At 62.0% G+C, this 57,671-nt stretch carries 48 protein-coding genes (2 of these 48 running past the window's edge); 14 read left to right on the forward strand and 34 right to left on the reverse strand.

The features are described from left to right. The 5 genes in view from RG540_RS24170 to RG540_RS24190 are tightly spaced (at most 38 nt apart) and all read right to left on the reverse strand, a layout consistent with a single transcriptional unit that may run on beyond the window. Window positions 1-628, reverse strand: partial view of an ABC transporter permease gene (locus RG540_RS24170; protein ID WP_041364260.1) — the 5' portion only. 314 nt of this gene lie to the left of the window's left edge; 628 of the gene's 942 nt are visible here — the first part of the coding sequence; it begins with the start codon at window positions 626-628; its stop codon lies beyond the left edge, outside the window. Window positions 629-631: 3 nt separating this feature from the next. Beyond that, window positions 632-1,750 carry an ABC transporter ATP-binding protein gene (locus RG540_RS24175; RefSeq protein ID WP_041364263.1) on the reverse strand — a complete coding sequence of 373 codons (1,119 nt, stop codon included), beginning with the start codon at window positions 1,748-1,750 and terminating at the stop codon, window positions 632-634. Further along, on the reverse strand, window positions 1,747-2,787 hold the full coding sequence (locus RG540_RS24180) for an ABC transporter ATP-binding protein (RefSeq protein WP_046599333.1): 1,041 nt from the start codon (window positions 2,785-2,787) through the stop codon (window positions 1,747-1,749). Before RG540_RS24180 ends, RG540_RS24175 begins: the two co-directional genes overlap by 4 nt. 18 nt (window positions 2,788-2,805) lie before the next feature. Continuing rightward, window positions 2,806-4,326, reverse strand: a complete 1,521-nt coding sequence (locus tag RG540_RS24185; protein ID WP_051909935.1) for an ABC transporter substrate-binding protein — start codon at window positions 4,324-4,326, stop codon at window positions 2,806-2,808. A gap of 38 nt (window positions 4,327-4,364) precedes the next feature. Then, on the reverse strand, window positions 4,365-6,197 hold the full coding sequence (locus RG540_RS24190) for a gamma-glutamyltransferase family protein (RefSeq protein WP_041366268.1): 1,833 nt from the start codon (window positions 6,195-6,197) through the stop codon (window positions 4,365-4,367). A gap of 261 nt (window positions 6,198-6,458) precedes the next feature. On the opposite strand from RG540_RS24190, the gene RG540_RS24195 reads away from it, so the two are divergent. Together RG540_RS24195 and RG540_RS24200 are read left to right on the forward strand one after the other, a co-directional pair. Next, window positions 6,459-7,163 (forward strand): GntR family transcriptional regulator, encoded by a 705-nt coding sequence (locus RG540_RS24195; RefSeq protein WP_051909725.1) that lies wholly within the window; start codon window positions 6,459-6,461, stop codon window positions 7,161-7,163. Window positions 7,164-7,171: 8 nt separating this feature from the next. Next, window positions 7,172-7,555: a YybH family protein gene (locus tag RG540_RS24200; RefSeq protein WP_244446751.1), complete on the forward strand. Its 384-nt coding sequence runs from the start codon at window positions 7,172-7,174 to the stop codon at window positions 7,553-7,555. A gap of 85 nt (window positions 7,556-7,640) precedes the next feature. On the opposite strand, the gene RG540_RS24205 is transcribed toward RG540_RS24200, so the two are convergent. Continuing rightward, window positions 7,641-8,396 carry an alpha/beta fold hydrolase gene (locus RG540_RS24205; RefSeq protein ID WP_041364270.1) on the reverse strand — a complete coding sequence of 252 codons (756 nt, stop codon included), beginning with the start codon at window positions 8,394-8,396 and terminating at the stop codon, window positions 7,641-7,643. 48 nt (window positions 8,397-8,444) lie between these two features. Further along, entirely contained in the window at window positions 8,445-10,217 is a 1,773-nt protein-coding gene (locus RG540_RS24210) for a cytochrome c biogenesis protein DipZ (protein ID WP_041366270.1), read from the reverse strand. A gap of 323 nt (window positions 10,218-10,540) precedes the next feature. On the opposite strand from RG540_RS24210, the gene RG540_RS24215 reads away from it, so the two are divergent. The 5 genes from RG540_RS24215 to RG540_RS33490 all read left to right on the forward strand — a co-directional run bounded on the left by RG540_RS24215 (window position 10,541) and on the right by RG540_RS33490 (window position 14,546). Continuing rightward, window positions 10,541-11,593, forward strand: coding sequence for an alpha/beta fold hydrolase (locus tag RG540_RS24215; RefSeq protein WP_041364272.1), 1,053 nt, complete (start codon window positions 10,541-10,543; stop codon window positions 11,591-11,593). 115 nt (window positions 11,594-11,708) lie between these two features. After that, entirely contained in the window at window positions 11,709-12,449 is a 741-nt protein-coding gene (locus RG540_RS24220; protein WP_041364275.1) for a response regulator, read from the forward strand. After that, window positions 12,446-13,765, forward strand: a complete 1,320-nt coding sequence (locus RG540_RS24225; RefSeq protein ID WP_041364277.1) for an ATP-binding protein — start codon at window positions 12,446-12,448, stop codon at window positions 13,763-13,765. Before RG540_RS24220 ends, RG540_RS24225 begins: the two co-directional genes overlap by 4 nt. A 176-nt stretch (window positions 13,766-13,941) precedes the next feature. After that, window positions 13,942-14,358 carry an organic hydroperoxide resistance protein gene (locus RG540_RS24230; protein ID WP_041364283.1) on the forward strand — a complete coding sequence of 139 codons (417 nt, stop codon included), beginning with the start codon at window positions 13,942-13,944 and terminating at the stop codon, window positions 14,356-14,358. A gap of 65 nt (window positions 14,359-14,423) precedes the next feature. Beyond that, window positions 14,424-14,546, forward strand: a complete 123-nt coding sequence (locus RG540_RS33490; protein ID WP_041366271.1) for a hypothetical protein — start codon at window positions 14,424-14,426, stop codon at window positions 14,544-14,546. Window positions 14,547-14,726: 180 nt separating this feature from the next. Here RG540_RS33490 and RG540_RS24240 read toward each other — a convergent pair whose 3' ends face one another. The 5 genes from RG540_RS24240 to hutI are packed head-to-tail and all read right to left on the reverse strand — an operon-like array spanning window position 14,727 to window position 20,608. After that, window positions 14,727-15,311: a HutD/Ves family protein gene (locus RG540_RS24240; protein ID WP_041364285.1), complete on the reverse strand. Its 585-nt coding sequence runs from the start codon at window positions 15,309-15,311 to the stop codon at window positions 14,727-14,729. 4 nt (window positions 15,312-15,315) lie between these two features. Beyond that, a complete protein-coding gene (gene hutU, locus RG540_RS24245; RefSeq protein ID WP_041364289.1) occupies window positions 15,316-16,989 on the reverse strand; it encodes a urocanate hydratase in 1,674 nt (557 codons plus the stop codon). 13 nt (window positions 16,990-17,002) lie between these two features. Further along, window positions 17,003-17,821: an N-formylglutamate deformylase gene (gene hutG / locus RG540_RS24250; protein WP_041364291.1), complete on the reverse strand. Its 819-nt coding sequence runs from the start codon at window positions 17,819-17,821 to the stop codon at window positions 17,003-17,005. Window position 17,822: 1 nt separating this feature from the next. Further along, window positions 17,823-19,358, reverse strand: a complete 1,536-nt coding sequence (gene hutH, locus RG540_RS24255; RefSeq protein ID WP_041364293.1) for a histidine ammonia-lyase — start codon at window positions 19,356-19,358, stop codon at window positions 17,823-17,825. Further along, window positions 19,355-20,608, reverse strand: coding sequence for an imidazolonepropionase (gene hutI / locus RG540_RS24260; RefSeq protein ID WP_041364296.1), 1,254 nt, complete (start codon window positions 20,606-20,608; stop codon window positions 19,355-19,357). Before hutI ends, hutH begins: the two co-directional genes overlap by 4 nt. A 98-nt stretch (window positions 20,609-20,706) precedes the next feature. On the opposite strand from hutI, the gene RG540_RS24265 reads away from it, so the two are divergent. Further along, window positions 20,707-22,053, forward strand: a complete 1,347-nt coding sequence (locus tag RG540_RS24265; protein ID WP_041364298.1) for a formimidoylglutamate deiminase — start codon at window positions 20,707-20,709, stop codon at window positions 22,051-22,053. Beyond that, window positions 22,050-22,778, forward strand: a complete 729-nt coding sequence (hutC, locus tag RG540_RS24270) for a histidine utilization repressor (protein ID WP_041364299.1) — start codon at window positions 22,050-22,052, stop codon at window positions 22,776-22,778. The genes RG540_RS24265 and hutC overlap by 4 nt, the downstream gene beginning before the upstream one ends. Window positions 22,779-22,839: 61 nt before the next feature. Here the strand turns inward: hutC and RG540_RS24275 are convergent, their stop codons facing one another. The 13 genes from RG540_RS24275 to RG540_RS24335 all read right to left on the reverse strand — a co-directional run bounded on the left by RG540_RS24275 (window position 22,840) and on the right by RG540_RS24335 (window position 39,292). Next, window positions 22,840-24,477, reverse strand: a complete 1,638-nt coding sequence (locus RG540_RS24275) for an FGGY-family carbohydrate kinase (RefSeq protein WP_041364302.1) — start codon at window positions 24,475-24,477, stop codon at window positions 22,840-22,842. Between the two features lie 2 nt (window positions 24,478-24,479). Beyond that, window positions 24,480-25,208, reverse strand: coding sequence for an SDR family oxidoreductase (locus RG540_RS24280; RefSeq protein WP_041364305.1), 729 nt, complete (start codon window positions 25,206-25,208; stop codon window positions 24,480-24,482). 86 nt (window positions 25,209-25,294) lie between these two features. Further along, window positions 25,295-26,356, reverse strand: a complete 1,062-nt coding sequence (locus RG540_RS24285) for an ABC transporter ATP-binding protein (RefSeq protein ID WP_041364307.1) — start codon at window positions 26,354-26,356, stop codon at window positions 25,295-25,297. A 137-nt stretch (window positions 26,357-26,493) separates the two neighbouring features. After that, window positions 26,494-27,927 carry an FAD-dependent oxidoreductase gene (locus tag RG540_RS24290; RefSeq protein ID WP_051909727.1) on the reverse strand — a complete coding sequence of 478 codons (1,434 nt, stop codon included), beginning with the start codon at window positions 27,925-27,927 and terminating at the stop codon, window positions 26,494-26,496. A 108-nt stretch (window positions 27,928-28,035) separates the two neighbouring features. Beyond that, window positions 28,036-29,331 carry an ABC transporter substrate-binding protein gene (locus tag RG540_RS24295; RefSeq protein ID WP_041364312.1) on the reverse strand — a complete coding sequence of 432 codons (1,296 nt, stop codon included), beginning with the start codon at window positions 29,329-29,331 and terminating at the stop codon, window positions 28,036-28,038. A gap of 39 nt (window positions 29,332-29,370) precedes the next feature. After that, the gene (locus tag RG540_RS24300; RefSeq protein WP_041364314.1) at window positions 29,371-30,204 is read right to left on the reverse strand and encodes a carbohydrate ABC transporter permease; all 834 of its coding nucleotides are present in this window, start codon (window positions 30,202-30,204) and stop codon (window positions 29,371-29,373) included. Beyond that, a complete protein-coding gene (locus RG540_RS24305; RefSeq protein ID WP_244446752.1) occupies window positions 30,194-31,063 on the reverse strand; it encodes a carbohydrate ABC transporter permease in 870 nt (289 codons plus the stop codon). Before RG540_RS24305 ends, RG540_RS24300 begins: the two co-directional genes overlap by 11 nt. A 56-nt stretch (window positions 31,064-31,119) precedes the next feature. Further along, window positions 31,120-32,220, reverse strand: a complete 1,101-nt coding sequence (locus tag RG540_RS24310) for a LacI family DNA-binding transcriptional regulator (protein ID WP_041364320.1) — start codon at window positions 32,218-32,220, stop codon at window positions 31,120-31,122. A gap of 95 nt (window positions 32,221-32,315) precedes the next feature. After that, a complete protein-coding gene (locus RG540_RS24315) occupies window positions 32,316-34,052 on the reverse strand; it encodes a M14 family zinc carboxypeptidase (protein ID WP_041364322.1) in 1,737 nt (578 codons plus the stop codon). Further along, window positions 34,049-34,891: an ABC transporter permease gene (locus RG540_RS24320; RefSeq protein ID WP_041364325.1), complete on the reverse strand. Its 843-nt coding sequence runs from the start codon at window positions 34,889-34,891 to the stop codon at window positions 34,049-34,051. Before RG540_RS24320 ends, RG540_RS24315 begins: the two co-directional genes overlap by 4 nt. 5 nt (window positions 34,892-34,896) lie before the next feature. Continuing rightward, window positions 34,897-35,820 carry an ABC transporter permease gene (locus RG540_RS24325; RefSeq protein ID WP_041364327.1) on the reverse strand — a complete coding sequence of 308 codons (924 nt, stop codon included), beginning with the start codon at window positions 35,818-35,820 and terminating at the stop codon, window positions 34,897-34,899. Window positions 35,821-35,886: 66 nt separating this feature from the next. Next, complete coding sequence (locus RG540_RS24330) at window positions 35,887-37,422, reverse strand: ABC transporter substrate-binding protein (RefSeq protein ID WP_041364330.1); 1,536 nt, start codon at window positions 37,420-37,422, stop codon at window positions 35,887-35,889. A gap of 37 nt (window positions 37,423-37,459) precedes the next feature. Then, window positions 37,460-39,292 (reverse strand): ABC transporter ATP-binding protein, encoded by a 1,833-nt coding sequence (locus RG540_RS24335; RefSeq protein ID WP_041364333.1) that lies wholly within the window; start codon window positions 39,290-39,292, stop codon window positions 37,460-37,462. A 349-nt stretch (window positions 39,293-39,641) separates the two neighbouring features. Between RG540_RS24335 and RG540_RS24340 the strand changes: the two genes are divergently transcribed. Together RG540_RS24340 and RG540_RS24345 are read left to right on the forward strand one after the other, a co-directional pair. Further along, entirely contained in the window at window positions 39,642-40,844 is a 1,203-nt protein-coding gene (locus RG540_RS24340; protein WP_041364335.1) for a mandelate racemase/muconate lactonizing enzyme family protein, read from the forward strand. Window positions 40,845-40,855: 11 nt separating this feature from the next. Continuing rightward, complete coding sequence (locus tag RG540_RS24345; RefSeq protein ID WP_244446753.1) at window positions 40,856-41,770, forward strand: DMT family transporter; 915 nt, start codon at window positions 40,856-40,858, stop codon at window positions 41,768-41,770. A 74-nt stretch (window positions 41,771-41,844) separates the two neighbouring features. Here the strand turns inward: RG540_RS24345 and RG540_RS24350 are convergent, their stop codons facing one another. From RG540_RS24350 to RG540_RS24370, 5 genes are all read right to left on the reverse strand, one after another. Continuing rightward, window positions 41,845-42,849, reverse strand: coding sequence for a TRAP transporter substrate-binding protein (locus tag RG540_RS24350; protein WP_041364338.1), 1,005 nt, complete (start codon window positions 42,847-42,849; stop codon window positions 41,845-41,847). A 32-nt stretch (window positions 42,850-42,881) separates the two neighbouring features. Beyond that, entirely contained in the window at window positions 42,882-44,159 is a 1,278-nt protein-coding gene (locus RG540_RS24355) for a TRAP transporter large permease (protein ID WP_041364341.1), read from the reverse strand. Continuing rightward, window positions 44,159-44,692 carry a TRAP transporter small permease gene (locus tag RG540_RS24360; RefSeq protein ID WP_041364343.1) on the reverse strand — a complete coding sequence of 178 codons (534 nt, stop codon included), beginning with the start codon at window positions 44,690-44,692 and terminating at the stop codon, window positions 44,159-44,161. Before RG540_RS24360 ends, RG540_RS24355 begins: the two co-directional genes overlap by 1 nt. 312 nt (window positions 44,693-45,004) lie before the next feature. After that, window positions 45,005-45,739 carry a FadR/GntR family transcriptional regulator gene (locus RG540_RS24365; RefSeq protein ID WP_041364345.1) on the reverse strand — a complete coding sequence of 245 codons (735 nt, stop codon included), beginning with the start codon at window positions 45,737-45,739 and terminating at the stop codon, window positions 45,005-45,007. A 34-nt stretch (window positions 45,740-45,773) separates the two neighbouring features. Then, a complete protein-coding gene (locus tag RG540_RS24370) occupies window positions 45,774-47,219 on the reverse strand; it encodes an FAD-binding oxidoreductase (protein WP_041364349.1) in 1,446 nt (481 codons plus the stop codon). A 179-nt stretch (window positions 47,220-47,398) separates the two neighbouring features. On the opposite strand from RG540_RS24370, the gene denD reads away from it, so the two are divergent. Beyond that, complete coding sequence (gene denD / locus RG540_RS24375) at window positions 47,399-48,382, forward strand: D-erythronate dehydrogenase (RefSeq protein ID WP_041364351.1); 984 nt, start codon at window positions 47,399-47,401, stop codon at window positions 48,380-48,382. 182 nt (window positions 48,383-48,564) lie between these two features. Here denD and RG540_RS24380 read toward each other — a convergent pair whose 3' ends face one another. Genes RG540_RS24380 through RG540_RS24395 form a run of 4 tightly spaced genes read right to left on the reverse strand, consistent with a single transcriptional unit; the run spans window position 48,565 to window position 53,610 of the window. Continuing rightward, window positions 48,565-50,358, reverse strand: a complete 1,794-nt coding sequence (locus RG540_RS24380) for an ABC transporter ATP-binding protein (protein WP_041364353.1) — start codon at window positions 50,356-50,358, stop codon at window positions 48,565-48,567. Continuing rightward, the gene (locus RG540_RS24385) at window positions 50,352-51,350 is read right to left on the reverse strand and encodes a glycosyltransferase family 2 protein (RefSeq protein ID WP_065814450.1); all 999 of its coding nucleotides are present in this window, start codon (window positions 51,348-51,350) and stop codon (window positions 50,352-50,354) included. The genes RG540_RS24380 and RG540_RS24385 overlap by 7 nt, the downstream gene beginning before the upstream one ends. Further along, window positions 51,350-52,453: a glycosyltransferase family 2 protein gene (locus tag RG540_RS24390; RefSeq protein ID WP_041364359.1), complete on the reverse strand. Its 1,104-nt coding sequence runs from the start codon at window positions 52,451-52,453 to the stop codon at window positions 51,350-51,352. The genes RG540_RS24385 and RG540_RS24390 overlap by 1 nt, the downstream gene beginning before the upstream one ends. Further along, window positions 52,438-53,610, reverse strand: coding sequence for an acyltransferase family protein (locus tag RG540_RS24395; RefSeq protein WP_080725061.1), 1,173 nt, complete (start codon window positions 53,608-53,610; stop codon window positions 52,438-52,440). Before RG540_RS24395 ends, RG540_RS24390 begins: the two co-directional genes overlap by 16 nt. Before the next feature lie 455 nt (window positions 53,611-54,065). On the opposite strand from RG540_RS24395, the gene RG540_RS24400 reads away from it, so the two are divergent. Continuing rightward, window positions 54,066-55,190, forward strand: a complete 1,125-nt coding sequence (locus RG540_RS24400) for an efflux RND transporter periplasmic adaptor subunit (RefSeq protein ID WP_041364362.1) — start codon at window positions 54,066-54,068, stop codon at window positions 55,188-55,190. Continuing rightward, window positions 55,187-57,671, forward strand: the 5' portion of a protein-coding gene (locus RG540_RS24405; RefSeq protein ID WP_041364364.1) for an efflux RND transporter permease subunit. 572 nt of this gene lie beyond the right edge of the window; the window shows 2,485 of its 3,057 coding nt (coding positions 1-2,485); the start codon lies at window positions 55,187-55,189; its stop codon lies beyond the right edge, outside the window. Before RG540_RS24400 ends, RG540_RS24405 begins: the two co-directional genes overlap by 4 nt.

Here is a 57,671-nt window from a genome sequence, read left to right on the forward strand (position 1 = left end):
TTTCCAGCGCCTGCAGCATGGCGCTGCGGGTATGGCGCATGATGACGCCGGCGATCGCCGATCCCAGCACGAAGGCCGGCATGATCGTCGTCGAGAGGTTCATCCTCCAGTCTTCCCAGGGACTGACGAAGCCGGATGCGGGCAGCCAGCCGAGATAGACCGAGAAGAACATGATCAGCATGATGCCGAGCCAGAAGTTCGGCACTGAAATGCCGGCGAGCGACACGACATTGGTCATGTAGTCGATGGGGGTGTTCTGGCGCAGCGCCGAGATGACGCCGCCGGCAATGCCCAGCACCAGCGCCACGACGATGCCCATGACCGCGAGCTGCAGGGTCACCGGCAGCTTGAGGAGGATGAGGTCGAGGACCGGCCGGTTATGGCGCATGGATTCGCCGAGATCGCCGGTCAGCACGCCTTTGACCCAGAAGATGTACTGGACGAAGACCGGTTGATCGAGATGGTACTGTTCCCGGATGGCGGCAAGCGTTGCCTCGTCCGGGTTGTCGCCGGCAAGCACCAGCGCCGGATCGCCCGGCAGGAGATGTTGGAGCGAAAAGATGATCAGCGACAGCAGGATGACCGTCGGGATAAGCTGCAGCAGGCGGCGGGCGAGAAGCGAGGACATGGCTTAGCTCTCCGTTGCCGTCAGTGCCGGACGTGCGGCCATCGCCTCGAAGGCCGCGAACAGCTTTTCAAGTTTCGGGTTGCGCGGCTCGCGGATATGGTCGGCATCCTGCGCCGGCAGCTCGCGCCAGAAGGCGCAGGCATTGGCGTGGCCGTTCGCCTCGATATCGAGCGCCATGCTGACTGTCTGGCATTCCGGACGCGCATGCGGACAGCGCGTGTGCAGCCGACAGCCTGGCGGCGGAGCGATCGGGCTTGGCAGGTCGCCGTGCAGGCGTGCTGCACGGGACCGGTGCTGGCTCGGCGGTGCGGCGACCGGAATGGCCGACAGCAGCGCGCGCGTATAGGGATGGCGGGGCGTCGAGAAGATCATCTCGGCGGTGCCGAGCTCGACCACCTTGCCGAGATACATGACAGCGACGCGGTCGGCGATGTGCTTCACCACGCCAAGGTCATGGCTGATGAACACAAAGGCGAGGCCAAGCCGCTTCTGCAAATCCTTCAGAAGGTTGAGGACCTGCGCCTGGATCGATACGTCGAGCGCGGACACTGCCTCGTCGCAGATGATCGCCTTCGGCTCGGAGGCAAGCGCACGCGCAATCACCACGCGCTGGCGCTGGCCGCCGGAAAATTCGTGCGGATAACGGTTCGCCTGTTCCGGACGCAGGCCCACCATTTCCAGGAGTTCGGCGACGCGCCTTGCGCGCTGGCCGGAAGGTACGATGTTATGCAGCATCAGCGGCTCGGCAATCGTCTGGGCGATCGTCATGCGCGGATTGAGCGAGGCATACGGATCCTGGAAGATCAGCTGCACATGCCGGCGCCGCTTGCGCATCACGGCATGGCTGACATTGGTGACGTTGTGACCGTCGATGAAGACTTCGCCGGAGGTCGGCTTGATCAGCCGGATCAGCATGCGGCCAAGCGTGGACTTGCCGCAGCCGGACTCGCCGACGACCGCAAGGGTTTCGCCGGGCATCAAGGAAAAGGTCACGTCGTCGACGGCGCCAACCTCAGCCAGCGGACGACCGAAGACGCTGCGCTTGACGACGAACTTCTTTCCAAGCCCCCGGACCTCGATGATCGGCGTTCCGGCGGAAGAGGAGGAAACCGGCTTGATCATGGGACGAGGTCCTCCATGGGCGCGCGCCAACAGCGGCTGAAATGCCCCGGAGACACTTCCATCAGGTCGGGCATTTCGGCGCATTTGTCGATGCGGAAGGGACAGCGGGCCTGGAAACGACAGCCCTTGGGCGGGTTGGCCATGTCTGGCACGGTGCCGGTGATCGCCACCAGGCTCTCTCGCTTTTCATCAAGACGCGGCAACGAGCCGAGCAGGCCGATCGTGTAGGGGTGCTCGGGAAATGTGAAGAGCTGTTCGACCGAACACTGTTCGACCACCTGGCCGGCATACATGACGATCACGTCGTCGCAGGCTTCGGCGACGACGCCGAGATCGTGGGTGATGAGGACGATGGCGGTTCCGGTCTTTTCCTGCAGCTCGCGCATCAGCTCGAGTACCTGCGCCTGGATGGTGACATCCAGCGCCGTGGTCGGCTCGTCGGCGATCAGCAGTTCCGGATCGCAGGCGAGCGCCATGGCGATCATCACGCGCTGGCGCATGCCGCCGGAAAGATTGTGCGGATATTGGTGATAGCGGGTCTCGGGCGAGGGAATGCGCACCAGCCGCAGCATGGCGATGGCGCGTTCGGTTGCCTCCTTCCTGGAGATCGGGCGGTGGCGCAGGATGACTTCGTTGATCTGCTCGCCGACCGTGTAGGACGGATTGAGCGAGGTCATCGGCTCCTGGAAGATCATCGCCAGCCGGTTGCCGCGCAAGGATCGCATCGCGCTCTTGGTCTCGTCGAGCAGCTGGCGCCCGTCGAAATTGACCTTGCCGGAAATCCGCGCCGAGTGTTCGGGCAGAAGCCGCATGACGGCAAGCGAGGTGACGCTCTTGCCGGAGCCGGACTCGCCGACGATCGCAAGGGTGCGGCCCTTCCGGACGGTGAAACTGACGCCGTCGACCGCGGTGACGGTCCGCGCGTCGCCTTCGAAGGCGACACGCAGGTCCGTCACTTCCAATACGGGTGTAACGGCATCGTCAGCCCGAACGGATCGGGCTGACGGGTTGCTGAGGATATCTTGAGACGTGCTCATCGAAGCTCGATTGCCAACTTATTTCTTACGGCTGACGCCGGTCAGACGGATGATGCCGTCTGGAGCAGGCTTCAGGCCGGTGATGTTGGAATTGTGCGCGAAGATCCACTGCGAGTGATAGAGATAGACGAGCGGCAGGTCCTTGAGAAGGATCGCGATCGCCTTGCTGTACTCGACCTTGCGGGCATTCATGTCGCCGATGGCGCGTGCCTTGGTCAGGATCGTGTCCAGCTCCTTGTTGCAGTAATGCGCGTCGTTGCCGGCAGCGCCGCAGGCAAGCATCGGCGTGATGTTGAGATCCGGGTCGACACGGCCGCTCCAGCCGACGAGATGGGACTCGAACTTGCCCTGGCGGGCAATGTCGAGCAGCGTCATCAGTTCGGTCGGCTTGATCGACACCTTGATGCCGATTTCGGCGACCATGGCCTGGATGAGCTGGGCGACTTGCTGGCGCTCGGCATCGGTCGGAACCAGAAGTTCCAGATCGACCGTCTTCACGCCGGCTTCGGCCATCTTCTTCTTGGCGGCGTCCAGATCACGAGCCGGAACCGGGAAATTCTTGTCGTAATAAGGGCTGGCCGGCGGGAAGGGCTGGTTGCCGGTGGTGAACTGGCCTTCGAACACGACGTTGTTGATCGCGTCGCGGTCGATCGCCAGGCTGAAGGCTTCGCGGATCGCGGCCTTCTTGCCGGCATCGAGGTCGGCGCCTTCGCCGGTGATGTCGAAGGTGATGCCATAATAGCCGAGACCGACGACCGGAGCGACGGCCAAGGCCTTGTCGGCCTTGACGGCTTCGACGTCGGTTGCCGCGAGACGTTCGATCAGGTCGAGCTGGCCCGAACGCAGGTTGAGAAAGCGGACGTTGGAGTCCGGCATGCCACGATAGACGAGCTGGTCGAAATGGTATTGGTCGGCATTGTAGTACTTGTCGAACTTGGCCAGCACGATACGGTCCTGGGTAACACGTTCGACGAACTTGTAGGGGCCGGAGCAGACCGGGGCGTCGGTGAATTTCTCGCCGAGCGCTTCAGCGGCCTTCGGGCTCACGATCATGCCGGCGCGGTCGCTGAGGGCGGCCAGAAGCGGAACCGACGGTTCCTTGAGGTTGATCTTGACTGTCAAGGGATCAACCACGTCGACGCTGCTGACGGCGCTGATTTCCGCCTTGCGGCGGGAGATTTTCATGGTCAGTTCGCGGTCAAGATTGTACTTGATCGCGGCGGCATCCATCTTGGTGCCGTCGTGGAAAACCACGTCGTTGCGCAGCTTGAGCGTCAGCGCGGTGCTGTCGGCGTTCCATTCCCAGCTGGTGGCCAGCATCGGGATGATCTTGCCCTCGGTGTCGATGTCGACGATCTTGTCGCAGAGCGACTGGAGAACGTGGCGGCCGACGAAGCTCCAGTTGGAAACCGGGTCGAGCGTATCGGGATCGTCCTGCAGGCCGATTTTCAGAACCGACTGGGCCGCAGCGGGGGCGGCGATCGCCGTCATGCCGCTCAGCGCCAGGCCGGCTGCGAGTGCGAGATAAAGTGGTTTCATCGTCATTCCCTCTCTTGTTTTAAACTCGAATTCGAAGATCAGCGTGCGACCGCGTATCCCTGCACGCCGCGCGGATTGGAACCGGCCTTCACCAGCTGCGTGTCGCCGTCCATCTCGCGGGCGACGGCGGCCAGCCGGCCTTCCGACCAGGCGTCGCTGATCGTGATCTTGTGGCCCCGCGCCGCCAGTTCTTCGCGCACCGCTTCCGGAAAGCGCGATTCGAGCGTCACCGCCCCAAAGCTGATTTCGCGCGGCCAGAAGGAGCTCGGCAAGTGGTCGGTATGGAAGGAGGGCGCATCGATCGCTTCCTGCAGGTTCATGCCCTTGTGGACGTGGCGCAGGAACATGATCAGCTGCCACTGATCCTGCTGGTCGCCGCCGGGCGTGCCGAAAGCCATGTAGGGCTTGCCGTTGCGGAAGGCCGTCGACGGTGTCAGTGTCGTGCGCGGGCGCACCGACGGCGTCATGGTTGAATTGAAACCCTCCTCGAGCCAGAACATCTGGCCGCGGGTCGTCAGGCTGAATCCCAAGCCCGGAATGACCGGGCTCGACTGGAACCAGCCGCCGGACGGCGTCGCCGAAACCATGTTGCCCCATTTGTCGACGGCGCTGACCTGCACGGTATCGCCGCGCTGGGCGCCTTCGCGGGTCAGCGTCGGCTCGCCTTCACGATCGTTCGGCAGTTTGTGTTCGCGCGCCACGGTTGGCTCGCCGCCGCCGAGACCCGGCTGCGCGATGGTACCGACGGCGCGAAGCGGTGGTACATTGGGATTGCGCCCATCGGGCGACCCGGGGCGGATCTCCATCGAGGCCGTGCCGCCGATCAGCGCGCGGCGGATATCGGCGTAACCGGAAGACAGGAGGGTCTTCATCGGTACGTCCGGATTGTCACCATACCAGCTATCGCGATCGGCCATGGCAAGCTTGGTCGTTTCGACGATGAGATGGATGAAATCCGGGCTCATCGGGTCGAGATCGGCGATGTCGGTGCCCTTCAGGATCTGCAGCATCTGCAGGAGCACCGGGCCTTGCGACCACGGTCCGCATTTGAAGACCTCGTAGTCGCCATAGGTGACGGAGACCGGCTTTTCGATCAGCGGCTTGTAGTCGGCCATGTCCTGGGCGGTGATCAGGCCCTTGTGGCGGCGGCCCGAAACGTCCCAGACGTTTTCGGTGGCGCAGAATTCCTCGATCCGCTCGGCGATCGGGCCGCGATACCAGAAATCGAGCGCCGCATCGATGCGCGCTTCGCGGTTCTTGGCAGACTTGGTCTGGTCGATGATGCGCTGATAGACGTCGGCGATCTGCGGATTGCGGAACAGCTTGCCGGATTGCGGTGCTACGCCGCCGGGCAGGTAGACTTCCGCCGAGCTCGGCCAATGGGTTTCGAAGAGTTCGCGCATGGAAGCGATGGTGTTGGCGATGCGTGGCACCAGCGGATGGCCAGTGCGGGCATAATAGATTGCCGGCGCCAGCACGTCTTCGAGTTCGGCCGTGCCGTAGTCGCGCAAGAGCGTCAGCCAGGCACCGAAGGCGCCGGGAATGCAGGCCGGCAGCAGGCCGGTGCCGGGAATAATGTCGAGGCCGAGATCCTTGAAATACTTGACCGTCGCCTTGGCCGGCGAGGGGCCTTGGCCGGAAATCACGGTCGGCGCCTTGGCGCCGGCCGGCGTGACGATGATCGGCACTTCGCCGGCGGGGCCGTTCAGATGCGGTTCGACGACCTGGAGGACGAAACCAGTGGCGACCGCCGCATCGAAAGCCGTGTGGCCCTTTTCGAGAATGGACATGCCGACGGCCGAGGCCAGCCAATGGGTGGACGACACGGCGCCAAATGTGCCTCTGAGTTCCGGTCGCGTCGTGAAGGTCATATCGATTCCCACTCTCTCATCCAGCACGACCTGCGCGCAGACCGCCTCAATGGTGGAGACTTGTCGACAAGTCAAAGTCACAGAGGCTGAATTATGTACATGCTAACGCTGCAGTCGGCCGCAGGCGCCAACATCTGGCCACTTCCTGTGGACATATTGTATATTCTCTGCCCACAATGCAAGCGCATTGTGTAACTTACTCATGCTCGCATAATTGAAAGGCGCCTGGCTCTAAGGGACGCTGCTTGGGAAAACAAAGAGATGCTGGACACACCTGCCCCGGGAAAGAAAATTCGCAGCGACGCGATTGCCGAACAGCTTGAAGAAGCGGTGATCAACGGCGAGATCACTGCCGGCTCGCGCCTCGACGAAACCTCCATCGCCGCTCAGTTCAATGTCTCGCGCACGCCGGTGCGGGAAGCGCTGCACATCCTGTGCGGGCGCGGCCTTGCCGAGCGCGAGCCTTACAAGGGCGTGATCGTGACGCAGATCTCGGCCGAGCGGATCGACGAGATGTTCGAGGCCATGGCCGAACTCGAAGCCACTTGCGGGCGCCTTGCCTCCCATCGGATGACCATGAGCGAGCGCGCCGAGCTCGAAAGCCTGCACCGGGAGATGAATGCGCTTGCCGAAGAGGGCGATCACGCCGGCTACAACGAGATCAATACCCGTTTCCACAGCCTTCTGTTCCAGGGCAGCCACAACAGCGACCTGATCGCCGCGGCCCAGACATTGCGGCTGAAGCTTGCGCCGTTCCGCAAATACCAGCTGAAAGACAAGGGACGCCTGAAGCGTTCCTGCAGCGAGCACCAGCAGATCGTCGACGCGATTCTCGACCAGGACGCCAAGGCGGCGGAAAACGCGCTTCGCCGGCATCTCGTCTCGGCGGCGCAGGAAGTTCTCGTCAAACGGCAGCGGCAGGAAGATGACGCCGTCGCCAAGATCAATCGTCTCGGAAAGGCATGAATTTCGAAATGTCCAATACTGATCAAGACGCCATCCGCACCGTCATTGCCGACATGCAGGCGGCGTGGAACCGGGCCGACTTCCACGGCTATATGGCCGGTTTTGCCAATCCCGACGTCATCTTCGTCTCGCGCGGTCGTATACAAAAGGACTGGCAGGCGACGCTCGAGCATTATATCGCCGATTACGGCGGGTCTCCGGGCTCGCAAGGCGAGCTCGCCTTCACCAACATCCGCATCGAAATGCTGGCGCCGGATGCGGCCCAGCTGATCAGCGACTACAAGCTGGTCCGGCCGGCCGGCAACCAGACCGGTGTCAACACCCGGCTGATGCGCAAGCGCGACGGCAAATGGGTGATCGCGCTCAACCACGTCTCGCAAATCGAGAGATAGGCCGGACCTGAGGTCCGATATCCCGGAGTTTGAGGCAGGCCCGGCGCGGGAGGTTTTTCTGCGCCGGGCTGTCGTCTCTCAGGACTTATTCGCCAGCCTGCTTGGCTGCCCGTTCGATGACGTCGGCGACCTTCTCTGGCTGGGAGGCGAAGACGGCGTGGCTTGCCTTGATCTCGGTGATGTCGCTGCCGGCCCGCCGTGCCATGTCCCTTTCCAGTGCCGGGTTGATGGAGCGGTCTTCGGTGGCGACGATCGACCAGCTCTTCTTGGCGTGCCAGGCCGGATCGCCGACCTTGGCCGAGAAAGCCTCCTTGGCGGCAAACACCTGGGATCTCGCAAGGAACCGTGCTTCGTCCTTCGGCAGGTCCGCGGCGAAATCGCCGGGGAATGCGGCGGGGTCGATATAGAGATATTTGCCGTCCTTCGTCTCGCGGATGTTCATGCCGCCGGCCGGCTTGGAGCTTGCGAGGCCGAGCAGGCTTTCGCCCTTGTCGGGCTGGAACGCCGCCACGTAGACGAGGCCTGCGACATGCGGGCTGTGGCCGGCTTCGGTGATCACCATGCCGCCATAGCTGTGGCCGACGAGCAGGGTCGGGCCGTCCTGCAGGTCCAGCACCCGGTTCGTCGCGGCGATATCGTCGGCAAGCGAGGTGATCGGCTGCTGGACGATCGTGACGTTGAAGCCGCGCTTTTCGAGGATTTCGGTCGCCTTGCGCCAGGTCGAGCCGTCAGCCAGCGCGCCGTGGACGATAACGATGTTCTTGACCTCGGCCGCCTGTGCGGCAAAGGCGATGACGCTGGTGGCGAGGGCAAGTGCGAAGGTGGAGATACGTCTTTTCATGAGCTTAATTCCTGTTGGTTGATATAGGATTGCGTTTGGGATGAGGTTTCAGCCGAAGGTGAAGGCGTAGGCTTCGACGCCGGGATCGAGGAAGCGGATCTCGAAATTGCGCGCCTCGACATCGCCGGCCTGACGAACGAGCTGGTAGAGCTTTGTCGCTGTCACCGTGCCGTTGCCGTCCGCGTCGATATCGGCGCCGTGGTTTATTCCCGGAGGCTTGCCGTCGATCGTCACCTGGAAGCGGACCGGCTTGCCGGCGGCGGGACCGAGGACGAGATGCAGATCGCGGGCGCTGAACCGGTAGGCGATGCCGCCGCCCGGCTGGCTAAGCGTTGCCTGTTCCGCGCCGACGGTCCAGGTGCCGGAGAGGCCCCATTCGTTGAGGCTGGGCTCCTCGACCGAATAGTCGCGGGCGGCGTCGGCGCGCAGGGTTTCCCGGGAGGCGAAGTTGGTCGCGCGCTTGTAGCCGAGATAGGTTTCGCCGGAACGGACATTGCGCAGGTCCGGGCTCGTCTCGGCGCCTTTGGCGTCCGGCACGACCGGTGCGGTGGCAGCCGTCTCGCTGCCGGCTTCGCGCAGCAGGTCCTGGATGGCCTGCTCGGACTGCCGGTAATTGCCTTCGCCGAAGTGATGGTAGCGGATCTGGCCCCTGGCATCGATCAGATATTGGGCGGGCCAATAGCTGTTTTCGAAGGCGCGCCAGATCTTGTAGTCGTTGTCGATTGCGATCGGGTAGCCGATCTTGAAGTCGCCGACGGCCTTTTTGACATTGTCGATCTTCTTCTCGAAGGCGAATTCCGGGGCATGCACGCCGATCACCACGAGGCCTTGATCCTTGTACTTTTCGGCCCAGGCGCGGACGTAAGGCACGGTGCGGATGCAGTTGATGCAGGAATAGGTCCAGAAATCGACGAGCACGACCTTGCCGCGGAGCTGTTCAGCCGTCAGCGCGGCAGAGTTCAGCCACTCGACCGCGCCGTCGAGCGAAGGCGCACGGCCTTCGACCGGCAGGTTGCTGCGGAACGGCCGGGCGGTATCGGCGGAGGCCACCATCATGCCATTGCTGGCGATTTCCGAAGGCGATCCGTTTGCGGGCTTGGCGTGGAGCTTGTCGAGCACGGCCTGTTCGAAGGAGGCGGTGCTCGCATAGGACAGACGGGCGAGCAGGCCGGTATCGAGGCCGAGCGCGATGGCCGCGACGCCGGCAAGGACGGCGGCACCCAAGACCTGGCGGATTCGTTCGCTGACACCGAGCGAACGCTTCATCCCGGCAAAGACCTTTCCGCCGACGATGAGCGCAACGGCGAGGGAAGTTGCCGCGCCGGCCGCATAGGCAGCGAGCAGGAATGTCGTTTCAAGGTTCGCGCCCTGCAGCGCGGCACCGGTCAGGACGAGGCCGAGAATGGGGCCGGCGCAAGGCGCCCAGAGCAGGCCGGTCGCCACGCCGAGGACGACTGAACTTGCTGCGGTCGGCACCGAACCGGGTTTGCCCGAGGCATTCATGAGCTTGTTGCCGAAATCGACGACCGGCCGGGTGACGAAGCTTGCGACGCGCGGCGAGAGGAGACTGACGCCGAAAATTGCAAGCAGGATGATGGCGGTGAGCCGGCCGTATTCGTTGGCGTGGACGGCCCAGCTGCCGCCGACGGCTGCAAGCGTGGCGACGAGCGCAAACGTGGCGGCCATGCCAATGAGCATCGGCAATGTGCTGCGGACGAACGGCTGTCCGGCGCGCGCAAAGACGAAGGGAAGAATAGGGAGAATACACGGGCTGAGGATCGTCAGCGCCCCTCCGAGATAGGCAATGATAAGAAGCGTCATCATCGTTTCCTTTGAAACCGGATGTTCGGGTTCTGGGCGGCGATGCGGCTCGACCAGCAACGGTGCCAATCTGGTCGGCGCGACGTATCCCGGATGTGTCCGGGTTCGTGGGGAAATGTACCGAAATGTAGAAATTCGCCCGGCGCGCTACAGAGCGACACAAATCGCCGGGCTCGGCGGGGTCGGCGGCGCCTGAATTGTATCAGAACGTATCCTGGCGATTGGATGCTACATCCGCATTCAAAACCCGCGGCTCGGGACACATCCGGGATACATGGGTGTCGCTCTCTTCCGATCGTGATCAACACGGAATGGAGAGATCGATGTCCGACCCAATCAACCAACAGCGCCGCCGCTTCTTCGGCGTGGCCGCCATGACCGTTGCAGCGGTCGAATTCGGAATGACCGGCAGCGCGGGCGCTCAGTCTCCGCAGGCTCCCGCAACGCCGCTGCCCGCCGTCAGGGCCGGCACCAATACGTCCTTCGAAACGCCGAAGCAGATCAAGGCTGGCGTGCTCGATGTGGGGTATGCGGAGACCGGTCCGGCAAACGGTCCGGTCGTCCTGCTGCTGCACGGCTGGCCCTACGATATCTACAGCTTCGTGGATGTCGCGCCGCTGCTCGCCTCGGCCGGTTATCGCGTCATCGTGCCCTATCTCAGGGGCTACGGCACGACCCGGTTTCTGTCGAAGGACACACCGCGCAACGGCCAGCAGTCGGCCGTTGCGGCCGATATGATCGCGCTCCTGGATGCGCTGCGGATCGACAAGGCGATTGTTGCCGCCTTCGATTGGGGCGCGAGAACCGCCAACATCATGGCGGCGCTCTGGCCGGAGCGTTGCAAGGCGATGGTATCGGTGAGCGGTTACCTGATCGGCAGCCCGGAAATCAACAAGAAGCCTTTGCCGCCGAAAGCCGAGCTTGCCTGGTGGTACCAGTTCTATTTCGCCAGCGAACGCGGCCGGCTGGGCTACGAACAGAACCGGCGCGACTTCAATAAGCTCATCTGGCAGACGGCCTCGCCCACCTGGAAATTCGAAGACGCGACCTTTGAAAGATCCGCCGCCGCATTCGACAATCCAGACCACGTCGAGATCGTCGTCCATAACTACCGCTGGCGGCTGGGCCTTGTCGACGGCGAGGCCCGGTTCGACGCCCTTGAAAAACAGCTCGCCACGGGGCCGACGATCTGGGTGCCGACCATCACCATGGAGGGCGATGCCAACGGCGCCCCGCATGCCGAGCCTTCGGCCTATGCGAGAAAGTTCTCCGGAAAATACCAGCATCGTACCATTACCGGCGGGATCGGCCACAACCTGCCGCAGGAGGCACCGAAGGCCTTTGCGCAGGCCGTTCTGGATGTCGACCGGTTCTAAACCTCTAACGGCTGCCGCGGAGATATTTCTCCGCTTCGCGGCGGCCATCCTCCGGTTTAAAGAAGGAAGAGCGGCGCGATACCGTTGCCATGGAAAAAGGATCTGAAGTCCGAAAATGGATCATGTCGACCATATCCTGATCGTCGATGACGACCGCGAGATCCGCGAGCTGGTGTCGAGCTATCTGAAAAAGAACGGCCTTCGCGCGACGGTGGCCGCCGATGGCCGCCAGATGCGCAGTTTCCTCGAAGCCAATTCGGTCGACCTGATCGTGCTCGACGTGATGATGCCGGGCGATGACGGGCTCGTGCTTTGCCGCGAACTCAGGGCCGGCAAGCACAAGGCGACGCCGGTCCTGATGCTGACCGCCCGCAGCGACGAGATGGACCGGATCATCGGGCTCGAAATGGGCGCCGACGATTATCTGCCGAAACCGTTTGCCGCACGCGAGCTGCTGGCGCGCATCAAGGCGGTCCTGCGCCGGACGCGGATGCTGCCGCCCAACCTGCAGATCAGCGAAGCCGGCCAGTTGCTGACCTTCGGCGACTGGCAGCTCGATACGGTCGGTCGCCATCTGCTCGACAAACAGGGCACGGAAATCGCCTTGAGCGGCGCCGAATACCGGCTGCTGCGCGTTTTCATCGACCATCCGCAGCGCGTGTTGAACCGCGACCAGATCCTCAACCTCACCCAGGGCCGCGATGCGGACCTCTTTGACCGCTCGATCGACTTGCTTGTGAGCCGGCTTCGCCAGCGGCTCGGCGACGACGCGCGCGAGCCGACCTATATCAAGACGGTGCGCAGCGAAGGTTACGTCTTCTCGGTTCCCGTCGAGATTTCGGAGCCGAAGCCGTGATCGCCAGCATCTCCCGTTCCAGCAAGTGGTGGCCGAGCACCCTGCGTGCCCGGCTTTTCCTCATCCTGTTTGCCGGGTTGGCCATCGCCTACGGGCTCTCCTTCAGTATCCTCTTCATCGAACGTTACATGTCGGCAAAGGCCGTCATGCTCGGCACGCTCGAAAAAGATCTTGCAACCTCGATCGCCATCCTCGACCGGCTGCCCGCCAACGAGCGGGCCGACTGGCTGGATCGCTTGAGCCGCGGCAATTACCGCCTTGCGCTTGGCCCGGGGCTTCCCGGCGTGCCGGACATGTCGGGCCGAGGTACGGAGATCACCGGCAAGATCGAGGAGGCGGTCGGGCATCGGTTCCCGCTGCGGGTGGAATCTATTCCCGGCGATGACAAAAGATTGCAGGGTCATCTGACGCTCTCCGACGGTTCGCCGCTCACCATCGACGTCACGCCGACGGGTGTCATGCCTATCGCCGATTGGCTGCCTTACGTGTTCGCCATCCAGATGGCGCTTCTGGTGGTCTGTACCTGGTTTGCGGTCCGGCAGGCGATCCGCCCGCTGGGGGACCTTGCGGCCGCCGCCGATGCGCTCGATCCCGACAGGAAAGGCCCGCCCTTGAGCGAGGCCGGCCCGAGCGAAGTCGCCCATGCCGCAAGAGCCTTCAATGCCATGCGCGACAGGATCGCCCATTATCTGGAGGAACGGGTACAGATTCTTGCGGCGGTCTCCCACGATCTCCAGACGCCGATCACCCGCATGCGGCTGCGCGCCGACATGGCGGACGATTCGCCCGAGCGGGACAAGCTGGTTCATGATCTCGGCGAGATCGAGCGGCTGGTGCAGGACGGCATAGCCTATGCACGCAGTGCGCATGGCAGTGGCGAGAAGATTTCCCGCATCGATCTTGCCTCGTTCATCGATAGCATTGCCTATGACTATCAGGACACCGGCAAGGCGGTGACGGTCCTGGGCGTGGTTCAGGGCACCGCGTCCACCAAGCCGCACGCCCTGCGCCGCATTCTGTCGAACTTCATCGATAATGCGGTGAAATTCGCCGGCGCGGCCGAGATCGGCGTCGAGCGAAGGAGCGAGGGCGATGTCGTCATCACCGTCCTCGATCGCGGTCCGGGAATTCCGGAGGACATGCTGGAGGCCGCCATGCAGCCGTTTTTCAGGCTGGAGCAATCCCGCAACCGCGAGACAGGCGGCACGGGGCTCGGCCTTGCCATCGCTCAGCAGCTTGCTGCAGCGCTCGGCGGTTCGGTCAGGCTCTACAATCGCGCCGGCGGCGGGCTGGCGGCTGAAATCGCAATCCCCTGATCTCAGAACTAGGCCGAAATTTTCGAAGCGTTTTGTATGAGAGAATGTCCGGCGAGGCCGGCATTACGCTTTGATACATTTTCGGCGATTTCGGAAACATGCCGGATACGTCAACCCGTCAAACCACTCCCCGTCAACGGATGTCGCAATCGGCGACACGAACAAAGGAGTGTTCCATGACCACGATCGACAAGGTTCTCTATACCGGCAAGACGCATACCACCGGCGGGCGCGATGGGTTCTCGCGCAGTGACGATGCGCAGCTCGACATCAAGCTCTCGCCTCCCGGCAGCGCCCATGCCGGCACCAATCCCGAACAACTCTTCGCAGCCGGATGGTCGGCCTGCTTCATCGGCGCCATGGGGATTGCCGCGGGCAAGCGGAAGATCAAGCTTCCCGCTGAGACGGCGGTCGATGCCGAGGTCGATCTCGGAACCACCGAGGGCGCATATTTCCTGCAGGCCCGCTTCAACATCAGCCTGCCGGGCATCGATCCGGATCTTGCCAGGGCGCTTGTCGAAGAAGCCCACCAGACCTGCCCCTACTCGAGGGCGACTCGCGGCAACATCAACGTCGAGCTGATCCTTGCCTGAGGATCGCAACGACAGGGATGGAATGCGCACTGGACGAGGCTGAGGCCTCGTCCTTGGAGAACCCAATGAAACTGATGATTATCTACCTCCTCGGAGCTGCCGTATTCGCGACACCCTGCATATACGACGTAACCTCACTGGAGCCTTCGGCCTTGGCCGGCCTTCTGGTCGCGGTCTCCTCATTCTGAAGCCTGCCCGTCCAGAAAGTGGCGACAACCAAAAGAGCCCGTGGTCGCCGTTCCTGTGGTCTGCCAGCGGGCGGTCAATGGCCGGGCCCGCGCTTGACGAGGCGAAGCATGGTCGTTCCCTTCGACTGTCGAGGCAAACGACATCGGCAGGACCGCGCCCGACAGCCCCAACTGGGAGTGTCAGCGTAAATTGTCCCCGCCGTCGGGATCCAGCTCTATCAGGAAAACACCTGTGCCCCCTGAGATAACGAGGTCGCTGGTCGCTTCGCCCTCTAAGGCCAGACAATCAAGTGGCCCGAGTTCAGCTGCCTCCGAACCGAAGGCGATCGTGTGGTTTCCGGTCGCAAGAACGAACCTCAAGGAGGCGGACGGCGACAGCAAGAAGGGAGCCGGCTGCCGGCTGACACGGTGTGAAAACCGGCTGCGCCGCGTCATGACGTTGAGGTCGGTTACGACCCCATTTACAAGCCTTGCCAAAACCGGCTTGTCGGACGGAAATGGGTAGGGCTCGGAATCGAGATCGAGGATCAGGGGCTCGCTGGTATCGATCGTCAGCTCGATGCCAGCGCCGGAGAGGATCGACAGGGTTCGGTCCACGCCGGGAAAGATCGAGAACGGTCCGTCGGAGGCGACAGTTGCCGTGCTGATGCGCCAGTCGAAATCCTCTATCGATGCGCCGGCGGGAAAGACGGCGATCTCCACCGTCTCACCGCCGCCGTTCTTCCACGGCATTCGCTTGTAGTCGGAGGCGCGCAGGATTTTCACGGGTTCAGTTGCCGAGAATGCCGGGCAGGCGAAGTCCGCTTTCCTTGGCGCAATCCACGGCGATCTCGTAGCCCGCGTCAGCGTGGCGCATGACGCCGGTGGCGGGGTCGTTCCACAGCACGCGTTCGATGCGGCGGTCGGCGTCCTCGCTGCCGTCGCAGCAGATCACCATGCCGGAATGCTGCGAATAACCCATGCCGACGCCGCCACCATGATGCAGAGACACCCAGGTGGCACCGGAGGCCGTGTTGAGGAGCGCGTTCAGCAGCGGCCAGTCGGACACCGCATCCGAGCCGTCCTTCATCGCTTCCGTCTCGCGGTTGGGAGAGGCGACCGATCCGGAGTCCAGATGGTCGCGGCCGATCACGATCGGCGCTTTCAGCTCGCCGTTGCGGACCATCTCGTTGAAGGCGAGGCCGAGCTTGTGGCGGACGCCGAGGCCCACCCAGCAGATGCGCGCCGGCAGGCCCTGGAAGGAAATCCGCTCGCGCGCCATGTCGAGCCAGTTGTGGAGATGCGCGTTGTCCGGCAGCAGTTCCTTCACCTTGGCATCGGTGCGGTAGATGTCTTCCGGATCGCCGGAAAGGGCTGCCCAGCGGAACGGCCCGATGCCGCGGCAGAACAGCGGGCGGATATAGGCCGGCACGAAACCCGGGAAGGCGAAGGCGTTTTCCAGCCCCGCGTCCTTGGCGACTTGGCGGATGTTGTTGCCGTAGTCGAGCGTCGGGATGCCGGCGTTCCAGAAGGCGATCATCGCCTCCACATGTTCGCGCATCGACGCGCGGGCGGCTTTTTCCACCGCCTTCGGATCGGTCTCGCGCCTGGCTTTCCATTCGGCGATCGTCCAGCCCTTCGGCAGGTAGCCGTTGATCGGGTCATGGGCGGAGGTCTGATCGGTGACCATGTCCGGACGAATGCCGCGACGGACCATCTCGGGGAGGATTTCCGCCGCATTGCCGAGCAGGCCGACGGATTTTGCCTCGCCGGCTGCCGTCCAGCGGGTGATCATCTCCATGGCCTCGTCGAGCGTTTCCGCTTTCGCGTCGACATAGCGGGTGCGCAGCCGAAAATCGATACTGTCGGGATTGCACTCGACGGCCAGGCAGCAGGCGCCGGCCATGACGGCGGCAAGCGGCTGGGCGCCACCCATGCCGCCGAGACCGCCGGTCAGGATCCATTTTCCCTTGAGGTTGCCGCCATAATGCTGGCGTCCGGCTTCCACGAACGTCTCGTAGGTGCCCTGCACGATGCCCTGGGTACCGATATAGATCCACGAACCGGCGGTCATCTGGCCGTACATGGCCAGCCCCTTCTTATCGAGTTCGTTGAAATGGTCCCAGGTCGCCCAGTGGGGCACGAGGTTCGAGTTGGCGATCAGCACGCGCGGCGCGTCCTTGTGAGTGCGAAACACGCCGACCGGCTTGCCTGACTGCACCAGCAGCGTTTCCTCCTCCGTGAGCGTCTTCAGCGTCGCAACGATCCGGTCGAAATCGTCCCAGGTGCGGGCGGCGCGTCCGATGCCGCCATAGACGACCAGTTCGTTGGGGTTTTCCGCCACGTCCGGATCGAGATTGTTCATCAGCATCCGCAGGGGCGCTTCCGTCATCCAGCTTTTGGCGTTGAGCTGGTTGCCGCGCGGGGCGCGGATTTCGCGAATATTGTGGCGGGGATTGGTCATCGGAACGTTCCCTTTATCGGTTGTTGTTTTTCTGCGACGCGAGGCCGAGGGCGATCCGCTCGATCCGCGTCAGGATACCTTTCAGATGGACGCGCAGCCGCTCTGCCTTGGCCGGATCATAGGCAAAGGGCAGGGCCTCTGCCGCGAGATGGGTGGACTGGGCAAGTTCCATCTGGATGGCGTGGACGCCGGTTTCCGGCCTGCCGTAAAACCGTGTCGTCCAGCCGCCCTTGAAGCGGCCGTTCAAGATGCTCGTGTAGCCCGAAGCTGCAGTTGTCACATCGAGCGCCGCCTGTTCGATTGCCGGGGCGCAGGTTTGGCCCATGTCCGTGCCTATGTTGAAGTCAGGCAGGGTGCCCTCGAACAGGAACGGGATGTGCGAGCGGATCGAGTGACAATCGTAGAGCACGGCAATGCCGTGAATGGATTTGACCCGTTCGATCTCGGCCGCAAGTGCGGCATGATAGGGCGCATGGAAATCCCGCAGTCGCTCGGCGATGTCGGCCTCGGTCGGCGCGGCGCCAGACTTCCAGATGCTTCTGCCGTCGAAATCCGTCTCCGGAACGAGGCCGGTCGTGTTCTGGCCAGGATAGAGGCTCGCACCCTGCGGATCGCGATTGGCGTCGATCACGTAGCGGTGGAACGTGGCGCGCACCGTCGTTGCATCCGCCAGAAGGCCATCATAGAGTTCATGGATGTGCCAGTCCGTATCGGCAAGCAGGCGACCGTTGTCGTTCAGCCGGTCCCAGATCACTGGGGGCACATCGGTTCCCGTATGCGGAAAGCCGAGAATGACGGGGGAGGTGCCTTGTCTCACTTCAAGAACAGCCATTTCACGCCTCCAGGACCGGCAGGATATCCGCTGAAACGGATGCGGCGAGCGCGCCCGAAGCGACGAGATCTGTCGCCGCCTTGAGATCGTTTGCCATGTAGCGGTCTTCTTCCAGGCTCGGAACGACGGAGCGGATGGTAGCGATCACCTTCTGGAGTTCAGGACTGGTCGTCAGCGGCTTGCGCAGTTCCACGCCCTGCGCTGCCGTCAGCGCCTCGATGCCGATGATGGTCGCGAGATTGTCGGTCATCTGCAGAAGCCGGCGTGCCCCGTGGCAGGCCATCGAAACATGGTCTTCCTGGTTGGCGGAGGTCGGCGTCGAATCGACCGAGGCCGGATGCGACATCTGCTTGTTTTCCGACATCAGGGCGGCGGATGTGACTTCCGCGATCATCAGCCCGGAATTGAGCCCCGGCTTCTTCGCGAGAAACGCCGGCAGACCGTAGGAGAGGGCCGGGTCCACGAGCAGCGCAATGCGGCGCTGGGCGATCGCGCCGATTTCGCAGACGGCAAGCGCGATCTGGTCGGCCGCAAAGGCCACCGGTTCGGCGTGGAAATTACCGCCCGAAACGACGCTATAATCTGACAGCACCAGCGGATTGTCGGTCACTGCATTGGCTTCGATCTCGAGCGTGCGGGCGACGGAGCGCAGCAGATCGAGGCAGGCGCCATCCACCTGCGGCTGGCAGCGGATGCAATAGGGGTCCTGCACCCGTTCGTCGCCCTGCAGATGGCTTTCGCGGATGACCGAGCCCGACAATAACGCGCGCAGAGCCGCGGCCGCATCGATCTGGCCCTTGTGGCCGCGAAGCGTGTGGATATCCGGATGGAACGGCGCGGAGGAGCCCATGGCGGCGTCCGTCGACATCGCGCCGGTCACCAGTGCTGTCTGGGCGGCTCGATGGGCGCGGAACAGGCCGGCCAATGCCAGGGCAGTCGAGGTCTGGGTGCCGTTGATCAGGGCAAGGCCTTCCTTGGCGGCCAGCACGACCGGTTTCAGTCCGGCCTTCGCCAAGGCCTCGGCAGCCGGCAGCAGTGTGCCTCGATAAAAGGCCTCGCCTTCGCCCATCATCACGGCTGCCATATGCGCAAGCGGCGCGAGATCGCCCGAGGCGCCGACGGAGCCTTTTTCCGGAATGAGCGGGATCACGCCTTTTCCCAGCATCGCCTCGATCAGGCGCACCAGTTCGAGCCGGACGCCGGAGGCGCCGCGGCCGAGCGAAATGAGTTTCAGCGCCATGATCAGGCGGACGATATTCTCGGCAAGCGGCGCGCCGACGCCGCAGCAATGCGAGAGGATCAGATTGCGCTGGAGCGTCGCGACATCGGCACTGTCGATCTTGATCGACGCCAGTTTTCCAAAGCCGGTATTGATGCCGTAGACCGGCTCGTTGCCTGCGGCGATCTGGGCGATCCGCGCCGCAGCCTTCTCTATCCCCGCGTCGAACAAAGGATCGATCCGAACCGGCGTGCCGTTCCAGTAGATGTCCTGAAGCTCGCGAAGGCTCACCGAGCCGGGTGTCAGAACGATGCTCATGCGGAAACCCTCTTGCCCTTGAAGATGCGCGCTGCCAGCGGATTGAAGCCGATGCGATAGACGAGCTCCGCCGGCCGCTCGATATCCCAGATCGCGAAGTCGGCGGATTTGCCGACTTCGAGCGTGCCGGTTTCGGCCTGAAGGCCGAGTGCGCGTGCCGCCTCCCGCGTGACGCCGGCAAGGCATTCCTCGACCGTCAGGCCGAACAATGTCGCGCCCATGTTCATGATCATGAGCAGCGAGGTCAGCGGCGAGGTGCCGGGATTGCTGTCGGTCGCCAGCGCGATACGGGTGCCGGCGTCGCGCAGTGCCTGGACAGGTGGCGCCTGCTTTTCGCGAAGCGTATAGAAGGCGCCCGGCAGCAGCACCGCGACTGTGCCTGCCTGCGCCATCGCCCTGGCATCCGCCGCGGAAAGATACTCCAGATGGTCGGCCGACAGCGCGCCATAGGAGGAAGCAAGGCGCGCGCCGCCAAGATCGGAGAGTTGTTCCGCATGCAGCTTGACAGGAAGGCCCAGCGCTTTCGCCTTGTCGAAAACCCGGGCGATTTCGGCGGGCGAGAAGGCAATGCCCTCGCAAAAACCATCGACCGCATCGACGAGCCCTTGCGAATACGCCGCCTCGAGACCCGGCAGGACCACGTCGGTAATATAATCGCCGTTGCGGCCCTTGTAATCCGGCGGTGTCGCATGGGCGGCAAGCCAGCTGGTGACGATCCGCACCGGCCTGACTTCACCGAGCCTGCGGGCAACCCGCAGCATTTTCAGCTCGCCCTCGATGTTCAGCGCATAGCCGGATTTAATCTCGACCGTGCTGATACCCTCGGCCAGAAGCGTGTCCAGCCTGCGAAGCGCCTGGTTGAGGAGCTCGTCTTCCGAGAGTGCATTGGTTGCCTTTACCGACGAGATGATGCCGCCGCCGGCTCGTGCGATCTCCTCGTAGGTCGATCCGGCCAGGCGCATTTCGAATTCCATCGCGCGGTCGCCGCCGAATACCAGATGGGTATGGCAGTCGATCAGGGCCGGGGTGATCCAGCGCCCGCCGCAATCGGTTTTGTTTTCGGATTTCTCAAATTCGGCAGGCAGGTCGGTCAGTGCGCCGACGAAAGCTATCCGCCCGTCGCGCACGGCGATCGCGCCGGCTTCGATAATGCCGAGACCGGATGCCGAGGGAGCAAACGTGGCGATCCGCGCATTGTGCCAAAGCGATGCGGAGCCTGCTGCAGATTTTGAAGAATCTTCCCCATCCATAAGCTTTTCGCCTTTCCTTATGGGCGAACATGTATATACATAATAATCCGAGTGACAAGAAGAATTTTGGTCTCCGCGAGGAAAAGGGAAGGGCGTCCATGGCCACACTTCATGCTGAATTGGCTCTTCTGCCCGAAGGCTGGCAGCAGAATGTAAGGTTGACGATCGAAGCAGACCGGCTCACCGGGGTGGAGATCGACATCCAGGCGGAGGGTAAAGACGAGCGTCACAAGGTTCTTGTGCCTGCGATGCCGAACCTGCACAGCCACGCTTTCCAGCGCGCCATGGCGGGCCTCACGGAAGTCCGAGGCCCCGGTGACGACAGCTTTTGGAGCTGGCGGACGCTGATGTACAAGTTCGCGCTGTCGATCACGCCGGAACAGGTCGAGGCTGTCGCTTCGCAGCTCTATATGGAAATGCTGGAGGCCGGCTTTTCGCGGGTCGGCGAATTCCACTATCTCCACCACGACAGGAATGGCGGCCACTACGCCAATATCGCCGAAATGGCCGAACGCATTGGGGCGGCGAGTGCGGAGGCGGGAATTGGCCTGACGCTGCTACCGGTCTTTTATGCGCATTCCGGCTTCGGCGGTGCGGCGCCGATCGAAGGCCAGCGCCGTTTCATCCACTCGGTCGACGATTTCGCCAACACTATGGAAGGTTGCCGTCGCCTGACTGCGGCGATGCCCGGCGCGGAACTCGGCGTCGCGCCCCACAGCCTGCGAGCCGTAACCCCGCAGGAGCTCAGGCAGGTCGTGTGGATGGCAGGTGATGGCCCCGTGCATATCCATATCGCCGAACAGGTGAAGGAGGTCGAGGAATGCCTTGCCTGGTCAGGCGCCCGGCCCGTCGACTGGCTGTTCGCAAACATGCCGGTGACCGAACGCTGGTGCCTCATCCACGCAACGCATATGACCGAGGAGGAAACCCGCCGCATGGCGGACAGCGGCGCCATCGCCGGGCTTTGCCCGATCACCGAAGCCAATCTCGGCGACGGCATCTTTCCTGGCGATCTCTTCCTCGGCCAGAACGGCCGCTTCGGCATCGGTTCGGATTCGAACATACTGATTTCCGTGGCGCAGGAGCTGCGTCAGCTCGAATATTCCCAGCGCCTCGGCCTGAAGAGGCGTAACGTCCTGGCAAAGCCGGAAGGCCCGACGGGGCGGGGGCTGTTCGAGACGGCGCTTTCGGGCGGCGGAACGGCGCTCAACGCCGCCGCCGGCTTGGCCCAGGGCAATTACGCCGATATCGTTTCGCTCGATGTCGAGCACGTTCCCTACCTTGCCACCGATCAGATTCTCGACCATTGGATCTTTGCGGGCGGCATTGCCGTGGATTGTGTCTGGGCGTTTGGCCGCAAGCAGGTCGAGGGCGGGCGGCATGTCCGGCGGGATGCGATCGGCCGGCGATTCAGGACGGTAATGCAGGAATTGCTGACACTATGACCAATGGCGGCAAGGAAGCCACCCTCCACCATCGCATTTTGAGCGACATAGAGGGGCGGATCGTCTCCGGCGAATGGCCTCCCGGGTATCGCCTGCCTTTCGAGGTCGACCTTGCCGTACAATACGGCTGCTCGCGGATGACCGCCAACAAGGTGCTGACGCATCTGGCCAGAGCCGGGCTGATCGAGCGGCGCAAGAAGTCCGGCAGCTTCGTTTCGCAACCGGTGACCCAGGCCGCAGTGCTTGAAATCCATAGTATCGAGGCGGAGGTCCGCTCCCTCAAGCTTGCCTATTCCTACCGGCTGGAAAATCGGGTTCTGCGCGAGGCGAGCCCCGTCGACCGGCAGCATCTGGAGCTTTCGGAAACGGCTCCGGTCCTCGATCTCGTCTGCCTTCACCATGCCGGCGAGCGGCCGTTCTGCCTTGAGGAGCGGTTGATCAATCTGACGACCGTGCCTGAAGCGGAAGGCGAGGATTTTTTGGAGTTGGCGCCGGGGACCTGGCTCATCAGCCAGATCCCGTGGAGCACTGCGGAACATCGGATCTATGCCCAGTCGGCCAGCGCGGAGGTCGCAAGGACGCTCGACATTTCCAGGAACGCTGCCTGTCTGGTCATCGAACGCCGGACCTGGGGCAGCACCGGTCCGGTAACATTCGTGCGTTTCACCTATCCGGGCGACCGGCACGCACTGGTCGCCCGCTTCACGCCAGGCGGAGAGAACTAGGCGGCGCGACCGTACTACCCATCTCATGGAGGGCGGGAAGCGAGCCCTCAGTCCAAATCTCTCAAGACGATAGAGTTCTGCGATCTGACCGTATCTGCCTTTCCATCTCCTGAAGCCGACCAAAAGCGCGGTATCGGTGATCGTGCATTTGACGGACCGTGCCGCCGGCGGGGCTGTAGAGCGTCGAGAGACGCGACATAGCCTTCATGGCTTCCCGCAGCGACCCATATCGGCCCGCGGCGGCCGCTCCAAGCATAGCACTGCCGAGCAGAACCGGTTCCTGCGTATCGGCGACAGCCACCGGCAGATTTGTGGTGTCCGCCAGGATCTGCCGCACGAGGTGACTTTGCGCGGCACCACCGCTGGCGATGATCAGGTCGAAGGCCATGCCGTTCTGCGACAGCTTGTCCAGCAACTGCCTGAGGCCATAACCGATGCCGCAGAGCCCGGCGACAAACAGCGAGATCAGGCTGGGAATATCGGTTTCCAGCCCGAGCCCCGCGATGACGGCTCGCGCATCAGGGTCCGCATGCGGCGATCGGTTGCCCATGAATTCGGGCAGGACGTGGACCGTGCTTGCAAGTTCAACGGCCTGGGCGAGATTTGGATGCAGTCTCGTCGCTTCGCGGTCGAGCCAGGTTACGAGCGAGATCCCATCGGTTTCGGCCCTGGAGCGCGCTTCGACGGATGCCGGGTGCATCGTGACTAGGTGATCGATGGCAGCGCCGGCTGCCGACTGACCGCCTTCGGTCAGCCACAGTCCGGGGACCATCGACGAATAATAGGGTCCCCATACACCATCGATAAACACGGGATTGTCGCTGGAGGCCATGGAACAGGCGGATGTCCCGAAAATATAGGCGAGCCTGTTGCGGACTTCCGCCTGGCCCTCGGAATCCTGACCGCCGAGCGTGCCGATGCCGCCCGCATGGGCGTCGATCAGGCCGGCGCCGACAGGGGTTCCCGACATCAGGCCGAGATCGGCAGCGGCCTGTTCCGTCAGGCCGTTTGCCAGCGGCGTTCCTGGATCGACGATGTCGGTCCCGATCCGCTTGAAACCTTCGTCGGCGAGTTCTCCAAGGCCAATCGCCTTGAAGTACTGGCCGTCCCAGCGATTCTCTTGGGCGAGATAGGTCCATTTGCAGGTGACCGTGCAGGCCGAACGGCTGAGCGATCCTGTCGCGCGCCACGTCAAATAGTCGGCGAGATCGAAGAAATGTCCGGCATCGGAAAACGATCGTGGCAGGTTGCGCTTCAGCCAGAGAAGCTTTGGTGTTTCCATCTCCGGCGAGATTTTGCCCCCCACATAACGCAGGACTTCGTGCTCTCCGCCGTTGATCTCGGCCGCCTCGCCGGCGGCGCGGTGATCCATCCAGACGATGACATTGCGGCCGGCCTCTACCGAGGGGCTGACCGAGACCGGCTTCCCGTCGGGCGTGACGACGACCAGCGAACAGGTCGCGTCGACACCTATTCCTGCAACCGCCGACAGCGGGATACGGGCAGAACCGACGGCTTCCCGGACGCTCTCGCAGACCGCCCGCCATATCTGTTCGCTGGATTGCTCGACGATATTGCCGGGCTCGTGCCAGATGGTGATCGGGCGCTTGGCGGATGCCAGCAGGGCGCCGGCTTCATCGAACACGCCGGCCCGCGCACTGCCTGTTCCCACATCGATGCCGACAAAGAAGCGGGTCATGGTCAGAGATCCGTGCTGAGAGGCAAAATGACGAGATCGCGGATGGTGATGTTGCGGGGTCTCGAGAGCATGAACATGACCGCTTCGGCGACCTCTGTCGCTTCCATCAGGCCTCCTGCCGCGATCGCCTCATCGAGTTTCGCCTGGGGCCAATCGCTGATCAACGCCGTGATGACAGGCCCCGGTGCGACCGCGCCGACGCGGATGCCGTGTTTGGCGACCTGGCGCCGCACGGTGTGAACGAAGGCCTGCACCGCATGTTTCGAGGCGGTGTAGATCGGTTCCCAGACGACCGGCACCAGGCCGGCAATCGAGCTGGTCATGATAATATCGCCGGTCTTGCGCTCGACCATATGCGGCAGCACGGCCTGGACGGAGCGGAAGGCGGCGTTGATGTTGAGATTGAGCATGCGATCCCAGGCATCCGGGTCGCCCTCGACCACGTCTCCGCCGACATAGGCGCCGGCATTGGCGTGGAAGATATCGAGCTTGCCGAACCGGTCGAGGATGCGCGGCATCATCGTTGCGACGCTGGCTGGATCGGTCAGATCGATCGCCAGCGGAAAAGCGTACGGCCCCAGTTCCGAGCACAGCTTGTCGAGCGTATCGCCGGCCCTGTCGACAAGAGCGACGCTGACGCCTTCGGCCAACAGGGCTCGGGCGCATTCGAGGCCGATGCCCGACGCCGCACCGGTCACTGCGGCCACCTTTCCGGAAAGATCCTGTCTCATGTCGTTCCTTGCTTCAATATTATAACAATCAGTATGGGAGCCGCGTTGGAGCCGATTGCAGTGGCCCGGCTCGGCTAGGGCCCCGATCAATGAAACAGATGCGCAGCCTGGGGGTTGAACTGAAACTCGGCGGCATCCCCGAACGCCAGTTCCACATCCACCGGGATTGCGGCGACCACTCTCTCGTTTTCGGCGGTATCGACCGCGATGATCGTCTCGGTTCCCAGACGTTCGACCAGCGCGATACGCCCGCGAAGAGCTCCTTCGCCGGCTGTCGGCGGGCCTGGTTTCAGGAATTGCGGCCTGATCCCAAGCCATGCCTGATCGCCGGTCGAAAAGCCTCTTCCCTTCACCGGGATCGGCGACATCGTATCGGAGGCGACCATCGCAGTATCGCCGGCGATGGACTGCACCTTCACGGGCAGGAAATTCATCTTCGGCGCGCCGATAAAGCCTGCGACGAACTTGTTTGCGGGGTTCTTGTAGAGTTCCATCGGCGAGCCGACCTGCTGGACCAGGCCGCCATCGAGGACGACGATCTTGTCGGCAAGCGTCATCGCCTCGATCTGGTCGTGGGTGACGTAGATCATCGTCGCCCCCAGATCGCGGTGCAGCTTGGCAAGCTCCATCCGCATGTCAACGCGAAGTGCTGCGTCGAGGTTGGAAAGCGGTTCGTCGAACAGGAAGACGCCGGGCTTGCGCACGATCGCCCGACCGATGGCGACGCGCTGGCGCTGGCCACCGGAGAGCTGGCTCGGCTTGCGCTCCAGCAGATGCTCCATCTTCAGGATACGGGCCGCTTCGCGTACCCGCGCATCGAGCTCGGGTTTCGGCGTCTTGTTCAGGGAAAGCCCGAAGCCCATGTTTTCGTAGACGGTCATATGCGGATAAAGCGCATAGGACTGGAACACCATGGCGATCCCGCGCTCGCGCGGCTGTACCGCGTTGCAAAGCCGGTCGCCGATATAAAGCTCGCCGCTTGATATGTCTTCGAGCCCCGCGATCATCCGCAGCAGCGTGGACTTGCCGCAGCCGGAAGGCCCCACAAACACCACGAATTCGCCGTCCTTGATCTCAAGGTCGACGCCCTTGATGATATCCACCGCACCAAAACTCTTCTTGAGCCCGGCCAGACGCAAACTTGCCATGCTTCCTCACTTTCCTTGAAATCTTCGGGCGCGGCACCGTCGGACAAGCCGCCGGACCGCACCCGTCGCCCACGGTCCGCCTGTGGGCAAACAAACGTTCCAAACTATCCCATCCCCGCGGGCTGGCCGGTTCGCGATCAGGCGTCTTCCAGTTCCCGTGCGCGCTTAGTGCTGTCCTTGACGCGCAGATAGGCGCCTCTGGCGATCAGCTGGCGGCGGAGTTCCTTGACGTCGATATCGGCGGGCGGGCGGTTACTGCGCACCGAGATCTTTGCCGCCCGTCCTGCCGCTTCGCCCATCGCCATGCAGGTGGCCATGACGCGGATCGCGCCCATCGCCTCATGGGTGGTGGAAATCGCCCGGCCGGCAACGATCAGGTTGCTGACCTTGGTCGGGATCAGCGAGCGATAGGGGATGTCGTAGCAGTCGCCGCACCAGATCAGCGTGCAGCCGTCATCGGCGGGGCGGTGGATGTCGATCGGGTAGCTCGCCACCGCGATCGAGTCGTCGAAATGGCGGCAGCCGAGCACGTCCTCCTGGTTCATCACATATTCGCCGATGATCCGGCGTGTCTCGCGGATGCCGAGGAAAGGCGCCGTCTTGGTGAAATAAGCCTTCTCGAAACCGGGGACGTAGTTGATCAGATAGGTGACAATGTCGTCGATCTGGCCGCGGGCTTCGATTTCGCCCATCGTGAGGCTGGACGCATCCGTCCCATCGACGCCCTTGACGCGGGTCATGTTGATCCAGACTTCGCCGGCCTTCAGGCCGGTGATGATGATCGTGCGTTCATTGGCGATCTTCAGGCCCATCTCGGCCTCCGCCTTGATGATCAGCTCGCGCAGGCCAACCACGATGAACTGGTTGTTCTGACCGAAATATTCCGCCGGGATGAAGTCGGTGAGATAGGTGCGTGCCTGTGGCGGCTGGTTGGCGATGCTGAGGCGCAGCTTTTCGGTATCGACGCCGGCGATGCAGAACATCAGCGTCGGCGGCTGCATGCCGCCATTCTCGTTGCCCTTCTCGCAGGGGACACCGGCACGATAGGCGACATCCGCATCACCCGTGCAGTCGATGACGACCTTGCCGAGGATTGCGCCGCGGCCGCTCTTGCTCTCGGTGATGACGCCGCGGATCATGTCGCCGTCCATCACGACGCCGGCGCAGAAAGTGTAAAACAGCACCTCGACGCCCGCTTCCGTCAGCATTTCGAGCGCCACGGTCTTCACTGCTTCCGGTTCGACGAGCGTGATGCCCATATGGAGCGGGCAGGGCCGGTGTTCGCTGGCGCCGTCGCGCGCCTTGAGGCGGTCGATGAATTTTTGTGGCAGGCCTTCGATGATCTGGTTGCCCTTCTGGCCGAGGAAGCCGAGGACCGGAAGGCCGATCGTCATGTTGCCGCCGACGAAGCTGCGGCTTTCGACAAGGCCCACCCGAAGCCCGTCTTCCGCGGCGGCGAGCGCCGAGGTCAGGCCGGCTGGTCCGCCGCCGATAACGAGCACGTCATATTCCGCCATGATAGGGGTCGCCCGGGCGGGCTCCTGGATCGATCGGCTGGTGGTGTTCAACATTGTCCTTGTCTCTTTCGTGGATGGACCTTCAGGGTCCCGCATCATTCATGCCGGTTTTGGCGATATCCGACGTCCGGGCGCTGGCGCCCGGACGGTCTTCACAAATGTTCAGGCCTGAAGCAGGGGCTTCACGCGCGTGGCGATCGAGGCAACGGCTTCCTTGACCTCTTTGCGGCCGAGGACGGCAAGCTGGACCTCCTCGAGGAAGATCGATTGGGCGCGTGCCGCTTCGGGGAAGGGCGGGAAGGCGCCGCGAGCGTTCTTCAGCACCGCGGCCTCGACGGCGGCGACCGGGCTGCTCGCCGCGAAGGACTGGTCCGCATAGGTGGAGACGCGAACCGGGCCATTGCCGTTCTTAGCCATGCCGAGCGTGGCGCGCTTGCTGGAGACTTCCTTGATGAACTTCCAGGACAGGTCCTTGTCCTTGGAGTTCGCGGGGATGACCATGCCCCAGGCTTCGACGATCGACGACATCGGCATCTTGCCCTTGAGGCCTGCCGAGATCGGGAATTCGATCGCCTTGATCTTGCCGGGGAACTTGCTCTGTTCCTTGTTGTTGAGCTGCGCGAACCGGGCAAAGGGCAAAACTGTGAAGGCGGCTCGGCCCTGCTGCAGCCAGGTCACCTGGTCGTCGTTCTTGGTGGTCGCATAGCTGCGCGGCAGGGCGCCGCCCTCGAACATCTTGCGAAGGACCGTCAGGCCCTTTTCCATCGCCTCGGGGTTCTGCAGCAGCTCGAACTTGGCGTTGATGAAATCGCCGCCGAAGGCGCGGGCGAACATGACCGGGAAGACGGCGAGGTCGCTTGCCAGCACCATGCCGGCGACCGGCGTGCCGGCCTTGGAGGTGAAGGTAAGCTTCTGGGCCTGCTCCACCAGTTCTTCGAGTGTCGTCGGCGGCGCGGTAATGCCCTGCTCTTCGAGGAGCGCCTCGTTGTAGAAAAGGCCCTGGGTCGCGTGGCGGACCGGAATGCCGATCAGCTTGCCGTCGACGGTCATGCCCTGCACGAGGCCCGGTGCGATATCGCCGAAGTCCTCGATGGCATCCTTCTTGAGATAGGCGTCGAGCGGCTCGAACATCGCGGCGATCTGCTTGGTCGGGCGGTTGTCGACGATGTAACCGACGTTGAAATCGGTGGCGCTGAGGCTCGCCTCGCGGAACAGGCGATCCTGGAGCGGATTGGAATCGAACGTCGTCCAGACGACGTCGGCATCGTTTGCCGCGCGCCAGTCCTTGAGCAGGTCACCGTCGCCGGTGCCGAGCACCGTCTGGTGCACCTTGTGGCTCAGGACGTTGAGCGTCTTGCCCGCCGCAAATGACGGGCCGGCGGCGAGCATCGCCGCTCCTCCCATCGCGGTTCCTAAGAAGCCGCGCCGTGTGATGTTGGTAAGCGATTTGTCTGACATGATTTCCCTCCCTTGCAGACAGTTGAATAAGCCGGGTGACTAACCCTTGGTCGCGCCGGCGGTGAGGCCGGCGACGAGATAGCGGTTCATGAAGATGACGAAGAGCAGAACCGGTATGAGCTGGACGGTGGACGCCGCAAACAACACGCCCCAGTCGACGCCGTCGATCGATCCGATCATTTCGGAGATCACCAGCGGTGCGGTCTTGGCCTTGGTCGCGGTGAAGATGAAGGCGAACAGGAACTCGTTCCAGGCAAAGACGACGACGAAGACGGCGACCGCGAGAATGCCGGGTGCCGCGAGCGGCACGATGATGCGCCTGAGAATGGTGAGCCGCTTCGCGCCATCGATCTGGGCCGCTTCGTCGAGTTCGCGCGGGATCTGGTCGATGAAGGTGCGCATCAGCACCGTGCCGAGCGACACGAAGAAGGTCGCGTAAAGCACCATCAGCACGATATGTGTATCGTTGAGGCCGATCGCGTTGATGATCGGAAACAGCGGCAGCGTCACGACGATCGGCGGGATGAGGCGCACGATGATCAGGAACATCACGCTCGCGTCCAGCATCCGGCTGCTGTAGCGCGAATAGACGTAACCGGCCGCCGTGCTGGTGGTGATCGCGATGATGGTCGCCCCGGCGGTGATGATCGTGCTGTTCAGGAGCCCGGTGAAGAATACGCCCCAGCCGTTCCAGAGCTCGACATAGTGCTGCACGGTCGGCGAGAAGACGAATTTCGGCGGCACCGCGAAAATGTCCTGGCCCGGCTCGAGCGAAGACATGACGAGGAAGGCGATCGGAAACAGCGACCAGACGAGGATGACCGCGACCGCGACTGTTTTTCCAAGGCCGATGGCGAGCTTGTCAGTGCGCATTGCCGGCCACCTGCTTGCGAAGGAGGAAGACATAACCGGTCGCCAGAAGCACCGACGCGAGCACCATGATCCAGGCGGTAGCGGCCGCCGTGCCGAAGGCGTTGAAGCTGAACGCCTCCTGATAGAGATAGACCGCGACGACTTCCGTCGAACGGGCCGGCCCGCCCTGGGTCATTAGCCAGACTTCCGAGAAGATGCGGAAGGCGAAGATATAGCGGAACAGCAGCGCCACCACGATCGCCGGCCCGAGCAGCGGCATTGTTACGCGCCTGAAGGCATCGAAAGGTTTGGCGCCGTCGATGCGGGCCGCCTCGTAGAGATCCTTCGGGATCGCCAGGCGCGCCGCATAAAGAATGATGAAGGTGAAGGGCAGGTGCAGCCAGATGGTCAGCAGGCCGATCATGATCAGCGCGTGAGACGGTTCGAAGGACCAGTCGAGCATCGGCAGGCCAAGCCATGTGAGCATGGCGGTGACCGGGCCGACATCCGGATCGAACAGGAAACGCCACATGGCGACCGCGATGACTTCGCTGACGGCATAGGGCGCCAGGACCGCAACGAGGAGAACGCGCCGGCACGGCAGGCCGCTTGCAAACAGCAGCGCCATTCCAAGCCCGAGCGCCAGTTCCAGATGCACGGCGAAGATGACGATAAGGACGGTGTTGCCGAGCGCCAGCAGGAAGGCCGGATCGGTCAGCACCTTGATATAGTTCTGAAGGCCCACAAAAGTCGCGGACTGCCCGAAACTGGAGGCATGCAGGCTGAGCCACACGACATAAAACGACGGTATGACGATGACACTGAGGATCAGTATCTGTACCGGCGCCAGGAATGGCACGACCTCGGTGATCTTGTTCAAACGCAAATGCTCCTCCCATGCGAGCGTAGTCTTTGGCTGGCGTTCTTGCCCGACGCCTAGTGGATGCGGTTCGGTCGCTCCTTGACCTTGTCCGGCGTATCAGCCGCCTGTTCCTCCACAACTTTCAGAAGCCCCTCCACGGGCGGTGACACGAGGCGGCGGGTCGAATCCCGGACCTGAAGGCTGGTGTTGAGAATGCTCGGCGACGGCGCCGAGGCATCGCCCCGCATGCGCTTCTGCAGCCGTTCCCAGGCAAGGTGAGCGATCTCGTCGACCGGCTGGCGGATCGCGGTGAGCGCCGTTTTGCGGGCGCTCATCCAGGTGTAGTCGTCGAAGCCGATGATCGAGACCTGGTCGGGAATGTCGATCCGCTGCCTTGCGAGCGCGGTGAGTACGGCAAGCGTGGTGACGTTGGTCAGGGCAAAGACCGCCGATGGCAGCGGATGGCGCTCGAGCCAGTGCGCAAAGATTTCCGCACCCCGTTCGGCATTGGAGCCCAGCGCGATTGCCACGGGCTCCCGGCCGATCATCTCGCGCACGATCGACGTCGCGCCGCGGACACGCTCGCGGATCGGCGCGATATCGAGATGCGACGCGGCAAGCACGATATCGGAATGGCCCATCTCGACGAGATAACGGCCGGCGATTTCTCCCGCCTCGAAATTGTCGATCGTCACCGTATCGGCGGCGGCCGATTGCGGGATCACACGGTCGACGAGCACGGTCGGCAGATGCCCGACTTCGCGGGCAAGTGCTGCCGGTATCGTATCTGAGCAGGGCACCGCGATAATGCCCGAAGGCCGCCAGCCGAGCAGCGTCTGCAGTCTGGATTCCTCCAGTTGCCGGTCGTCTCGCGAGCTCGCGACGATGACGTCGTAACCGTCCTTCAGCGCCATCACTTCGATGCGCGAGATAAGCGAGGTGAAGAACGTGTCGTCCAGATCCGGCACCAGGACGCCGACCACCCGGGCCTTGCCGGATTTCAGCTGCGAAGCGGCGCGGTCGATCTGGAAGGAAAGGTCCTTCGCAGCCTGCTCGACCTTCTCCCGCAGGTCGTCGTTCACTGGCTTCCGGCCGCTGAAGACGTTCGACACGGTGGCGATCGAAACGCCTGCGCGTTCGGCGACTTCCTTGAGCGTTGCACGTTTGCGGGACACCGCAGCCTCACTGTTAAACGTTTTACCGTTAAACGTTTAACAGGTCCCCTTGCATAAGCAAGCGGAAATGTCTGCCGAGTGCTTGCCGGAAATAATTATGCCGAAGGTTGCAAGCTCGCGGCCGGCTCGTCGATCGTCTGGATCGCATCATAGGCGGCAAGCACCGTCTCCATCTGCGCCGTGTGCCCCTGGATGAATGCCGGTCCGTAGATGGTCTCATCCGGATATTCGGTGATCAGCGTCAGCGGAACCGTGTGCCGGTCATCGATCGAGATCAGGCAGGGGAAGCCGTTGATGATGCGGAAACCGGTCTCACCGGCATGGGTTTCGAAAAGCCTGATCTGCGCGGCGTTGTAGGCGACGAGGCCAGGGATGGCGGCGAGGTGGCGGCTGACGCGGTCAATCAGGATTTCCGCCTGCGCTGTCCATTCGGCGTGATGGCGCATGATCAGGAAAAAGCCCTTCGGCACCGTCCACATCGCAAACGTGCGCGGCACGTAGCCCGAAAGCGGCCGCGTCCACTCATGGGAGGGATAACCGTGCAGGTTGACGTGCAGCTTGGCGCCGCTCAGCCTTTCCGCCTCGACGCGGATCGCCTTTTCGAACAGGTCCTTGCCGGAGCGGTATTCGAGATCGTCGCCAAGAGCGGTGTAGCGTGCCGCATGGTGCATGTGCAGGGGGTTGTCAGTGCGCAGCCGCCAATGGACCTGGTAACCATCGGGATTTTCGAGCGGCGAGATGACGAAATGCGAATTTGGCCGTGAGTGAAGCGTCTGCGCGGCACGCAACGCCCCGACGATGCCGGTCGTCTCGTTTGCATGCTGGCCACCGCTGATGATGACTGGCTTGTCAGCGCCTGAGTGATACCGAGCTTCGACGGCGCGGCCGGTCCGCGAGCGGGCTTCGAAGGGGACGCCATCGATCGCGGCAAGCTCACGGCGGATCTGCGAAACCGAGACGGGCGACACGGCTGAAGCGAGACGCTGCGGCTCAGTGACCGCCTCGGATGTCCACAACGGCCGCGTTTCGACGCGGACGGAGAGGGTCTGTCCGTCGCGGATTTCCGGGATGATTTGGCCGGGCTGCAGGCCGCGGTCGCCGATCGGCCGGCCGGCCTTTTTCTGGAAGACTTCGAGAAGCGAGAAATAGAAATCCTCGTGCAGCGCCTCGCGCAGGCTGACGACCTCTTCGCCCACGGCCAAACGCCGGTCTTCGGCGGGCAGGGTGACGGCGATGTTGAGCTCGTCGAAATAAGGCTCCATCGCCCCCCAATCATGGGCCGCGACGGCTTCGACGGCTGAGGAGAACAGCAGTTCATAGTCGGTCTCCAGCCGTTCGCCGGGCCCGCCGTCGAGGCATAGCCAGCCGGTCGGCGACAGCAGCGTTTCGCCGATGAAATCCGTATGGAGCCGGTTCGGCGCGAAAACTTTATGGGTTTCGATGCTGCCGTCCTTTGCGGTCAGCGTCAGAGCGTAAAAGGCATCTTCAGCCCCCGCTTCGAAGGTCAGCTGCGCTTCGTTTACAAGACCGGCCAGAGGATAGGCTTCTAGCAGGAAACGGTTTTTCGGGCAGGCCGGGTGAACGAGGTAAACGATGTGCAGGGCCGAGAGGTTGTCGAGATCGACCTCTTCAAGGAGGAAATGCAGCAAGGGCTTGTAGGCGCTGCGGAACTTTGCCTCGACGCCGGTGTCGGCAAGTTTCGCTTCGGCCTGCCTGCGGCTCTTCTCGTCGTCGAAAACCCAGGCTTCGATCTTCGTGCCTCGGGCGCCGGAAAAACGCGTGACGAGGGTATCGAGCGTGCGCTCGACCTGCTGTTCGTGGATCAGTGTCATGCGGAGGTTCTGCCTGTGGGATCGAGACTGTCGCGCAGCCAGTCGCCGAGGAGGTTGAGGCCAAGGACGGTGAGAAGGATGGCAAGGCCCGGGAAGACGCTGACCCACCAAGCGGTCTGCAGATAGGTGCGGCCTTCGGCGAGCATGCCGCCCCAGCTCGGGATAGTCGGGTCGATGCCGAGACCGAGGAAGGTGAGGCTCGATTCGAGCAGGATGTTGGTGGCGACGTTGAGCGTCATCAGCACGATGACCGGGCCGATCAGGTTGGGCAGCAGATGCTGGACGATGATGCGCCAGTCCTTGACCCCGATCGCGCGGGCCGAAAGGATGAATTCGCGCTCGCGCAGCGTCAGCACAGAGCCGCGCACCAGGCGGGCATATTGCACCCATTGCGAGACGATCAGCAGGATGATGGTGTTCGCCAGCCCGCCGCCGACGATGGCGATGAAGGTAATGGCGAGCAGGATGAAGGGGAGCGCCAACTGGATATCGGCAAACCGCATCACCAGCATGTCCCAGATGCCACGGTAATAACCGGCGATCAGGCCCATGAAGACACCTATCGTGACGCCGCCGGCGACGGAGACGAAGCCGACCAGAAGCGAGATCTTGCCGCCGGCCATGACGCGCGCAAGCACGTCGCGCCCGAGCGGGTCGGTGCCGAAGACATGTGCCGGCCTGACGAAGGGTGGCACGAGGCGCGACATCAGGTCGATCTTTTCAGCACCGGGAAGGATCACGCCGGAGAAGATGACGGCGATGCCGATGACGCCGACGAGGAAAGCGCCGAGGATGAATTCGAGCTTCAGGAAATTCGAGGAAGCAGTGCGCGAGGCCATGGCTCTCACTCCGTCCGGATGCGGGGATCGACAAGGCCGTAGGCGATGTCGACCAGAAGGTTGATGCCGATGATCATCAGCGACAGGACGGTGATGACCGCCTGCAGCACCGGATAGTCGCGGGCGCCGACGGCGTCGAAGGCGAGCGTGCCGAGGCCCGGCCAGTTGAAGACGCGCTCGACGACGACGATGCCGCCCAGCAGGCCGCCGAACTGCAGGCCGAAATAGGTGATCAGCGGAATGGCGCAGTTGCGGAGCGCGTGCTTGTAGAGCACCGCGTTTTCGCTCAAGCCCTTGGCGCGGGCGACCATGATATATTGCGAGCGCAGCGTCTCCAGCATGGTGGTGCGCACCAGGCGGACATTGGTCGCCGTCAGGATGATGCCCATGGTAACGGCCGGCAGGATAAAGCTTTCAAATCCGTCCATGCCGCTTGGCGGCAGCAGCGGCAGAGCGATGGCAAAAAGCAGGACGAGCATCGTCGCCAGCCAGAAATTCGGGAAGGACAGGCCGACGAGCGACAGGATGCGGATCAGCTGGTCGGCCCATTTGCCGCGCGCGGTGGCTGCCTTGATGCCGAGCGGAATGGAGATCACGATTGAGACGATCAGCGAGGTGAAGGCGAGCGCCAGCGTCGCCGGCAGCGCCTTGCCGATCAGCAGCGACACCGGCGTGCCGCCGAGGAAGCTCTTGCCGAAATCGAGCGTGAAGATGCCCTTCAGGAAATTCAGGTATTGAACGAAGAACGGTTCGTTGAGCCCCAGCCCCTCCCGGATACGCACGAGATCGGCCTCGGTGACGCTGCCGGCGCCTTGCGTCAGCATCAGCGCCGGGTCGCCCGTGAGGCGGATCGCGAAAGCGACCGTCAGCGTCACGGCAATCACGACGAAAATCGCCTGAGCCAGGCGTTTTAACAGGAATGCGGCCAAAACTTTCGTTCCCTTGTTCTTATTCGAGCCGCCGCCTCCGATTGGAAGGCGGCGGCTCGCGAAGTCTTAGTCGACGGTGACGTCGGTGAACTTCAGACGGCTGTCCGGCACCGGGGTAAAGTTCTTCACGCGCTTGTTGATGCCGAAGATGGCGTTCAAGTTGTAGAGCGGCATTTCCAGCGCCCGGTCGGCGGCGTAGTGGGCGATTTCCTGCAGAACCTTCTCACGCTCGGCGACATTGGTGATGGTGCGCTGCTTGGCAAGCAGGTCGTCCATCTTCGGGTCGCTGTCGTAAGGGTTCCACTTTTCGCCGGTGTGGTACATGGCGACGGCGGTGTTGTCGTAGTCGAGCGTCCAGCCGCCCCAGGACTGCTGGAACATCGCGCCGGTCTTGCCGCCGGGGATGATGTCGTTCAAGAGAACGTTGGTCTCATAGGGCTTGATCGTTGCGGTGATGCCGATCGTCTGCAGGTAGGCGGAGATCGCCTGGGCGACTTCGATGAAGGTCGCCTCGTTGCCGCGAAGGTCGATCTGCAGGGATGCGCCCGGCGCGACGCCGGCTTCCTTGAGGAGCGCCTGTGCCTTGACCGGATCGTAGGGCAGCGGCTTCATGGCCTTGTCGAAGCCGAAGGACAGCGGTCCCTGGAAGCTTGCGATCGGCTGCGCCTGGCCGCCGAGGATCGACTTGATGATCGCGTCGCGATCGACGCCCATGATCAGCGCCTGGCGCACCTTCGGATCCTTGGTGATGCCGTCGCGGGTGTTGAAGCGCAGGGCGTAGACCGTCGGGCCCGGCGAGGTGACCACGGCGAGCTTGGCATTGCCCTGGATGGTCGGGATCATGCCGATCGGAATGGTCGGCGGGATGACGAGATCGACACGGCCGGCCTGCAGTTCGGCAACCGCTGTCGCCGGCTCGGAAATGAACTTGTATTCCAGATCCGAAATTTTCGGCGCGCCGCCGAAATAGTCCGGGTTGGCGGAAAGCACGATGTTCACCTTCGGCTCGTAGGAGACGAACTTGAAGGCACCGGTGCCGACTGGATGGGCGTTGAAATAGGCATCGCCCTTTTCGGCGATGTATTTCGGCGGCACGATCATCGCGCCGTAACCGGCGAGCTTCGTCAGGATAACCGGATCGGCCACCTTCAGCTTCATGTCGATCGTGGTGGCATCGATAACGTCGACGCTGCCGATCGAATTGTAGTTGGATTGCTGCGGCCCCTTGGCGCCTTCGGCTCCGAGCAGGCGGTCGAAGGTGAATTTCACCGCTTCGGCATCGAAGGCTTCGCCGTTGTGGAATTTCACGCCTTCACGCAGCTTGAAGCGGATGCGCATGCCGTTGTCGAGCACTTCCCAGGAGGTCGCGAGGCCCGGGACGAGCTTCAGGTCAGGACCGCGATAGGTAAGGCCGTCGAAGATGTTGGTCGCGACCGAGGCCCAGTTGACCAGGAACGTGTCGATCGGATCCCAGCTGCCCGGATCCTGCGGCGAAGACACCGTCAGCTTGCCGGCGGCGAGAGCCGAGACCGGCGCGAATGCGACGCCTGCGAGCGCCATCGCCACAAATGCCGTCCGCAAACCCCTCTGTATTTTTATCATCGTTTTTGCTCCTGTTGAAAAACCGAATGTCAAATCGTCATGCACCGCGCGCCACGTAATGGCCTGGCGCGATTTCCTCCCGGGCGAGAAGCACCGGTTCGTTCCCAACAGCCCGGATCGGGCTCGGAATGTCGCCCTCGATCATCGCCAGCGGCTTGCGCCGGCGCGGATCGGCGACCGGCACCGCCGAAAGAAGCCGCCGCGTATAGTCATGCGTCGGCGTTTCGAAGATCTGGCGGCGATTGCCGAATTCCATGATCTGGCCAAGATAGAGCACCGCCACCCGGTGGCTCATCTTCTCGACCACCGCCATGTCGTGGCTGATGAAGAGATAGGCCAGGCCGCGCTCTTCCTGCAGGTCCATGAACAGGTTGATGATCTGCGCCTGGATCGAGACGTCGAGCGCCGAAAGCGCCTCGTCGGCGATGATCAGCTTCGGCTTGGAGGCGAGCGCCCGGGCGATGCAGACGCGCTGGCGTTGGCCGCCGGAGAACTCGTGCGGATAACGGCGGGCATGCGCGGAGGTGAGGCCGACCCGTTCGAGCAGCGCATCGACGGTTTTTGCGATCTCCTTCTCGCTGTCGAGAAGGCCGTGGGTGCGGATCGGCTCGGCGATCGAGAACCTGACCGTCTTGCGCGGATCGAGCGAGGCGAACGGATCTTGGAAGATATATTGTACGTCCCGGCGCAGGTTGTGCCGTTCCGCCATGGTCATTGCCGAGAGCGGCTTGCCCGAAAAGGTAATATTGCCGGCTGTTGCCTTCTGAAGCTGCTGGATGGTGCGGCCGATCGTCGACTTGCCCGATCCGGATTCGCCGACCAGCGCCAACGTCTCGCCCGGATGGATGTCGAACGAGACTTTTTCCACCGCGTGGACGCGGTGGGTGACCTTGCCGAGCAGGCCCTTCTTGATGTCGAAGCGGACCACGAGATCGCGCACCGACAGCAGCGGATCGGCATCGTAGCGGGCGGTATCCTGGATGCGTTCGATGCCCGAAAGCGTCGGTTCACCGTTTTCGAGCACGGTCAACGGCAGGCGCTTGGGGAATTCCTCGCCGGTCATGCTGCCGAGCTTCGGCACGGCTGCCAGAAGTGTGCGGGTATAGGCATTGGTGGGCTTCTCGAAAATGTCGAGCGCCTTGCCCTTTTCCACCGCCTTGCCCTTCCACATCACCACCACGTCGTCGGCCATCTCGGCGACGACGCCCATGTCATGGGTGATGAAGATGACGGCGGCACCGAGTTCCTTCTGCAGGTCGCGCAGGATATTGAGGATCTGCGCCTGGATCGTCACGTCGAGCGCTGTGGTCGGCTCGTCGGCGATCAGCAGCCTTGGCCGGCAGGCAAGTGCCATGGCGATCATCACGCGCTGACGCATGCCGCCGGAAAGCTGGTGCGGATAACGGGTCAGCAGTTCCGCCGCATCCGGCAGGCGGACCATGTCGAGAAGCCGTTTCGCCTCGGCAAGTGCTGCGCTGTTCGACTTGCCTTCATGCAGTTTCAGGATTTCGGCCACCTGGTCGCCGATCGTGAAGACCGGGTTGAGCGAGGTCATCGGCTCCTGGAAGATCATCGAGATCTCCTTGCCGCGAATGCTGCGCATCTTCTTCTGGTCGAGTTTCAGGAGATCGATCTCGCCGCCTGATGTCTGGAACAGGATGCGTCCGGTCGGGTAATTGGCGCCGAGCATATCGGCAAGCCGCATGATCGAGAGCGAGGTCACCGACTTGCCCGAACCGGATTCGCCGACGATCGCGACAGTCTGGCCGGCCGAAACGGAAAAGCTCAGGTTCTCGATGACGCGGGAGGCGCCGAACTCGACCGAAAGGTCATCCACGGCCAGAAGCGGGGTGGGGGCGGTTGGCGTCACTCGGGGAACTCCTACCGGATAATGGCGGCGCAGGCCGCCCGAATGAGTGCGTCGACAGCGGGATCCATAAGATGCTCATGACGTTCGGCACGGCAGCTGTTGGCAGCCACGCTCACCGTCATCTGCCTGTTCTCCCACGTATGGCGGCCCCGAATTTCTTTCGGTTTTTCCGTCACCTGCCTCACCCTTGCTTTGATAAGAATATGTCATCACTTTGTCGACATTTTGTCAACGGCGCAATAGGCTGATTTTGGCTGGTCTAGGTGGCGGTATTCAAGGAGCGGGAAAATACGACATCCCGCCTTACCAAAGACCGTGGCCTGTGGTTGAATTCGCAAAGGGAGGAAACATGAAAATCACCAAGCTTGAAACTGTGCGCGTCGCGGAGCGTGCGAACCTGTTGTGGGTCCTTGTCCACACCGACGAGGGTATTATCGGCCTCGGCGAGACCTTTTTCGGCGCCGAGACCGTGGAGAGCTACATCCACGAATATGTCGCACCGCGGGTGATCGGCCGTGATCCGCTGCAGATCGACCTTCTGGCGCAGGAGCTGGTCGGTTATATCGGGTTTCGTTCCTCAGGCGCGGAGGTGCGGGGCAATTCGGCGTTCGATATCGCCCTCTGGGACATTTTTGGCAAGGTCGCCAACCAGCCGATCGCCCAGCTGCTGGGAGGCTTCAGCCGCCGGGAAATCCGCACCTACAATACCTGCGCCGGCACGGAATATATCAAGAAGGCAACCGGCCAGGCCACCGCCAACTACGGTCTGACCGGTGGCGCCGCTTACGACGACCTCAACGGTTTTCTGCATCGTGCCGACGAACTGGCCTTGTCGCTGCTCGAAGAGGGCATCACGGCGATGAAGATCTGGCCGTTCGACGCGGCTGCGGAGAGGACGAAGGGCCAGTATATCTCGATGCCGGACCTGAAACTTGCGCTTCAGCCTTTCGAGAAGATCCGCAAGGCCGTCGGCGATCGGATGGATATCATGGTGGAGTTCCACTCCATGTGGCAACTCCTGCCGGCCATGCAGATTGCCAAGGCGCTGACCCCGTACCAGACCTTCTGGCATGAAGATCCGATCAAGATGGATAGCCTGTCGAGCCTCAAGCGTTATGCGGACGTATCGCCGGCGCCGATCTCGGCTTCGGAGACGCTCGCGACCCGCTGGGGTTTTCGCGACTATCTGGAAACCGGCGTCGCCGGTATCGTCATGCTCGACATTTCCTGGTGCGGCGGCCTTTCGGAAGCCCGCAAGATCGCGTCCATGGCGGAAGCCTGGCATCTGCCGGTCGCGCCGCATGACTGCACCGGCCCGGTCGTGCTCTGCGCATCGACCCATCTGTCTCTCAACGCACCGAATGCACTGGTGCAGGAAAGCGTGCGGGCGTTCTACAGGACATGGTATCGGGATCTGGTGACGGCGCTGCCGGAGGTAAGAAACGGCATGATCACAGTGCCGCCAGGCCCGGGTCTTGGGCTGGAGCTCAACCCCGAGCTCGATCGCGCCTTCACCGTCAGCCGACGGACGTCCGACGCCTCCATTCTCTAAGGTGCTAATGAATGACGATATCCTCGGCGACCGTGCTCAGGACCGCGAGCATGACCGGCCCGATGCTGATGCTTCTCGGCATGCTGATGTTTGCCTTGAACGACGCCATGGGCAAATGGCTCGTCGCGAATTATGGGCTCGGTCAGGTCGTCCTGATCCGCAGCCTTGCTGCGCTGATCATTCTGGTGCCGATGGTCTGGAAGGCGGGTTTCGGCAATCTGCTGACCGTCGAACGGCCCGGCATGCAGTTCTTCCGCGTGGCGTTTTCGACGGCTGAAGTGTTCTGCTTCTATTATGCGGTCATGTACCTGCCGCTCGCCGACGTCATGACCTATTGGCTGGCCGCGCCGATCTACGTTGCCGCGTGTTCGCCCTTCCTGCTTGGCGAGAAGGTCGGCTGGCGGCGCTGGACGGCGATTGCCGTCGGTTTCGTCGGCGTCATCATCACGCTCGAGCCTTCGAGCGCCATGTTCAGCATGCCGGCGGTTATCTCGATCGTCGGCAGCGCTGCGTTTGCCTTCATGCTGATTTCCGGACGTTTCCTGCGCGGCACGCCGGATAGTGCGCTGGTGTTTTTCCAGGTCGTGGGCGCCGGTATCGCCGGCCTTGCCTTCGCGCCGATGGACTGGTCGCCGATCGCATCGAGCCGCGACCTTCTTCTGCTCGGACTGCTCGGCATCGTCGCCATGGCGGCGCATATGCTGGTCAACCGCGCCCTCAAGATCTCCGATGCGGCGACCGTCGCGCCGCTTCAATATACGCTGCTGCTCTGGGCGGTGATCTTCGGCTGGATGTTTTTCGGCGATATGCCGCGGCTCGGCATGATGGTCGGGGCAGCCCTGATCGTCGCGTCCGGCCTCTTCATTTTCATCCGCGAACAGATGCTCAAGAAGCGCCAGAGCGTCCTTCCGGCTGTTCCGGAATGAAATAACCCGCGGCGCTTTGGGCACCGCGGGTTTCATTCCTCAGACGGGCTACATCCGGAATGGGGCCCGTTCCGTTACTTGCGGACTTCCTTGAGCTCGGCGACAATGCCGTCGACCACCTCGGCGCCGATTTCAGCCTTGTGCTTCTCATAGACGACCGCGGACTTTTCGCGGATGCGCTGCTGCTCTTCCGGCGACAACGTGTTGACCTGCAGGCCGGCCGCCTTGATCTTCTCGAGCGACTTCTTGTTCAAATCGCCGATCACCTGGCGCTCCACGTCGCGTCCGACGACTGCGCAGGCGCGCAAGGCTGCCTGCTCGTCCGGCGCATAGGTGTTGAAGATCGCCTTGGAGAACAGGAAGAGGAATGGGGTGTAGGCGTGGTTCGTCTCCGTGACATATTTCTGCACTTCGAAGAATTTCGAGGTGTCGATCGTCACGTAGGGATTTTCCTGCGCGTCGATCGCCTTGGTTTCGAGAGCCGAGAAGACTTCCCCGAAAGCCATCGGGGTCGCGTTGGCGCCGAGGTTCTGGAAGGTGTCGAGGAAGATGTTGTTCTGCATGACGCGAACCTTCATCCCCGAGAAGTCTTCCCACTTGGTAACGGGGCGAACCGAGTTCGACAGGTTACGGAAGCCGTTTTCCCAATAGGCGAGGTTGACGAGACCGGCAGCGTCGAGCTTCTGGTTCATCATGTCGCCGAACTTGCCGTCGAGGACCTTGTAGGCTTCCTGGGCGTTGCCGAAGAGGAAGGGCAGATCGAAAACACCGAGGGCGGGGACGATGCCGACCAGCGGCGACGACGACGTCACCACGGCTTCCTGCACGCCGGAACGTAGCGCCTGGGTGGCCTGCAGGTCGCCGCCGAGTGCGCCGCCCCAGAAGGCAGTCAACTTCATCTTGCCGCCAGACTTCTCGTCCAGGCATTTCTGCATCGCATTGATGCCGTTTCCAACCGGATGGTCGGCATTGATGCCGTTCGAGACGCGGATGTTGCGCGCCTTGAATTCGGCGAAGGCCGGTACGGCCGACGCGCATGCGAAGGCAAGGGCGGTGGTCGCCAGTAGCAGTTTTCTCATATTATCCTCCCATGGATGAGCTTGAGACAGGTTTAATGGAGCCAGCGTGCAGGCACGAGCACGAGGTCTGGAAACAGGACCAGCAGGAACAGCACAATCGTCTCGGCAATCAGGAACGGCCAGACCCCGGCCGTCACCTTGCCAAGCGGAATGCGCGCTACGCCGCTGACCACGTTTAACACGACGCCGACCGGCGGGGTGATGAGGCCGATCGAGTTGTTCATGATGAAAAGCACGCCGAAATAGACTGGGTCGATTCCCGCCTGCTTGACGATCGGCATCAGCACCGGGGTCAGAATCAGGATGGTTGGTGTCAGATCGAGCGCCGTGCCGACGACCAGCACCAGGATCATGATGGCGAACATCAGCAGCATCGGACGGTCGATCAGCGGCTCGATATAACCGACGATCTCGGCCGGAATATTGGCGGCGGTGATCAGCCACGAGGACACCAGTGCCGAAGCCACCAGGAACATGATGATCGATGTGGTCTTGGCGGCCTGCAGGATGACGTGCGGCAGTTCGCTCGGTTTGAGCTCCCGATAGATGACCATGCCGACGAAGAGCGCATAGGCGGCGGCAACGACGGCCGCTTCGGTCGGCGTCATGATGCCGGCCTTGATGCCGCCAAGAATGATCACCGGCATGCCGAGCGCCCAGGCGGCCCTGCCGGTCACGCGCAGCCGCTCGCTCATCGGCGCTTTCGGTAGCGGCTGGACCTTGTCCCGGCGCACGACGATGAGCCAGGCGATGATCAGTGACAGGCCCATCAGGATGCCGGGGAAAATGCCGGCAAGGAAAAGTTGGGTGATCGAGACGTTGCCGGCGACGCCGAAGACGATGAAGGCCATGGACGGCGGGATGACCGGCGCAATGATGCCGCCTGCGGCGATCAGGCCGCCAGAACGTGGGACGTTATAGCCAGCCTTGGCCATCATCGGGATGAGGATGGCGGCAAGCGCGGCGGTATCGGCCGCGGCCGAGCCCGAGATGCTCGCCATGATGATTGCCGCCATGATCGCGACGATGCCGAGGCCGCCGCGGATATGGCCGACACAGGCAATCGCGAAATCGATGATCCGGCGCGACAGGCCGCCGGAGTTCATCAGTTCGCCGGCCAGGATGAAGAATGGAATGGCAAGCAGGGTAAAGGTGTCGACACCGGCGATCATGTTCTGGGCGATGATCTGGGTGTTGAACATGTCCATGTACCACATGAGCACGACGCCGCAGAACATCAGTGAGAACGCGACGGGCACGCCAATCGCCATGGCGCCGAGAAGCGATACGATGAATACGATAAGTGTCATCAGGTACGCTCCGCCATCTGCTCGATCGTCAGGTTTTCACCGGCAAAGATGCTGATCTCCTCCTCCGTCGCGCGGCCGGTGACATAGCGGAACAGCCGCTCCAGCGCGATCAGCGACAAGCCGGCGCCGGTAAACAGGCCGATGCCGTAGACCCAGATCATCGAAATGCCGGTCACCGGCGCGCTCATGCTGGCGTTGATCTCGAACTGCTGCCAAGTCCCCCAGAAAAAGATCATCGAGCAAGCGAGGATGATGAGGTTAGACAGGATCATGCAGACGAGCCGGCCCTTGCGGCCGAAAAGCGCCACGACGCTTTCGACGCCGAGGTGACCATGTTCGCGAAAGGCGACGACTGCGCCGACGAAGCTCAGCCAGACGAAGAAGTAGCGGGACAATTCCTCGGAGACGGACATGCCGGAATTGAAGGCGTAGCGAAGAACCACATTGGCAAACACCATGATCGCCATTGCTGAAAGCAGCAGGATCAATAGGACTTCCAATGCCTTAAAAAATAGATCGATTGCCTTTTGCATGTTCCCCTCCCGAATTCCTACAAACGCCCGCGCCGGGCGAGCGTCTTCGTCACCGTCGACAACCTCAAATTCTGCTCTGGGCATTTGCCCCGATGATCCGCTTCATCGACCAGCGGCTCAAGCGGCAGGCTGGACGTCACGATGCGGTTTCCTATTTGATATGCGATCAGCCTCTCCTCCATCGCAAAGACCTCTCCAGCGCTCCCTCAATTGTCAGGATGTCTGACAACCCTCCACCTGCGGTATCTCTAAAGACAGTTTTACCCGCTGTCCAGCGGCCCTTGGCCTGTTTCAGGAAATCGCTGGATCGATCTAACTTGAGCCCCGGCCGACACCCCAATAAACCTCCAATTGAAGGTCGAGGCGGCTTGCCGCGCCGTGGAGATGATGGCGCATCGCTTCCCGGGCACGGACCGGATCGCGGCTGGCGAGGGCGTCGCGGATCGCGACGTGTTCCGCGATCGTCACCTCGACGATTTCCGTCAATACGGCTGCCTCCCGAGCCGTATTGATGGCCAGGTGAATTCGCTCCGCGATGAAACCGATGAATAGCAGGAAGTATTCGTTATGCGTGGAAGCCGCGATCTGGCGATGAAAGGCGAGGTCGGCGAGAATGCCTTTTTCGGTCCACTTCTCTCCACCCGTCATCTGCTCGAGCGCTTCGTCGAGCCTCACAAGGTCTTCGTCGGTATGATTGACCGCGGCGAGACCGGCAGCTTCGATCTCCAATGGCAGCCTCAGCTGAAACAGGCTTTGAAAACTGGCTCGGTGGGCGAGATTGCCTTGTTCGATGCGAATCGAATGGCGGTGCTCGATATCGGTGGCGAACGCTCCGACACCCTGCCGGGTCTCGACCAGGCCCTCATTGCGAAGCTGCGCGATCGCCTCGCGCACGACAGATCGGCTGACGCCAAAGGTCTTTGCCAGAATATGTTCCGTCGGCAGTTTTTCGCCAGCCGTTATCCGACCGTCGCTGATCTCGCGTCCGATCTGCGACGCGATCCGGGCGGGCAGGTGTTCGTTTCGTCTGATCTGGCTGAAGTCCATTACCACGGCGCCGGTTCTCCCTTGTGACGCTCTTCTACGACTTCCCGGTAAAATTCAACTGGCAGCCCGGGTTCATCACCATGTCGGGATCGATGGCATTCTTGATAGCGTTCAGCAGTCGGCGCTTGGTTTCCGGAAGGCGTGCATCGAAATCCGCCCGCTTGAGCCGACCGATGCCATGCTCGGCGCTGAGGCTGCCGTGGAAACGGTCAAGCACCTGGTTCAGGATCGTTTTCGACTGATAGATCCTTTCGAGCCGCTGCTGATGGGGCAGTTCCACGGACGGCAGAACGTTGAGATGAACATTTCCATCGCCGACGTGACCGTAGGAGACGCAAATGCAATCGGGCAGCGCCTCGTGGATCGCCTTTTCGGCCTCGGCGACAAAGGAGGGTACCTTGGAGAGCGGAACCGAAACGTCGCTGCGCATATGAACACCACGTTTCGCCTGGCCCTCGTTCATTCCTTCACGAATAAGCCACAGGTTTCTCGCCTGCGCCTGTGACGAGGCAATTGCGCCATCGAGGACGATGCCATCTTCCATGACCCCTTCGAGGAACCGCTGCATCAGGTTGTCGATATCGACGAGCCCAGAGCCGGATACTTCCATGAGGACATAGCAGGGATAATCGGCGGCCATTGGGATCGGCAAATCCGGGATGGCCTCCCGGGCGAGCGTGAAGGCGAGTGGCGGCATGAATTCGAAGGCGGACATCAGGTCGCTGCAGTCGCGCCGGGCACGGCGATAGAGGGTGATCGCATCCTCCAGGGAGGCGAGACCGACAAGGGCGGTCGCAACCTGATCCGGATTGGGCGTCAGCTTGATCGATGCGGCGGTGACGACACCGAGCGTTCCCTCGGCGCCGATGAAGAGCTGCTTCAGATCTATGCCGCGATTGTCCTTCCGGAGCGTTGAAAGCCCGTCGAAAATCGTGCCGTCCGGCAGGACGACCTCCAGGCCCAGCACCAGTTCGCGTGTCATTCCATATCGAAGCACGTTGATGCCGCCGGCATTGGTCGAGATATTGCCGCCGATCCGGCAGCTTCCCTGCGCACCGAGGGCCAGCGGAAAGAACATCCCCTCCGCTGCGATCGCCTCCTTCAGCTCCCACAGGATGCAGCCCGCCTCGACGACGGCGGAAAAGTCGTCGGCGTCGATCTTGCGGATGCGGTTCATGCGTTCGAGGCTGAGAACGACCTGCCGCTCCGGCATGTCGGGAATGCCGCCCAGCACAAGGCCGGTATTGCCGCCCTGCGGAACAACGGCGAGGCCGAGCTCACGGCAGGCTTCGACGCAAGCAGCAACGTCTTCCGTCGACCGCGGCCTGAGGACGGCAACCGCCGAACTGGTGACGTCCCCGTGCCAGTCGCGACAATATCGCGCCATCGCATCCGCATCCGTCAAGACAAGGTCTTCGCCAAGCATCGATCGCAGGAGGAGGCGATGCTCTCCGGACGGGTCAGTGTGCAGGCTCGTCATTCTTGGTGGTTCCTTCGGAAGATCCGTCCCTTGGCTGGATAGTTTGATTTGCCCGGCGCCTTCTCCCGGCGCACAACTATCCTGTTTTCAACCGAAGCATATAAGGTTATCAGACAACCGTACAATATAAATATTAGCGTATCCGGGCAGTCGTCGCCTCGGTCGAGACGGGAGGAAGCATGCATATTCTGATCATAGGCGCGGCCGGGATGGTGGGCCGCAAACTGACGGCGCGTCTTATTGCGGAGGGTGGCGTTCTCGACAAGCCGATCGACAAGCTGACCCTCGTCGACGTCGTGAAGCCTGATCATCCGGAGGGGTTTTCCGGGTCCGTGGTGACAAGCGACGCCGACCTCTCGATGCCGGGCGAGGCCGAAAAACTCATCGGGTCCCGCCCCGACGTGATCTTCCACCTTGCCGCGATCGTCTCGGCGGAGGCGGAGCTCGATTTCGAAAAGGGCTACCGGGTCAATCTGGATGGCACCCGCTACCTGTTCGATGCGATCCGCCTCGCAAACGGCGAGGACGGTTACAGGCCGCGGGTCGTCTTCACGTCGTCCATCGCTGTTGCGGGTGCCCCGCTTCCGTTCCCCATTCCCGATGATTTCCACCTGACGCCGCTCACCAGCTATGGCACCCAGAAGGCCATTTCAGAGCTGCTTCTTTCGGACTACACCCGCCGCGGTTTCTTCGAGGGCATCGGCATCCGGCTGCCGACCGTGTGCATCAGGCCCGGCAAACCCAACAAGGCCGCATCCGGCTTCTTCTCAAACATCCTGCGGGAGCCGTTGATCGGGCAGGAGGCGATCCTGCCCGTGTCGGATGACGTGCGCCACTGGCATACATCGCCTCGCTCGGCCGTCGGATACCTCGTCCATGCCGCGAATATGGATCTCGATCGTGTCGGCCCGCACCGCAATCTTTCCATGCCGGGCGTCAGTGCGACCGTCGGCGAGCAGATCGATGCGCTCCGCCGGGTGGGGGGCGAAAGAGCGGTAAACCTCATTCGTCGGGTACCGGACGAGATGATCATGAGAATGGTTGCGGGCTGGGCGCCCGGTTTCGAGGCAAAACGCGCCACCGCCCTCGGCTTTACTGCGGAGAAAAATTTCGACGAGATCATCCGGGTCCATATCGAGGATGAGCTCGGAGGCTGCGTGTGATGAGAAATCCGCGCGGCGCCTAAAGGGTTTGCCCTCCGAAACGAACGGTGGCCTTCGCTCAGATGTCCGAATGCCTCAGAGCGAGGCCGCTGCCGACACGCCTAGATCGTCGGATCATCAGGGCAACGTCGCTTGGCAGTGGATTGTGAGAACGCAGAAACTTTGCGGGTTTTGAACGATCTTCACGATTGGCTGCCATGCGGCATCTTATGTTCGTAAAGCTGTTCCATACTCAAGGTTGCAACTTCGGCAAAGAGCGTCTGATTGCGGACGCGGCCGGCACCGAGAATGACAACCTCGTCGCAGAAGGAAATGGTGCTGTGATGATGGCTGACAACGATCGTCGTGCGGCGCCCGGCTCTTAATTTCAACGTCTCCACGATCGATGCCTCGGACAAGCCGTCCATGGCATTCGTGGCCTCGTCGAGGATCAGGATTTCCGGATCGCGGACCAGAGCTCTTGCCAGGGCGATCCGCTGTCGTTGACCGGCCGACAGGCTTGCTCCCCGGTAGCCGACGACGGTTTCATATCCGTCAGGCAGCTTCTCGATAAATTCATGCGCCTCGGCAAGTCTGGCCGCGCTTTCCGCCGCGGGAAGGGAGGCTTCGTGGCCGTAGACGATGTTCTCGAAAATGGTGCCATCCACCAGTTCAAGATCCTGGCTGGCAAGCGCAATCTGTCGGCGCCACTCGGCGGGATCGATTTGGTCGAGTGGAATGCCGTCGACAAGAATATTCCCCCGATCAGGCTCCACAAACCGGCATAGGAGATTGACGATCGTGCTCTTGCCGGCGCCCGACCGTCCGATAATTGCCGTCGAGCGGCCCTGGCGAATGTCGAAGCTTACCGAATGCAGGACCACGGGCCGTGTGCTGGAACCCGGATACCTGAATGTCACCTGGTCGAACTTGATCTGCCGGCGGAGCCCCTGGATCGGGTGGCTACCCTGGGGAGCCGCTGGTTTGTCAGAGGAATCCAGCAGCCATTCAACCTCTTCCAACGCGCCACTCCATCCCTGAATCTGGCTCCAGGCCATCTGCAGCGCGCGGACATGCGGTTGCAGCCTATAAAGCAGGACGACAAAAGCCACGATGACCGGGAAACCGACCCCAATCCGCCATGCGCCGACAACCACACCCAGAAAGAGGGCGGAATGCAGCACTTCGGTTAGCGGGGGGAGAGCTGCCTGGCGGCTGTTAAGAACGAAACCCGCCTTTCGCACGGCATTCGAAGCCCCGTCGAAGATCGTTCCTTCACGCCGTTCCTGCCCGAATGCGCGGATGAGGCGCCCGGCGTGAACGAGGTGAAGCATCCTCGCGGCAAGTTCACTGTTGAACGACGTGACGTTGCGGCTCGGGCCTTTCAGGCCTGCCGACAGCAAAGCATGGATGGCTTGGATCAGGATAAGCCCAAGTGTGACACACAGCGACATCTGCCACGAAAGAAGCAGCAAAAATGCGAGCAGGATAACGGCCGCTGATGCATTCACGATCGCTGTAAGGATGGTCTGGACCGCATCCGAGGCCCGCCAGGATTCGTTGGAGATAATGTTCAGCAGTCGCCCCGGGCTTTGCTGCAGGAAGAACGGGTAGCCAATCGTCAAAAGCTGGTCGGCGAGACGGTTCCGGATCGAATGGCCGGCCTTGCCATATATGAAATTGGTAAGCACCGCGTTGGCAAAAGCCAGCACGTTCTTCACGGTGATCAATCCGAGAATGGCCGCCGCGATGACGATCAGCCGGGTCTGGTCGTCCAGCCCGGTTCCCACCCGCTGAAAAACGGCGGAAAGGCCGGCCATTCCCGAAGCATCATTTTCACCGGCAATAATGCTGAGCATGGGGATGACAAGACCAATGCCGGTGCCTTCGAGAACGGCGCTGCTCAGTCCCAGGATGACGACGATAGCCAACAGGCCGGTGTTTTTCCCCAGAGCGTTGCGCAGGAGGTGAGAACTCGATGTGAGGACATCTAGCATGGCGGCGATTCCCGTTGCGGGCGGGGCAGACGGCTGGTCGTGCCAGGATCCGCCTGTTTGGGCCACCGAATGGCAAGCAAGGCAAACTTGGCTGCTCCGACCAGGTTCATGGCCACGATCGTCAGATGGGACAGGGAAATCTCCGGATCGAAACGGTAGCCGCCGAACAGTTCCCGCCAGGCCGATCGGGTCGTCCAGCAGAAATGACGAAGCAGCCAGGGAGCCTTGAACGCATGCTTGAAGCAAAGGCCGCCGTTTCCAAAGCTGTAATCCCGGTGAAGTTGTTCGATTGCATCGCGTGTGTTTCGCCCGTGAAAATGCTGGACCGTCATGTCGGGGACATATTCGATTGGAATGCCGAGCTGATAGGCACGGACGAGGTAATCCGTGTCTTCGGCGGACCGCAGCGGGCCGCCGGCCCCGAACCGTTCGTCAAAGCGCCCGATGCGGGCTGCCGCTTCTCGATGCATGGTCATGTTGCAGCCAAGCACGAACCCGCCCGGATGAACATCCGGCGTGAAACGGGCTCGGAATCGCGACCGCTTGATTGTGAAAGGCAGATCGTGCGGGCTGCCGAGATCGACGCGGCCACCCCGGACAATACATCGCTCACCGGCCGAATAATGTCGGCTCAGATCCTGGAGGTACGTGCTCTCGATGACGCAGTCATCATCGATAAAGATCAGAAGCCTGCCTCGCGCCCGCTCCATTCCCGTATTGCGCGCGGCAGCAAGGCCAGGCCGCAGTTCCACCATCCATCTGACGGGAACAGCGGATTTCGCCGCGATACGGGATAAACGCGTGGCTGTATCGTCGGTGGATCCATTGTCGACCACCACCAGCTCGCAGTTTAAGGAACAGGCTTCGCAGGCGGCTTCGATCGAGCTGATACATGCCTCGAGCGCGGCTGCCCTGTTGCGGGTGCAGACGATAAAGCTTGCATCGATGGGGTGACCCCCATCGGGGGACAAGGGGGGATGCTCCCTGGACATCAGGCGAGCCCTCGAAGCGGCAACACCGTCTTGGCCGGCACCGATTGATAGTACCTTGCCACCCCATCGAGCCTCCGGATCGCCTCTTCCGACATGCGGCTCAACCAGGGCGCAGCGACGGCGGCTCGGAGGCCGTAACGCTCCCGCCGTCGGATGACGTCCCATTTTCCCGTTCGCATAAGAAATGCGTGGGTCAACTCCGGACGTTGCTCATCGGCAATGAATTGGTAGAGGAAATAGAAGAAGCACAAGGCGCCTTCTGCGTAGCTGCGAGCGCTCGCACCAACTTGCTCGGCGACCTTTCCTTCGATCGCGAGCACGCAATCAGCAGCTCGGCGTACCGTTTCCGGCGTAACGGCCGCGGCGATATCAAGAAGAGCGCCGGGATCGTCGTTAAGAGCCTGCCATTCGAGGTTCTCGGCGACGATCTTCAGATGGGTTCGGCGCATTTGCCGCCTGTGCTTGTTGGTAACGCTGTCGCTGTGGATACGATAGGCGATCAGGCTCTCATCGATCATCGCCGCCGGAAACGCGCGTGTAATGCGCCTGAAGAGATCGAAGTCCTCCGCATGGACATAGCTTGCGTCATAAACCAGCATATCTTCCGGAATGATCTTGCGATTGTACATCACCGTCGAATGCAGGAAGATCGTGAAGAACAGCGACAGTATGTGCCAATCCCCTGACTGATAAATGGGATTTGGCGTGCTGCGCACGACGCGGCTGCCGAGAAGCCGATCGACTTCCGTTCCGCAGATCGCAAGCTGGGGCTGCTGCCCAAAGAGCGCGACCTGACGGGAAAAGCGGGTTGGATAGGAGATATCGTCCGCGTCCATTCGGGCGATCAGGTCACCTCTAGCCAGGGCAATGCCTTCGTTCAAGGTCGCGATCAGCCCGCGGTTCTCCCGTGAGACGATGCGAAGGCGATCGTCAAGCTTCTGATATCGGCGCAGAATATCCAGCGAGAGATCGTTCGAGCCGTCGTCGACGGCGACGATCTCAAGGCGCCTGTAGTCCTGGCGTAGAATGCTCTCGACCGCGGCAGCGAGATAAGGTTCGCCGTTGTAGACGGGCAATACGACGGAGATCAGCGGGGAGGACATCGTTCGACTCGCAATGGCGTGGCAATTTGAAGTTCCTGTACTTGCCCAGCCTTCGAAAGAGCTGTGGCAGACGGCGCGTCATACGTCGGTTGAAGCCTTCTTTGGGGGACGTATGGGAAATAGCGCTTGAGCTGGTTGAGTGGTTTTTCGAACGCCAGCCACGAGATCGCCGCCAATGCCAACGTTCCCGTGGTTCCTAAGATGAGGCGTCCGAAACCCTGTTCCGAGACGTTGAACGGAATCCAGGGTTGTGCGCTTACGACGAAGGACAGGACGATCGGATGGAACAGGTAAACCCCGTAGCTGACACGTCCGACAGCGGTCATCGGGGGCGATTCCAATAGACGGCCGGGAGTTCCCCGCAGGCCCGACGAAGAGTATCCGACCAGGGCCGTGAGCGGAACAAGAGGAAGAACCTCCAAGCCGATCCAATTCACCCAGGCGAGCGTCGGTGACAGTGGAAGCGGTTTCAGCCACATCAAAATGGCTGTTGCAACAAGCAAGGGTGCCGAGCTTAGCCGCATCCACTGCGGCAATGTCTGAGATCGCGCTCGATGGAGCGCAAGGAGCGCGCCGGCCACCAGGGCGTCCATCGATGCTGGAGGAAGAAGATCCCGCGCGAGCGAAGGCGTCCCCGTGAACGGCCAATAGAACCGATAGGCGAGCGAGCACGCGATGAGAGCCATGCAGATCGGCTCAAGCCAGCGACGCGGGGCGAGCAGGATGACGAGCGGCCACGCGACATAGAACTGCTCTTCTATGCTCAGGCTCCAGGTGTGACAAAGTACCCAGGGCGTCCATTCATCGCGAAGGGCATACCAGAAATTCGAGAGATAAAGGGCATGCCATTTGATGCTACCGCGCGCCTGCTCGAGGTTGACCAGCCAGACGAAGCTCAGCACTGCAAAGTACGGCGGAAATATGCGCAGCGCCCGGCGAATATAGAACGACCCTATCGCGGTGCCTGGTTTATACTGGGTGGTAGAACGCGCTTCCAGCAAAAGCCGGGTTATCAGGAAACCGCTGAGAACAAAGAACAGGCGTACGCCGATATGGCCCCAATGCGACCCATCGGCCGCGAAAAAATGCGCATATAGAACCATTGAGATGGCAAGAGTTCTAAGGCCATCCAATTGTCGGTCGCGTGCATGAAGCATGGAGCCCCCAGTTGAGCAGAACTTGTGATAACTCCCGCTTCGCTTGTATTTTGCCGCCGTGCTTCGTTTGGAACCCCGAAAACCTACTTTTGCAGCCCGAAAAGTTCAGGCAAAATCCGACCAAACTGTGGCCGCCACCGCGATTCAGACTTTAGCCCCGCAACAAGCCGGCCTTTAGTCCTACTTCCAGACGCAGAGTTTAGCGGGCCGCGCCTCTTGAGGATCCGAGGCACGAGCGTGCCGTAACATTTCTTAATGCGACTACACAGTGCGACTCCTCCCCATCGCTATCGTGTGACCAAACAAGCCAGGGCGCTCGCCGGCCCAGTTAAAAGGTCCACTCAATGATCGCGTTATCGACCGTATCATCCACGCTTCGACGCTGCTGCGCGCTTTTCGGTAAAGCAGCGATGCTCGCATGTGCGTTTTCGACAGTGGCGTCCGCAGACGCCCAAATGCCGGTAACGACGATCGTCGCCAAGCGAGGCGCGCTGACGGAAAGGATCGAGGTGGTTGGTTCGCTCGCGGCGCGGGAAGAGATCGAGGTCTATCCCGCCGTCCTCGGCAAGGAGGTGAGGCAGATTCTGGTAGAGGCCGGGCAACATGTTGAGCGCGGCCAGGCGCTCGCGGTCCTGGACACGACCGAAGCGCTGATGTTGCTGGACAAGAATGCGGTGAGCCTCCTTCGCGCGCATGCTGCCGTGGCGGTTGAGAGCAGCAAGATAGACGTGGCAACGGTCACCGAAGCCGAGGCGCGCAAGAAGCTGGAACGTAGCCGCTCGCTACAGCCAAAAGGTGCGATCGCCGACAATGTCCTCGAGGAAGACTTGAACGCTCACGCCCGAGCCGTCGCGGAGTTGCGACTGGCGCGCCAATCGTTGGAGCTCGCCAACGCAGATCAACAGCTGATCGCCAGCGAACGGCGGGAAATCGAACTGACTGTTCAAAGGAGCACCCAGCGGGCCCCCAGCTCGGGTCGGATCTTGAGCCGGAAAGCGCGTGTCGGTGCGATGACATCGAGTTCCGCCGGACCTCTTTTTGTCATCGCTGACGATGATGATATCGAGTTTGTGGCGCAGGTGACGGAGACAAGCTTCGTTCGGCTGCGCGAAGGCATGAGCGCCGAAATTACCTTGCCAGGACGCGACCGAGCCATCGCAGGAACCGTCCGGTTGAATGCCGCGCAACTCGATCCCAAGACAAGAAGCGGGACGGTGCGGATCGAACTTGCAGACAAGGCCGGGCTTGTCCCAGGCGTTTTTGCGCGGGGTAGCATCAGTGTCGAAGACCGGCAGAATGTTCTCCTCCCGGGAACAGCCGTCAAAAGCACGGCGGCTGGCCACAACGTCTACGTCGTTTCAGACGGGCTCGTGGATATCCGCCCGGTCCACATCGGATCGCAGCAAGGCGGCTTCGTGGAAATCGTCGACGGCATCCGGGAGGGAGAGGAGGTAGTCCTGAAATCAGGTGCCTTCCTGAAGGCACACGAGCGGGTGAGGCCCGTATTGGCCGCGACACCGGCAACGCGTGCCGACGCATCCACATCTACCCAAAATCCGCTCGGAGCTCGACTTCAATGAACATATCGGCCTGGGCAATTCGTAATCCGCTTCCCTCGATCCTCCTATTCCTACTCCTTGTCACCGCGGGTCTTTACAGCTTTTCACGGCTGCCCGTTACTTACTTCCCGACCATCGACGAGCCGGCGGTGAATGTGACTGTCGACCAACCCGGCGGCGCGCCGAGCGAGTTGGAGACTGAAGTCACTCGTCTTGTTGAGGACGCAGTAGCGTCTCTTGCAGGCGTAGAAGAGATCAAGTCGACCGTCACTCAAGGCCGTTCCGTTACTGCTGTCGAATTCGAGTTGGGCGTGATTTCGCCAGACCGCGCCATGGGTGACGTCCGCGACGCGGTTGCCAAAATCCGCAGCGACCTTCCCGAGGGAATAGATGAGCCTGTCATCGAACGGGCCGAAGAGGAAGCACAGGCGGTGGTGACCTATGCCGTGACAAGCCAGGACATGACCGTTGCTGAGCTTTCGTGGTTCGTCGATGATGTTGTCGCCCGGCATTTGCAGGGTCTGAAGGGCGTTGGCCGCATTGATCGTGTCGGAGGTGCTGACAGGGAAATCCGTGTCGAACTCGATCCTTCGCGATTGCAGGCGCTCTCCTTGACGGCGAATGCCGTTAACGAAAGCCTCATCGCAAGCCAGTTGGATCGTTCCGGGGGCCGCAGCAACCTGAATGGCCGAGAACGGACGCTGACGACCGCTGCGGCGGCGCAGACGATTGCAGAACTTGGTGGTTCTCGCATCCTCCTGTCGGACGACGCCAGTGTGAAACTGGAAGATGTCGGAAACGTCCAAGATACGATCACGGAGGCCCGCGCCTTTGCCACTTTGGATCAGGAGGACGTCGTAGGTTTCGCGGTATATCGCTCAAAGGGTTCGAGCGAGTTAGCTGTTGCGGAGGAAGTGGCCGTCGCACTGGAGAAGCTACATCTCGAACAGCCGTCGACCCGTTTCAAGCTGGTCGACGACAATATGTCCTACACGGCGGGCAACTACAACTCGGCCATGCATACCCTCTATGAGGGCGCGGCATTGTCAATCGTCGTCGTATTTCTATTCCTGCGCGACTGGCGGGCCACGGTCGTGGCGGCAATCGCGCTTCCGCTTTCGATCATCCCGACTTTTTTTGCCATCGATCTCCTGGGCTTTTCCCTCAATATCCTCAGTTTGCTTGCGATCACCCTGGTAACAGGAATTCTCGTGGACGATGCGATCGTTGAAATTGAAAACGTGGTGCGTCACCGCGACATGGGCAAATCCGCCTACCGGGCTGCGTTGGACGCCTCTGACGAAATAGGGCTTGCTGTCATAGCCATATCCGCAACGATCATGGCTGTCTTCATACCCGTGGGCTTCATGAGCGGAGTGGTCGGGCTGTACTTTCGAGAATTCGGGCTGACCGTTGCGATAGCGGTGTTCTTTTCACTTCTGGTGGCCCGACTGATCACCCCAATCATGGCTGCATACATCATGACGAACGCTCCTCCGTCGGACATTCGGAGAGGGCGCCTGGTGTCGGCCTATGAGGGACTGCTGAAGGTCAGTCTGCGGTGGCGATGGATGACGGTCGGATCCGCATTCGCGGCTTTCGCACTGGCTTTATACGCGCTGACCTCCTTGCCGACCGCCTTTTTGCCGGAAGAGGACACGGGGCGGCTGACCCTCTCGGTGGAGCTGCCGCCTGGAGCGGCTTTGCACGAAACAAGAGCAGCGACGGACGAAATAGCCGCCCTGATCCGGCGGGATCCCGCGGTGGAAGGCGTATTCGTCAGGGCGGGGTCGAGTACGGCCGGACAGGAAGACGTACGATATGCGGCCGTCCTGATCGATCTGCTCCATAAATCCGAGCGCGACCGTTCATCGTTCTCGATACAAGCCGATCTTGAAAAGGCGCTTTCCTCCATTTCGGACGTCAGGCTGCGCTTTCTCAATACGCGCGGAGGGCGGGACGTATCTTTCGCTGTCCTGTCCGCGGATGGCGCTCTCGCTCAGCAGGCCGCAGATAACATACTGCAGGAGCTCGCCGCTGACAGAAATTTCGTCAACCCGACCGCTGACAACGCGGCAACGCGACCAGAACTGCGGGTGAAAATTGACGCGGACAAGGCCTCAACGATCGGTGTATCTCCGGCGGAGCTTGCGCGCACGATCCGCGTATCGACGGTGGGCGACGTCGACAGCCGACTGCCCAACTTCATCGACGGCGGCCGACAGATCCCAATCCGGGTGCTGCTCCAGACGCATGCTCGCGACGATTTGCCAACCCTTGAAATGCTGTCGGTACCGACGACGAGGGGGACGTCGGTTCCGTTGTCTTCCGTCGCCGACGTCAGCTTCGATGAGAGGGTCGCCACCATCGAGCGATTTGATCGCCAGCGTCGCATCGAAATCTCAGCGGACATGGCTGACGGCATGACGTCGGGCCAGGGTCTCGACAGGCTGGCACAGCTCGACAGCGTCAAGAGCCTGCCGGCGGGCGTGCGCATTCAGG

This window comes from Neorhizobium galegae bv. orientalis str. HAMBI 540 (assembly GCF_000731315.1).
In the GTDB taxonomy this organism is placed as follows: Bacteria; Pseudomonadota; Alphaproteobacteria; order Rhizobiales; family Rhizobiaceae; genus Neorhizobium; species Neorhizobium galegae.

Coding starts and splice junctions, on each gene's coding strand:
- RG540_RS24355 (WP_041364341.1), bottom strand. CDS start 44,159: ATGACACTTATCGTATTCATCGTATCGCTTCTCGGCGCCATGGCGATT.
- RG540_RS24370 (WP_041364349.1), bottom strand. CDS start 47,219: ATGACGAGCCTGCACACTGACCCGTCCGGAGAGCATCGCCTCCTCCTG.
- RG540_RS24285 (WP_041364307.1), bottom strand. CDS start 26,356: ATGGCAAGTTTGCGTCTGGCCGGGCTCAAGAAGAGTTTTGGTGCGGTG.
- RG540_RS24210 (WP_041366270.1), bottom strand. CDS start 10,217: ATGACGCTTCTTATCATTGCCTATCTCGGAGGGGCGCTGACGATCCTC.
- RG540_RS24190 (WP_041366268.1), bottom strand. CDS start 6,197: ATGACCTTCACGACGCGACCGGAACTCAGAGGCACATTTGGCGCCGTG.
- RG540_RS24315 (WP_041364322.1), bottom strand. CDS start 34,052: ATGACACTGATCCACGAACAGCAGGTCGAGCGCACGCTCGATACCCTC.
- RG540_RS24380 (WP_041364353.1), bottom strand. CDS start 50,358: ATGCTAGATGTCCTCACATCGAGTTCTCACCTCCTGCGCAACGCTCTG.
- RG540_RS24365 (WP_041364345.1), bottom strand. CDS start 45,739: ATGGACTTCAGCCAGATCAGACGAAACGAACACCTGCCCGCCCGGATC.
- RG540_RS24360 (WP_041364343.1), bottom strand. CDS start 44,692: ATGCAAAAGGCAATCGATCTATTTTTTAAGGCATTGGAAGTCCTATTG.
- RG540_RS24290 (WP_051909727.1), bottom strand. CDS start 27,927: ATGTTGAACACCACCAGCCGATCGATCCAGGAGCCCGCCCGGGCGACC.
- RG540_RS33490 (WP_041366271.1), top strand. CDS start 14,424: ATGAAACTGATGATTATCTACCTCCTCGGAGCTGCCGTATTCGCGACA.
- denD (WP_041364351.1), top strand. CDS start 47,399: ATGCATATTCTGATCATAGGCGCGGCCGGGATGGTGGGCCGCAAACTG.
- hutC (WP_041364299.1), top strand. CDS start 22,050: ATGACCAATGGCGGCAAGGAAGCCACCCTCCACCATCGCATTTTGAGC.
- RG540_RS24390 (WP_041364359.1), bottom strand. CDS start 52,453: ATGTCCTCCCCGCTGATCTCCGTCGTATTGCCCGTCTACAACGGCGAA.
- hutH (WP_041364293.1), bottom strand. CDS start 19,358: ATGAGCATCGTTCTGACACCCGGCTCGGTGAGCCTTCGCGAGCTTCAG.
- RG540_RS24345 (WP_244446753.1), top strand. CDS start 40,856: ATGACGATATCCTCGGCGACCGTGCTCAGGACCGCGAGCATGACCGGC.
- RG540_RS24185 (WP_051909935.1), bottom strand. CDS start 4,326: ATGAAACCACTTTATCTCGCACTCGCAGCCGGCCTGGCGCTGAGCGGC.
- RG540_RS24395 (WP_080725061.1), bottom strand. CDS start 53,610: ATGCTTCATGCACGCGACCGACAATTGGATGGCCTTAGAACTCTTGCC.
- RG540_RS24385 (WP_065814450.1), bottom strand. CDS start 51,350: ATGTCCAGGGAGCATCCCCCCTTGTCCCCCGATGGGGGTCACCCCATC.
- RG540_RS24295 (WP_041364312.1), bottom strand. CDS start 29,331: ATGTCAGACAAATCGCTTACCAACATCACACGGCGCGGCTTCTTAGGA.
- RG540_RS24180 (WP_046599333.1), bottom strand. CDS start 2,787: ATGAGCACGTCTCAAGATATCCTCAGCAACCCGTCAGCCCGATCCGTT.
- RG540_RS24220 (WP_041364275.1), top strand. CDS start 11,709: ATGGATCATGTCGACCATATCCTGATCGTCGATGACGACCGCGAGATC.
- RG540_RS24330 (WP_041364330.1), bottom strand. CDS start 37,422: ATGATAAAAATACAGAGGGGTTTGCGGACGGCATTTGTGGCGATGGCG.
- RG540_RS24195 (WP_051909725.1), top strand. CDS start 6,459: ATGCTGGACACACCTGCCCCGGGAAAGAAAATTCGCAGCGACGCGATT.
- RG540_RS24205 (WP_041364270.1), bottom strand. CDS start 8,396: ATGAAAAGACGTATCTCCACCTTCGCACTTGCCCTCGCCACCAGCGTC.
- RG540_RS24350 (WP_041364338.1), bottom strand. CDS start 42,849: ATGAGAAAACTGCTACTGGCGACCACCGCCCTTGCCTTCGCATGCGCG.
- RG540_RS24300 (WP_041364314.1), bottom strand. CDS start 30,204: ATGCGCACTGACAAGCTCGCCATCGGCCTTGGAAAAACAGTCGCGGTC.
- RG540_RS24275 (WP_041364302.1), bottom strand. CDS start 24,477: ATGACCCGCTTCTTTGTCGGCATCGATGTGGGAACAGGCAGTGCGCGG.
- RG540_RS24265 (WP_041364298.1), top strand. CDS start 20,707: ATGGCCACACTTCATGCTGAATTGGCTCTTCTGCCCGAAGGCTGGCAG.
- RG540_RS24340 (WP_041364335.1), top strand. CDS start 39,642: ATGAAAATCACCAAGCTTGAAACTGTGCGCGTCGCGGAGCGTGCGAAC.
- RG540_RS24175 (WP_041364263.1), bottom strand. CDS start 1,750: ATGATCAAGCCGGTTTCCTCCTCTTCCGCCGGAACGCCGATCATCGAG.
- RG540_RS24280 (WP_041364305.1), bottom strand. CDS start 25,208: ATGAGACAGGATCTTTCCGGAAAGGTGGCCGCAGTGACCGGTGCGGCG.
- hutI (WP_041364296.1), bottom strand. CDS start 20,608: ATGGATGGGGAAGATTCTTCAAAATCTGCAGCAGGCTCCGCATCGCTT.
- RG540_RS24200 (WP_244446751.1), top strand. CDS start 7,172: ATGTCCAATACTGATCAAGACGCCATCCGCACCGTCATTGCCGACATG.
- RG540_RS24230 (WP_041364283.1), top strand. CDS start 13,942: ATGACCACGATCGACAAGGTTCTCTATACCGGCAAGACGCATACCACC.
- RG540_RS24320 (WP_041364325.1), bottom strand. CDS start 34,891: ATGGCCTCGCGCACTGCTTCCTCGAATTTCCTGAAGCTCGAATTCATC.
- hutU (WP_041364289.1), bottom strand. CDS start 16,989: ATGACCAATCCCCGCCACAATATTCGCGAAATCCGCGCCCCGCGCGGC.
- RG540_RS24215 (WP_041364272.1), top strand. CDS start 10,541: ATGTCCGACCCAATCAACCAACAGCGCCGCCGCTTCTTCGGCGTGGCC.
- hutG (WP_041364291.1), bottom strand. CDS start 17,821: ATGGCTGTTCTTGAAGTGAGACAAGGCACCTCCCCCGTCATTCTCGGC.
- RG540_RS24400 (WP_041364362.1), top strand. CDS start 54,066: ATGCCGGTAACGACGATCGTCGCCAAGCGAGGCGCGCTGACGGAAAGG.